Origin of the sequence: Stenotrophomonas indicatrix (genome assembly GCF_050573115.1) — a bacterium.
In the GTDB taxonomy this organism is placed as follows: Bacteria; Pseudomonadota; Gammaproteobacteria; order Xanthomonadales; family Xanthomonadaceae; genus Stenotrophomonas; species Stenotrophomonas lactitubi_A.
This window is the reverse complement of sequence record NZ_JBNYZT010000007.1, coordinates 1-57671: the sequence shown is the minus strand read 5'-3', so window position 1 is coordinate 57671 and position 57671 is coordinate 1. Positions and strand designations below refer to the sequence as shown.

45 protein-coding genes (1 of these 45 running past the window's edge) are annotated in these 57671 nt (G+C 67.4%); 16 read left to right on the top strand and 29 right to left on the bottom strand.

The annotated features are described in order from the left end of the window. From plsB to ACQ5SA_RS16170, 4 genes are all read right to left on the bottom strand, one after another. On the bottom strand, positions 1–2343 hold the 5' portion of the coding sequence (gene plsB / locus ACQ5SA_RS16185) for a glycerol-3-phosphate 1-O-acyltransferase PlsB (RefSeq protein WP_499314979.1). Its footprint begins 294 nt before the window's first position; only the first 2343 of its 2637 coding nucleotides appear in the window; it begins with the start codon at positions 2341–2343; its stop codon lies beyond the left edge, outside the window. Further along, positions 2343–3296 carry a hypothetical protein gene (locus tag ACQ5SA_RS16180; protein ID WP_499314977.1) on the bottom strand — a complete coding sequence of 318 codons (954 nt, stop codon included), beginning with the start codon at positions 3294–3296 and terminating at the stop codon, positions 2343–2345. The genes plsB and ACQ5SA_RS16180 overlap by 1 nt, the downstream gene beginning before the upstream one ends. Before the next feature lie 515 nt (positions 3297–3811). Beyond that, positions 3812–4537: an orotidine-5'-phosphate decarboxylase gene (gene pyrF / locus ACQ5SA_RS16175; RefSeq protein WP_499314975.1), complete on the bottom strand. Its 726-nt coding sequence runs from the start codon at positions 4535–4537 to the stop codon at positions 3812–3814. Further along, positions 4534–5454 (bottom strand): 5'-nucleotidase, lipoprotein e(P4) family, encoded by a 921-nt coding sequence (locus ACQ5SA_RS16170; RefSeq protein WP_100554315.1) that lies wholly within the window; start codon positions 5452–5454, stop codon positions 4534–4536. Before ACQ5SA_RS16170 ends, pyrF begins: the two co-directional genes overlap by 4 nt. A 100-nt stretch (positions 5455–5554) precedes the next feature. On the opposite strand from ACQ5SA_RS16170, the gene ACQ5SA_RS16165 reads away from it, so the two are divergent. Then, the gene (locus ACQ5SA_RS16165) at positions 5555–6205 is read left to right on the top strand and encodes a YceH family protein (RefSeq protein WP_499314973.1); all 651 of its coding nucleotides are present in this window, start codon (positions 5555–5557) and stop codon (positions 6203–6205) included. A gap of 103 nt (positions 6206–6308) precedes the next feature. Here the strand turns inward: ACQ5SA_RS16165 and ACQ5SA_RS16160 are convergent, their stop codons facing one another. Together ACQ5SA_RS16160 and ACQ5SA_RS16155 are read right to left on the bottom strand one after the other, a co-directional pair. After that, positions 6309–6836, bottom strand: a complete 528-nt coding sequence (locus tag ACQ5SA_RS16160; protein ID WP_499314972.1) for a GNAT family N-acetyltransferase — start codon at positions 6834–6836, stop codon at positions 6309–6311. Between the two features lie 261 nt (positions 6837–7097). Beyond that, a complete protein-coding gene (locus tag ACQ5SA_RS16155) occupies positions 7098–9074 on the bottom strand; it encodes a UvrD-helicase domain-containing protein (protein ID WP_499314970.1) in 1977 nt (658 codons plus the stop codon). A gap of 102 nt (positions 9075–9176) precedes the next feature. On the opposite strand from ACQ5SA_RS16155, the gene ACQ5SA_RS16150 reads away from it, so the two are divergent. Further along, positions 9177–9797 (top strand): thymidine kinase, encoded by a 621-nt coding sequence (locus ACQ5SA_RS16150; RefSeq protein ID WP_108266019.1) that lies wholly within the window; start codon positions 9177–9179, stop codon positions 9795–9797. 567 nt (positions 9798–10364) lie between these two features. Here the strand turns inward: ACQ5SA_RS16150 and ACQ5SA_RS16145 are convergent. The 6 genes from ACQ5SA_RS16145 to ACQ5SA_RS16120 all read right to left on the bottom strand — a co-directional run bounded on the left by ACQ5SA_RS16145 (position 10365) and on the right by ACQ5SA_RS16120 (position 17501). Continuing rightward, on the bottom strand, positions 10365–11969 hold the full coding sequence (locus tag ACQ5SA_RS16145; RefSeq protein WP_447944420.1) for an OpgD/OpgG family glucan biosynthesis protein: 1605 nt from the start codon (positions 11967–11969) through the stop codon (positions 10365–10367). A gap of 48 nt (positions 11970–12017) precedes the next feature. Beyond that, a complete protein-coding gene (locus tag ACQ5SA_RS16140; protein ID WP_499314967.1) occupies positions 12018–14483 on the bottom strand; it encodes a serine/threonine-protein kinase in 2466 nt (821 codons plus the stop codon). Positions 14484–14500: 17 nt separating this feature from the next. Then, on the bottom strand, positions 14501–15067 hold the full coding sequence (locus tag ACQ5SA_RS16135; RefSeq protein WP_025875449.1) for an ECF-type sigma factor: 567 nt from the start codon (positions 15065–15067) through the stop codon (positions 14501–14503). A 67-nt stretch (positions 15068–15134) separates the two neighbouring features. Continuing rightward, entirely contained in the window at positions 15135–15947 is an 813-nt protein-coding gene (gene mutM / locus ACQ5SA_RS16130) for a bifunctional DNA-formamidopyrimidine glycosylase/DNA-(apurinic or apyrimidinic site) lyase (protein ID WP_100554311.1), read from the bottom strand. A 19-nt stretch (positions 15948–15966) separates the two neighbouring features. Next, on the bottom strand, positions 15967–16302 hold the full coding sequence (locus tag ACQ5SA_RS16125; RefSeq protein WP_499314966.1) for an EF-hand domain-containing protein: 336 nt from the start codon (positions 16300–16302) through the stop codon (positions 15967–15969). Next, a complete protein-coding gene (locus ACQ5SA_RS16120) occupies positions 16299–17501 on the bottom strand; it encodes a DesA family fatty acid desaturase (RefSeq protein ID WP_353101591.1) in 1203 nt (400 codons plus the stop codon). The genes ACQ5SA_RS16125 and ACQ5SA_RS16120 overlap by 4 nt, the downstream gene beginning before the upstream one ends. Before the next feature lie 179 nt (positions 17502–17680). On the opposite strand from ACQ5SA_RS16120, the gene ACQ5SA_RS16115 reads away from it, so the two are divergent. Then, entirely contained in the window at positions 17681–18475 is a 795-nt protein-coding gene (locus tag ACQ5SA_RS16115) for an ABC transporter ATP-binding protein (protein WP_499315202.1), read from the top strand. Positions 18476–18521: 46 nt separating this feature from the next. Here the strand turns inward: ACQ5SA_RS16115 and ACQ5SA_RS16110 are convergent, their stop codons facing one another. Both ACQ5SA_RS16110 and ACQ5SA_RS16105 read right to left on the bottom strand, forming a co-directional pair. Beyond that, positions 18522–19721, bottom strand: coding sequence for a DUF4785 domain-containing protein (locus ACQ5SA_RS16110; RefSeq protein ID WP_499314963.1), 1200 nt, complete (start codon positions 19719–19721; stop codon positions 18522–18524). Between the two features lie 11 nt (positions 19722–19732). After that, positions 19733–20611: a hypothetical protein gene (locus ACQ5SA_RS16105; protein WP_230111435.1), complete on the bottom strand. Its 879-nt coding sequence runs from the start codon at positions 20609–20611 to the stop codon at positions 19733–19735. 233 nt (positions 20612–20844) lie between these two features. Here ACQ5SA_RS16105 and ACQ5SA_RS16100 point away from each other — a divergent pair, with 233 nt between their 5' ends. Continuing rightward, positions 20845–21684: an acid phosphatase gene (locus tag ACQ5SA_RS16100; protein WP_478031927.1), complete on the top strand. Its 840-nt coding sequence runs from the start codon at positions 20845–20847 to the stop codon at positions 21682–21684. A 113-nt stretch (positions 21685–21797) separates the two neighbouring features. Here the strand turns inward: ACQ5SA_RS16100 and ACQ5SA_RS16095 are convergent, their stop codons facing one another. Next, positions 21798–24068 (bottom strand): TonB-dependent receptor, encoded by a 2271-nt coding sequence (locus ACQ5SA_RS16095; RefSeq protein ID WP_499314961.1) that lies wholly within the window; start codon positions 24066–24068, stop codon positions 21798–21800. A gap of 159 nt (positions 24069–24227) precedes the next feature. Between ACQ5SA_RS16095 and ACQ5SA_RS16090 the strand changes: the two genes are divergently transcribed. Both ACQ5SA_RS16090 and ACQ5SA_RS16085 read left to right on the top strand, forming a co-directional pair. After that, positions 24228–25232, top strand: a complete 1005-nt coding sequence (locus tag ACQ5SA_RS16090; RefSeq protein ID WP_499314960.1) for a TIGR00266 family protein — start codon at positions 24228–24230, stop codon at positions 25230–25232. A gap of 193 nt (positions 25233–25425) precedes the next feature. Further along, positions 25426–26418 (top strand): patatin-like phospholipase family protein, encoded by a 993-nt coding sequence (locus tag ACQ5SA_RS16085; RefSeq protein ID WP_499314958.1) that lies wholly within the window; start codon positions 25426–25428, stop codon positions 26416–26418. A 27-nt stretch (positions 26419–26445) separates the two neighbouring features. On the opposite strand, the gene ACQ5SA_RS16080 is transcribed toward ACQ5SA_RS16085, so the two are convergent. Both ACQ5SA_RS16080 and ACQ5SA_RS16075 read right to left on the bottom strand, forming a co-directional pair. Next, positions 26446–28449: a hypothetical protein gene (locus ACQ5SA_RS16080; RefSeq protein WP_499314956.1), complete on the bottom strand. Its 2004-nt coding sequence runs from the start codon at positions 28447–28449 to the stop codon at positions 26446–26448. A gap of 104 nt (positions 28450–28553) precedes the next feature. Next, positions 28554–29036, bottom strand: a complete 483-nt coding sequence (locus tag ACQ5SA_RS16075) for an Lrp/AsnC family transcriptional regulator (RefSeq protein WP_230112849.1) — start codon at positions 29034–29036, stop codon at positions 28554–28556. Positions 29037–29161: 125 nt separating this feature from the next. On the opposite strand from ACQ5SA_RS16075, the gene phhA reads away from it, so the two are divergent. Together phhA and ACQ5SA_RS16065 are read left to right on the top strand one after the other, a co-directional pair. Further along, positions 29162–30055: a phenylalanine 4-monooxygenase gene (gene phhA / locus ACQ5SA_RS16070; RefSeq protein ID WP_499314954.1), complete on the top strand. Its 894-nt coding sequence runs from the start codon at positions 29162–29164 to the stop codon at positions 30053–30055. A gap of 31 nt (positions 30056–30086) precedes the next feature. Beyond that, complete coding sequence (locus tag ACQ5SA_RS16065) at positions 30087–30743, top strand: DMP19 family protein (protein WP_499314953.1); 657 nt, start codon at positions 30087–30089, stop codon at positions 30741–30743. A 40-nt stretch (positions 30744–30783) separates the two neighbouring features. Here the strand turns inward: ACQ5SA_RS16065 and ACQ5SA_RS16060 are convergent, their stop codons facing one another. From ACQ5SA_RS16060 to ACQ5SA_RS16020, 9 genes are all read right to left on the bottom strand, one after another. After that, positions 30784–31881: a GDSL-type esterase/lipase family protein gene (locus tag ACQ5SA_RS16060; RefSeq protein WP_499315200.1), complete on the bottom strand. Its 1098-nt coding sequence runs from the start codon at positions 31879–31881 to the stop codon at positions 30784–30786. Positions 31882–31982: 101 nt separating this feature from the next. Further along, positions 31983–32738 carry a 2-dehydro-3-deoxy-D-gluconate 5-dehydrogenase KduD gene (kduD, locus tag ACQ5SA_RS16055; RefSeq protein ID WP_100461731.1) on the bottom strand — a complete coding sequence of 252 codons (756 nt, stop codon included), beginning with the start codon at positions 32736–32738 and terminating at the stop codon, positions 31983–31985. 80 nt (positions 32739–32818) lie between these two features. Beyond that, complete coding sequence (gene kduI, locus ACQ5SA_RS16050; protein ID WP_165375869.1) at positions 32819–33667, bottom strand: 5-dehydro-4-deoxy-D-glucuronate isomerase; 849 nt, start codon at positions 33665–33667, stop codon at positions 32819–32821. A 233-nt stretch (positions 33668–33900) separates the two neighbouring features. Next, positions 33901–34959: a LacI family DNA-binding transcriptional regulator gene (locus tag ACQ5SA_RS16045; protein WP_089241853.1), complete on the bottom strand. Its 1059-nt coding sequence runs from the start codon at positions 34957–34959 to the stop codon at positions 33901–33903. 38 nt (positions 34960–34997) lie between these two features. Further along, positions 34998–36587, bottom strand: coding sequence for a family 43 glycosylhydrolase (locus tag ACQ5SA_RS16040; RefSeq protein WP_499314950.1), 1590 nt, complete (start codon positions 36585–36587; stop codon positions 34998–35000). 17 nt (positions 36588–36604) lie between these two features. Further along, positions 36605–37888 (bottom strand): TRAP transporter large permease, encoded by a 1284-nt coding sequence (locus ACQ5SA_RS16035; protein ID WP_499314949.1) that lies wholly within the window; start codon positions 37886–37888, stop codon positions 36605–36607. A 3-nt stretch (positions 37889–37891) separates the two neighbouring features. After that, positions 37892–38428, bottom strand: coding sequence for a TRAP transporter small permease (locus ACQ5SA_RS16030; RefSeq protein ID WP_499314948.1), 537 nt, complete (start codon positions 38426–38428; stop codon positions 37892–37894). Between the two features lie 10 nt (positions 38429–38438). Further along, positions 38439–39443 (bottom strand): TRAP transporter substrate-binding protein, encoded by a 1005-nt coding sequence (locus ACQ5SA_RS16025; RefSeq protein WP_499314946.1) that lies wholly within the window; start codon positions 39441–39443, stop codon positions 38439–38441. Positions 39444–39482: 39 nt separating this feature from the next. Continuing rightward, a complete protein-coding gene (locus ACQ5SA_RS16020; RefSeq protein ID WP_434557014.1) occupies positions 39483–40310 on the bottom strand; it encodes a 2-keto-4-pentenoate hydratase in 828 nt (275 codons plus the stop codon). A 157-nt stretch (positions 40311–40467) separates the two neighbouring features. On the opposite strand from ACQ5SA_RS16020, the gene ACQ5SA_RS16015 reads away from it, so the two are divergent. From ACQ5SA_RS16015 to ACQ5SA_RS16005, 3 genes are read left to right on the top strand one after another with little or no spacing between them, the layout of a single operon-like run. Beyond that, positions 40468–41463, top strand: coding sequence for an alpha/beta hydrolase (locus ACQ5SA_RS16015; protein ID WP_499314944.1), 996 nt, complete (start codon positions 40468–40470; stop codon positions 41461–41463). Then, positions 41460–43082, top strand: a complete 1623-nt coding sequence (locus tag ACQ5SA_RS16010; RefSeq protein WP_499314942.1) for a carboxylesterase/lipase family protein — start codon at positions 41460–41462, stop codon at positions 43080–43082. The genes ACQ5SA_RS16015 and ACQ5SA_RS16010 overlap by 4 nt, the downstream gene beginning before the upstream one ends. A 51-nt stretch (positions 43083–43133) precedes the next feature. Beyond that, on the top strand, positions 43134–43721 hold the full coding sequence (locus tag ACQ5SA_RS16005; RefSeq protein ID WP_499314940.1) for a cysteine dioxygenase family protein: 588 nt from the start codon (positions 43134–43136) through the stop codon (positions 43719–43721). A gap of 15 nt (positions 43722–43736) precedes the next feature. On the opposite strand, the gene ACQ5SA_RS16000 is transcribed toward ACQ5SA_RS16005, so the two are convergent. Both ACQ5SA_RS16000 and ACQ5SA_RS15995 read right to left on the bottom strand, forming a co-directional pair. Then, on the bottom strand, positions 43737–47540 hold the full coding sequence (locus ACQ5SA_RS16000; RefSeq protein ID WP_499314938.1) for a LamG-like jellyroll fold domain-containing protein: 3804 nt from the start codon (positions 47538–47540) through the stop codon (positions 43737–43739). A gap of 136 nt (positions 47541–47676) precedes the next feature. Next, the gene (locus tag ACQ5SA_RS15995) at positions 47677–50439 is read right to left on the bottom strand and encodes a TonB-dependent receptor (RefSeq protein ID WP_499314937.1); all 2763 of its coding nucleotides are present in this window, start codon (positions 50437–50439) and stop codon (positions 47677–47679) included. A gap of 285 nt (positions 50440–50724) precedes the next feature. Between ACQ5SA_RS15995 and ACQ5SA_RS15990 the strand changes: the two genes are divergently transcribed. Next, complete coding sequence (locus ACQ5SA_RS15990) at positions 50725–51744, top strand: sugar kinase (RefSeq protein ID WP_499314935.1); 1020 nt, start codon at positions 50725–50727, stop codon at positions 51742–51744. Next, a complete protein-coding gene (eda, locus tag ACQ5SA_RS15985; RefSeq protein ID WP_499314933.1) occupies positions 51731–52369 on the top strand; it encodes a bifunctional 4-hydroxy-2-oxoglutarate aldolase/2-dehydro-3-deoxy-phosphogluconate aldolase in 639 nt (212 codons plus the stop codon). The genes ACQ5SA_RS15990 and eda overlap by 14 nt, the downstream gene beginning before the upstream one ends. A 50-nt stretch (positions 52370–52419) precedes the next feature. Here eda and ACQ5SA_RS15980 read toward each other — a convergent pair whose 3' ends face one another. Continuing rightward, positions 52420–54270, bottom strand: coding sequence for a sigma-54-dependent Fis family transcriptional regulator (locus ACQ5SA_RS15980; protein ID WP_499314931.1), 1851 nt, complete (start codon positions 54268–54270; stop codon positions 52420–52422). Positions 54271–54492: 222 nt separating this feature from the next. On the opposite strand from ACQ5SA_RS15980, the gene adh reads away from it, so the two are divergent. From adh to ACQ5SA_RS15965, 3 genes are all read left to right on the top strand, one after another. Beyond that, positions 54493–56022: an aldehyde dehydrogenase gene (adh, locus tag ACQ5SA_RS15975; protein ID WP_499314929.1), complete on the top strand. Its 1530-nt coding sequence runs from the start codon at positions 54493–54495 to the stop codon at positions 56020–56022. A 74-nt stretch (positions 56023–56096) separates the two neighbouring features. After that, positions 56097–57125, top strand: a complete 1029-nt coding sequence (adhP, locus tag ACQ5SA_RS15970) for an alcohol dehydrogenase AdhP (RefSeq protein WP_499314927.1) — start codon at positions 56097–56099, stop codon at positions 57123–57125. A gap of 105 nt (positions 57126–57230) precedes the next feature. Next, on the top strand, positions 57231–57620 hold the full coding sequence (locus ACQ5SA_RS15965) for a hypothetical protein (protein ID WP_108266752.1): 390 nt from the start codon (positions 57231–57233) through the stop codon (positions 57618–57620). Positions 57621–57671 lie beyond the last annotated feature (51 nt).

The window sequence follows — 57671 nt, the reverse complement described above, 5'->3', positions numbered from 1 at the left end:
CGTGCCCGGGCCGTTCTTCACCAGCACCGAAATGGCGATGTAATAGCGCTCGAACGCCTGCTGCAGCGAATGGCCGATCGCCCGCAGGCGGAACACTTCGTCGGTCTGCCCGGTGTTGCGCGCGAGGATACCGCCGTCGTCTTCGTTGACGTTCTGCAGCAGGCCCTCACGCACGAACACGTCGATGGTCTGGTCGATGCGCTGGGCGAACTCGTCCTCGGTCCACGGCAGGAACAGTTCGGCCTGCAGGAACGGGTACACCGTGCGGCCCAGCTGCACCAGGCCGGTGCGGCTCATGCGGCGATTGTTCTGGAAGCAACAGGCCACCCACGACGACGCGGTGAACAGGTGCACCACGTTGTTGCGGAAGTAGCTCAGCAGCACCGCGGTATCGCCGCTGACGCTGAGCACGTCGCCCAGCGGGTGCTTGATGCGGGTAAGGACGTTGATCTCTTCGGCGTGGGCGATGATCCGCTCCGGCGAGTGCGGGGTCACCGTCACACGGCCCGAATACGGCATCTCGACCAGCAGGGTCTTGCACAGCTCGATCTGCGCGATCAGGTCGGCCTCGCCCATCGCATGCTTGGGCGTGGACAGCAGGGCCAGCGCCAGCAGGTTGATCGGATTGACGTCGGCGGCACCGTTGATGCGCACCTGGATGCGTTCGGCCAAGGTGTCGACGGTGGTCGACAGCCACGAGGGCTTCTCGTCCTCGGACACCGCTTCGCCGCCCCACTCCGGTGCCTTCTCGGCCAGCACGTCGTTCAGCGCGATCGGCTCACCGAAGTTCACCACCACCTGGCCGTAGTTCTGCTTGAGCACCTTGGGGATGCCCCACAGCAGCTGCCAGATCGATTCCTTTTCCTTCGGCCGCCCGGACAGTTCATCCAGGTAGCTGCCGCCCTCCATCAGCTTCTCGTAGCCGATGTAGATGGGCTGGAACAGCACCGGCTTGCGCGGCTGGCGCAGGAAGGCGCGCAGGGTCATCGAGATCATGCCGCCCTTGGGCTGCAGCAGGCGACCGGTACGCGAGCGCCCGCCCTCGACGAAGTACTCGATGGAATAGCCGCCTGCGACCAGCTGCGCGACGTACTCGCTGAGCACCGCCGAATACAGCGCGTTGCCGCGGATCGAGCGGCGGATGAAGAACGCACCGCCCTTGCGCAGCAGGGTGCCGACCACCGGCAGGTTCAGGTTGATGCCGGCCACGATGTGCGGCGGCACGATGCCGCGGTCGTACAGCAGGTAGGACAGCAGCAGGTAATCCATGTGGCTGCGGTGGCTGGGCACGTAGACCACTTCGTGGCCCGGTGCAGCGGCCTTGAACTTGTCCAGGTGGTGCACCAGCACGCCGGCGTAGATGCGGTTCCACACGTGGCTGAGCATGAAGCTGGCCGAACGCACCGCCGGACTGGAATAGTCCGCGGCGATTTCCCAGGCGTAGGCATGCGCCTTCTTCCAGGCATCGCTGGTTTTGCTGTTGTCGCGCTTGGCCTGGGAGGCGATCGCTTCGCGCACCGTCTCGGCGGCCAGCACCTGGTCCACCAGCAGGCGCCGGGTCGACAGGTCAGGACCGATCACCGACTCGCGGATGCGGCGGAAATGGGTACGCAGCACGCGCTGCAGCTTGCGCACCGTACGCTCGGGCTCCAGGCCCTCGTCGATGGTCGAGCGCAGCGAGATCGGCGGTGCGAAGCGGACGATGGTGTTGCGGCCGTTCAGCAGCAGGCCGAGCAGGCGGCGGAAGCGGCCGACCAGCGCCCAGTTTTCCGAGAACAGCACGGCGAACCAGCCGCTCTGCTTGTCCGGGGCGCGGCCGACGAAGATCGATACCGGCACCAGGTGCACATCCAGGTCGTCGCGCACGCGATGGGCCTGCAGGACCTTGGCCAGCGAATCGGAATGGGTCTTGGCGCCGCGCTGCTCGGGAATCAGCGAGTTGCTGGAACTGCGGCGCGACAGGGCCAGATAGGCGCGCTTGCGGCCGGTGGGGTCACCGGCCAGTGGCACCAGCGGCGACGGCAGGCCGGCCTGGCGACAGGCCTTGTCCAGGATCAGCGCGTTGGACAGGCCGTAATCTTCCAGCACGTACATGACCGGGCGGCCATCGTTGTACTGGCCCGGGTCTTCCGGCTCGATCTTCAGCGACAGCCATGGCTCCACCAGGCGCCCGAGCAGGCGTGCCCACAGTGGGCGGCGGCCGGCAGGACGCGCGTGCACGGGCGTCGCCGCCGGCGGCGTGCCGGCGTCGGTCGAGGGGGACGCCGGCGCCGTGTCGGCGGGCGTCGGCTGGGATTCTTCGCCGGGGAACGGCAGCGGGTTCTGTTTCGACATCGACGTCATTATGGCTTAGCCGATGGTGTTGCCGCTTCCCCATCGGTTGACGGGGGGGCGACAGGGTCCGGAGCAGCGGCGGCGCGCGCCGCGTCAGCCTGTCGCAGCAGGGCGTCGGTGTCGGCCAGAGTGCGGGTCAGGTACCAGTGACCCTCACGCCGGCTCAGCGGCACCTGCACGGTCATCGCGCGCCCGGCAAGCTCGTACTGCAGGCGCACCAGAGCGTTGTCGCCTTCCACCGACAGCAGCTCACCACGCACGCTGCGCAGCGCCTCGTCCACGCCCAGCCCGTAGCTGGCCAGCACGGCCTTCACCGTATGGATGAACGGCGCCAGCTGCTGCAGGCTGCCTTCCATGCCCGCGGCCTGCAGGCCGGCGTCATCCTGGAAACCGACCTTGGCCGCCGCACCGACGAGGGCGGCGATGCTGCTGCGGGCTCTGGCACGGTCGCTGATGGGCGCGTCCTGGGCCCAGGCCGCCAGGGTCTGCACCAGCTGGATATAGTGCGCCTGCTGGCCGGGCGTATAGCCCTTCTGGTGCCGCAGGTACTGCACACCGAAATTGCCCATCGACTGCGCGGCCTGGCGCACGGCGCGGGCCTGGCCAGCCAGCTGGCGGTCGAAACTGCGCTGCAGCTGCACGTTGGCGCCGGGCTCACGCAGCGCCGCCAGCATCGGCAGCAACTGGTCGCCAAGCGGCAGTCCGGTCAGCGGCCACTGGCTGTGGCCGTCGGCCCAGGCCTGCTGCAGGCGCTGATACTGGCTGGGCGGCACCGACAGCTTTGCGTAGCCGACCAGATCGTCCTCGGCCAGTCGTTGCGCCATTGCCTGTACTGCGGCGACAGGTTCGGCCGGCGCGGCGGCCGGATCACTGCCGGATTCACGGCACGCGGCGATGGCCAGCAGCAGCATGGCCGCCAGCCCCCATCCCCGCGCAGACCTTCCTCGCACTACAACGCTCATGCAATCGGACTCCCCGGACCGGTCCGCATCTTGCGGCCTGCGACGTGACAGCGGCAAGCCGGGGCGTCACGGTTTCTGCCAAGGCCCCCACTGCGCGGTGGCTCCATGCCGCGCGCCGACGAGCCTCCCGGTACCGCGCGGACAAAAAAAAGAGCCCGGATCACAGAGATCGCAGACTCTTCAAACCGGCGCAAGGCCGGTGGACAGTGTTGTGGCGCATGTCCGGCCCGAAGACCGGATGGCGGCGATCCTACGCTGCCCGCAAAGTTAACGCAACACATGACAAAACATCATTCAACTTATTGATTTTATTGGATCGGTCGCGTCACCAGATCCCTTCAATGAAATCTACGGCATGTTTTCCGGCGATTCGGGCATAAACGTCGCGGTCGCCGGCACACCGTTTCCCCGGCCCGGGCCGGGTGCGTCAGGGCAACAGGCATAAACGAGAACGCCACCCCGCATTCGACGGGATGGCGTTCGTGGTGCCGCCGTAGCCGCCTTCGCGGCGGTGCTCAGCGCGTGGCCAACGCCGTCGCGATTTCCTGCTGGATCGCGCGTGCGGCGGCCTGCGGATCTGATGCCAGGCGGATTGGACGACCGACCACGATGGCATCGGCGCCATCGGCAAAGGCCTGCGCCACCCCCACGGTACGCTTCTGGTCATCGCCGACCGGGCCACCGGGGCGGATGCCCGGGCACACGATCGAGAAGCCGGCGCCGGTCGCGGCGCGGATCGGACCCGCTTCCTGGCCGGAGGCGATCACACCGTCGATGCCAGCGGCCTGTGCGGCCAGCGCGCGCTCGACCACGACCTCCACCGGCTCGCGGTCGATGCCCATCTGCGCCAGGTCCGGGCGGCCCATCGAGGTCAGCACGGTCACCGCCAGCAGGCGCATGTCGCCGCTGTTGGCGGCCGCGCAGGCCTCCATCATCGCCGGGTGCCAGCCGTGGATGGTGGCGTAGCTGACCGGCCACTGCGCCAGGCGCTTGATCACCGCTGCGGCGGTGGCGGGGATGTCGAAGAACTTGAGGTCGACGAACACGCGCTTGTTGCGGCGTGCCAGTTCGTCCAGCACCTGGAAGTACTCGCCGGAGGCGAGCAGTTCCATGCCGATCTTGTAGAACGCCACGCTGTCGCCAAGGCGGTCGACCCACTCCAGCGCCTGCACGCGGTCAGGCACGTCCAGCGCGAAGATCAGACGCTCGTCGTCACGCAGCGGCAGCGGGGCGCGGCTCACGGCGCGTAGTCCAGCGCGGCGCGCTTGGCGTCATGACGGGCTTGGCGCGACTGCGAGTAATCGTTGTTGAACTGCGCCGGTTCGAAGCCGCCGTAGGTCGGGTTCGGCAGCATCCACCAGCGCTCGCCGAACCAGTCGTGGTACTGCTGCAGCAGCGCGTCGCGGCCATCATTGGTGTTGGCGGTCACTTCCACGAAGTCACCCAGCTGGTCGCCGAACTGCATCAGCACGCGGTACTTCTGGCCGGCCAGGCGGCGGCGGCAGTTCTTCTCGCTGCCGGCCTGCTCGCAGCCTTCGACCACGGTGCCCAGGCCGAGGAACACGCTGTCATCGGCCACCGGCAGGCCCTGCTCGCGCAGGTTGGCCAGGGTCGCGTCCTTCAGGTGCACGGCGCGGTTGGAGATGTACAGCAGGGTCACGCCCTTGGCGTTGGCAGCCTTGGCGAAATCGACCACGCCGGGAATGGCCTTGGCCTTCTTTTCGGCAACCCACTGGTCCCAGCTGAGTTCGTCGTATTCCTTACCGTCACGCACCAGGCGCGCCTGGTAGGGCGAGTTGTCCAGCACGGTCTCATCCACGTCCAGCACCACGGCCGGCTTCAGGCCCTTGGCCTCGTTGCCGCGCTCTTCCGGCACCAGCGCATCCCAGTGGGCTTCCTTCAGCGCGACGTCCAGGTGGTCGGCGGCCGCGCGGTAGGTCTGCTCGGTGATCGCCTTGTATTCCTGCGCGCGCTGCATCCACAGCACGGCATTGAGGTTGTCGTTGGCGGTCGCATCGAGCGCGCCGTCAGCCTTGGCGGCAGCGGCCGGCGCTTGCGGGGTGGCGGCTTCGGCAGGCGCTTCCACGCGCTTGCAGGCGGACAGGCCCAGCGCCGCGGTGGCGAGCAGGGTCAAAGACAGGGACACAGGACGACGCATGGATTCACCGGCAATCAGATATACCCGCCCATTTTACCGGCAAAGGCGCTGCCGGGACGGCTATGCTTGGTGGTTGACCTGTTGTCTTCCGGAAGCCGCCATGACCGACCCTGCCCAGACCCCCGACGTTCCGCTGCTGGATGCCGTACAGGCGCGCCTGCTGGGCTGCCTGGTGGAGAAGGAAGCCACCACCCCGGATACCTACCCGCTGACGGTCAATGCCGCGCAATCGGCCGCCAACCAGAAGACCGCCCGCGAGCCGGTGATGAACGTGAGCGCCGGCAGCGTGGAACATGCGCTGCGTCAGCTGGAGACCCTGGGCCTGGCCCGCCAGCACTTCTCCTCGCGCGCCGATCGCTACGAGCACCGCCTGCAGAGCACGCTGGACCTGACCCGGCAGCAGACCGTGCTGCTGGCCCTGCTGCTGCTGCGCGGGCCGCAGACGCTGGGCGAACTGGTCACCCGTGCCGAGCGCCTGCACCGCTTCGCCGATACCGACGAAGCCCGCCACGCCATCGAGCGGCTGCAGCAGCGCGGGTTGCTGGTGGTGCTGCCGCGCGCCAGCGGCCAACGCGAAGACCGCTACATGCACCTGCTGTGCGGTGAAGTGGACGGCGCTGCGTTGGCGGCGAAGTACGCCAGCAGTGGCGGCGGTGCAGAGTCTGCCGACCCCGGCCTGGCTGAGCGTGTGGCCCAGCTGGAAGCGGCCGTGGCCGAGCTGCAGGCGCAGCTGGCGGAGCTGCGCGGCTGAAGCAGCCCGCCGGGCATGGCCCGGCGCTACCGCAGGTGCATCTGGTAGTGCCGGCCGCTGGCCGGCATCCAGGCATGATCGGGTTGCCGGCCAGCGGCCGGCACTACCCGATGTCGGCCGCGCCCAAGGTAGCGAACAACCGGCTGGGTGTTTCAATGCCCGGCAGCTGGATGACCCCGCGCTCGCGCATGCCGAGACCCAGCAACACCTTCGCCGAGACGTCGTTGTCCAGATCGGTGATGCCGTAGAGATCCTGCAGGCCCAGCGCCGTGCGTGCGTGATTGAACACCGCCCGCGCCGCCTCGCTCGCATAGCCCTGCCCGGCGAATTCCGACAGCACCGCGTAGCCGATATCCGGCGCCGGCAACCCCTCACGGCGCACCAGCCCAGCGTTGCCCAGCCACGCCCCATCGGACAGCCGCTCGATCGCATACATGCCGAAGCCATTCAACGCATAGCTGTGCAGCACCCGCAGCGCGATGTACTCCCGCGCCTGCTCTTCGTCGCGCACGTTGCGGTCACCGATGAAACGGACGAAGCCCGGATCGTTGAGCAGCGCCAGCATCGGCACCGCATCACGGTCCGGTTCAATGGCCCGCAGACGCAGGCGTTCGCTTTCAATGGAATGCACGCGCAGACCTCCAGCCGAAACCCCGATTCTGCCTCAACGCCCGGCTGTTGATTTTGATTTTCTTTGCATTGCCGTGGCAGGACGCGCCCGGAATCTGTCAGAGGCCGGTCGGGGTGGGTTCGCGGGGGTATCCGCGCCATGGATGGCGCGGCTAAGCCCCCAGGGACGGGTTCACGGCGTCCCCCGCGGACCCACCCCGACCGGCCACACCGCGGAGCCAGCGCGCGCTCCACCACGGAGGGGCGGCGCCGTTGGAGCGCCTTAGTCGAACAACGCCTCGATCGCCGCCAACCCCGCCGTCGCCCGTTCCTTCTTCCGCACCGCATCCGCCACCGGATCCGCGCCGTCGCGCTGGATCTCCTCGGCCGGGATCTCCTCGAAGAAGCGGCTCGGCTTCAACCGCACATGCTCACCGAACTTGCGGGTCAGCTTGCTGTAGCTCATCCACAGCTGGATCTTGGCGCGGGTGATGCCCACGTACAGCAGGCGCCGCTCTTCCTGCAGGTTACCCTCGTCCAGGCTGACCTGGTGCGGCAGCACGCCGTCCTCGCAGCCGACGATGAACACGTAAGGGAATTCCAGACCCTTGGAACCATGCATGGTCATCATCCGCACCTGGTTGCCACCCTCGTCCTTGTCGCTACGCGACAGCAGCGCCAGCTGGCCAGCGAGATCGGCGGCGGTGGCGCCGCGCGGGCCGCCCTCAAACCACTGCGCCAGTTCTTCGATGTTGTTGGCGCGGCGCTGGTAGCTGGCTTCTTCCTTGGCCTGCTGCCGCAGCTCGCTGAGCAGGCCCGATTCCTTGGCGACCTTGCGGATCATGTCGCCGGAGCTGATCTGCCGCGTCTGCGCGCGCAGGTCACGCAGGATGTCGGTGAAACGCGCCAGGCTGTTGGCCGCGCGCGGTGGCAACTGTTGCAGCGCGCCGATCGCCTCGGCCGCCTGTGCCATCGGCATATCCTTTTCCGAGGCCAGTTCGGCCAGCTTGGCCAGGGTACCGGCGCCGACCTCACGTTTGGGCGATTGCACCGCACGCAGGAACGCGGTGTCGTCGTCCGGGTTCACCAGCAACCGCAGCCACGCCAGCGTGTCCTTCACTTCCTGGCGCTCCAGGAACATGGTGCCGCCGCTCAGGTGGTAAGGGATACGCAGCAGCTGCATCGCCTTTTCCAGCGGGCGCGATTGGAAATTGCCACGGAACAGGATGCAGAAATCACTCCACGGCACATTGCGGGTCTGCGCCACGAACGCGATCTCGGCAGCGACCTTCTCCGCCTCATGTTCACTGTTGCGGCATTCCCACACGCGGATACGCTCGCCGTCAGCCTGGTCGCTCCACAGCTTCTTCAGATGCTCATGCGGGTTGTTGGCGATCAACGCGTTGGCTGCGCGCAGCACGCGGTTGGAACAGCGGTAGTTCTGCTCCAGCTTGATGATCTCCAGCGCCGGGTAGTCGCGCCCCATCTGCTGCAGGTTTTCCGGGTTGGCACCGCGCCAGGCGTAGATCGACTGGTCGTCGTCACCCACGCAGGTGAAGTTGCCCTTGTCGCCGGCCAGCTGCCTGAGCAGACGATACTGGGCGTCGTTGGTGTCCTGGCATTCGTCGACCAGCAGGTAGCCGATGCGCTCGCGCCAGGCCACCGCGATCTCCGGGTTCTCTTCCAGGATCTGCACCGGCAGCCGGATCAGGTCGTCGAAATCGACGGCGTTGAAGGCGCTCAGGCGCAGCTGGTAGCGCTCGTAGATGCCGGCCGCTTCCTTCTCGCGGTTGCTGCGCGCAGCGGCCATCGCCTGCTCCGGCGACAGGCCGGCGTTCTTGGCGCGCGACACCAGGTTCTTCATGTCCTCGATGTCGTCCGGCTTGGCGCCATACATCAGGTCCTTGATCTGCGCGGCCGCGTCATCGGCATCGAAGATCGAAAAACCACGCTTGAGCCCAACCGCGGCATGCTCGATCTGCAGGAACTTCAGGCCCAGCGCATGGAAGGTGCAGATGGTCACTTCATCGGCATCCTGCTCGCGCAGGCGCTTGGCCACGCGCTCGCGCATTTCCTTGGCCGATTTGTTGGTGAAGGTGATCGCGGCGATGCGCCGGGCCGGGTAGCGGCCACAGCCGATCAGATGGGCGATCTTTTCCACGATCACGCGTGTCTTGCCACTGCCGGCGCCGGCGAGCACCAGCAGCGGTCCTTCGATGTGGAGGACGGCGGCAGCTTGGGGGGGATTGAGACCGTGCATTGGGTGGGGATTGTAGCGGGCGTTGATGGCGGCCACAGCCGCCGGCCGGTGGGCTTGCTGAACGGCTTCGGCCGGCGCCGGGTGGCGTCGTACAATCGGCCGATGGCCAAGCTCTATTTCTACTATTCGGCGATGAATGCCGGCAAGACCACCACCCTGCTGCAGAGCGCGCACAACTACCGCGAGCGCGGCATGCGCGTGGCGATCCTGACCCCGCGCCTGGACGACCGTGCCGGCGCGGGCGTGGTCGCCTCGCGGATCGGCCTGCGCGCCGACGGCATGGCCTTCGAACGCGACACCGACCTGCAGCAGTGGGTCGCGCAGGATCTGCAGGCCAACGGGCCGCTGGGCTGCGTACTGGTGGACGAGGCGCAGTTCCTCAGCCGCAGCCAGGTCTGGCAGCTCAGCGAGGTGGTCGACCAGTTGCGCATCCCGGTGCTGTGCTATGGCCTGCGCACCGATTTTCGCGGCGAGTTGTTCGAGGGCAGCCAATACCTGCTGGCCTGGGCCGACGAGATGCAGGAGATCAAGACGATCTGCCACAGCGGCAAGAAGGCGACCATGACCGTGCGCGTGGACGAACACGGCCATGCCGTGCAGGACGGCCCGCAGGTGGAGATCGGTGGCAACGAGCGCTACGTGTCGGTCAGCCGCGCCGAGTTCAAGAAGATCACCCGTGGCGAGGGCCGGATCGACCCGGCGCAGGCACCGCTGCCGCTGTAAGGGTTTTTCGGCAGGGCTGCGCCCTGCACCCGCAGAGGCCGGCGCAACGGCAACGGCAACGTCAAAAGCTGGCACTCCGTGGGATGGCGGGGCGGTGTCGGATAGCGGGGACGCCGTAAACCCATCCATGGGGGCTTGGCAGCCGCATCCATGCGGCTGACACCCCGCAATCCGACACCACCCCACCTCTGACAGTTTCCCGGTGTCTGGTAGATCCACGCCATGCGTGGATGAATCTCCATCGAAATGGAATATTTCGAATATTTCGAATTGGGATCGAAGAGCATCCACGCATGGCGTGGATCTACGTGTCGACCAAGGTCGACACCCACCAAGAGCAGGCCATGCCATCCCGACAGATCGCGGAAATCTGTCGAAGGCGGGGTGGGTCCGATTGCGGGGGTGTCCGCGGCATGGATGCCGCGGCCAAGCCCCCATGGATGGGTTCACGGCGTCCCCCGCAATCGGACCCACCCCGCCATTCCAAGGAATGCCAGCTTTTGACGTTGCCGTTGCCGTTGCGCCGGCCTCTGCGGGTGCAGGGCGCAGCCCTGCCGATAAACCCTCTTAGTACAGCGTGCGCTCCGGCGCGCCGGCCGGCGGCGGGGTGTACTGGTACAGCCAGGTTTCGGTGAGGGTCTTGCCGCCACTGCGCAGGTACAGACGGATGTCGATCTGCTCGGTGCTGCCCTCCGGCGGCACCAGGTCGAACATCGCGCGGTAGCCCTTGATCTCGCGCAACGGCCGCGCCGAGACGATCTCCACCCGGCCACGGCTGGTTTCGACAACCGCTTCAACGTCGGCCTTGTCGATCAGGCTGGCCAGTTCGCCGCCTTCGAAGTCCACCGCGAAACGCCACGAGAAATACTCCCGCTTCTTGCCGATCACCCCGCCCAGGCCGGTGCGGCTGGCCACGCAGTGGGCCAGCGGCGTATGCGCCGGCGGCTGTGCGCCCCAGTACAGCCGGTAGCCGACCAGCAGTTCCTGGCCCGGCTGCGGCTTTTCCTTCGGGTTCCAGAAGGCCACGATGTTGTCGAAGGTTTCATCAACGGTGGGAATCTCCACCAGCTGCACCGAGCCCTCGCCCCAATCACCCTTCGGCTCCACCCACAGGCACGGGCGCTTCTCGTAGAACACGCCGTCGTCCTGGTAGTGGTCGAAGTTGCGGTCACGCTGCAGCAGGCCGAAGCCACGCGGATTGCGGTCGACGAACATGTTGAAGCGCAGGTTGCGCGGGTTCAGCAGCGGCCGCCAGATCCATTCACCAGCGCCGGTCCACAGCGACAGGCCGTCGGTATCGTGGATCTCCGGGCGCCAGTCCCAGCCCATGCGGCGGTCGTTCTCGCCCACCTGGTACATGCTGGTGCAGGGCGCGATGCCGAGGCGCTCGATCGCCTTGCGCGGGTACAGCGCGCTGTCGATGTCCATCAGCAGCACATCACCGTTGGTGACGGCGAAGCGGTAGGCACCGGCCACGCTGGGCGAATCCAGCAGCGCGTAGACGATGAGGGTGTCCGAGTCGGCCGCAGGCTGTTCCAGGTAATAGGCGATGAAGTCCGGGAATTCCTCCGGCTTGCCCATGCCGGTGTCGATGGCCAGGCCACGTGCGGACTGGCCGTACTGGCCTTCCTTGCCCACTGCGCGGAAGTAACTGGCGCCCAGGAATGCGGCGAAATCGCGGTCGGTGTCCTTGCGCGTGTTCAGTCGGAACCCGGCAAAGCCGAGGTCGGCCGGCAGCTCACCGTTCTTCAACCCGCTCTTGCCGTAGTTGAACGCGGCGCCGTCATAGGCCAGTTCCTGCGCCTTGCCGTCGACCACGTCGTACATGCGCACGGGCGAATGGAAGTACAGGCCCAGATGGAAGAACTTGGCCTGGAATTTTCCCGGCTGGTCGGCCCACAAAGCATGGTCCTGGCGGTAGCCGATCGACTGGTACTGATCCCAGTCCAACGCCTCCAGCTTGCCCGGCAGTACCCGCTTGTGGCTCTGGTACGGCGCCTGTGCCAGCGCGCGCGCCTGACCCTTCAGGGTGGCGAAATCGAACGGCTGCGGCTGGCCAAGCCGGCGCAGCCCAAGCTGGCCACTCTTGCTGGCCGCACAGGCCGGCAGTGACGGCAGGCCGAAGGCGGCCAGGGCCAGGGAGGCATTGCGGATGAAGTCGCGTCGTTGCATGCAGGCGCGGGAGCAAAGGGAAGGTCGGCCATCATAGGCAGACAAACGTTAACGGGCAGCGGTGGAATCGATGCGCTGTTCAGCCTGTGCCAATGCCGCGATGCGCGCGTCGAGCTCCTGCAGGGCCGGCGCCTGTGGCCCGCGCTGGGCCAGCAGCAGCTGCCGTGCCTCGGCCAGCACGCTGCGGGCCTGTGCGATCTGGCCGGCCTCCTGCAGGGCCTGCCCCTGTGCCATCAGTGCCTGCGGCAGCAAGGCAACGTGGTCGGGCTGGCGCCAGATCGCCACTGCACGGGCATAGTGCGCCGCCGCGGCCGAAGGGTCGTCGCTGGCGCTGGCCCATTTCCCCAGGGCGAACTCGCCGTAGCCGATCTCACGATGCTCCGCGCCCAAGGCGCCGAGCAGCTGTGCCTGCACCTGCCGCAATTCCTGGCCGGCCAGCGCGTGCTGTCCGCGCTGCAGGGCCAGCAGCGCGCGTGCGCGGCGTACCACCAGCGCCTCCGGATGGCGCGGCCCCCATGCATCCTGTGCTGCCTGCCAGGCCAGCTCCAGCTCGGCCGCTGCCGCCTTCGTATCGCCCTGGCGGGCCAGCACATCGCCCAGTTGGCGGTGCAGGCTGATCACCTGCGGGCTGCTGGCGTCGGCGCGCTGGCCGAGCAGCGCCAGCGCCTGCCGGTACCCGGCCAGCGCGGCCGGCAGGCGCCCGGCGGTGGCGTCCAGGGCGGCCAGATCGGCCAGTGATTCAGCACGTCCGAAGCGCTCGACAATCCCTTGATGGCGCAGCGCCAGTGCCTGCTGGAACGACCGGCGCGCCGCATCGGCGTCACCCAGCTGGGCCTGGCACCGCCCAAGCTGGCTGTGGAATTCAGCCACGGCCGCCGGCAAGGCCGCCGCCTCGCTGGCCGCCAGCGGTTGCAGCGGCTGCAGGTGCGCCAGGCACTCGCGACCGCGGCCGAGCATGCGCAAGGCGCGCCCACGCTGGGTCACCGCCTCGATCTGCAGCGCCGGCGGCACCTCGCCCACCTCCTGCAGCAGCCTTCGCTGCTGGTCCAGGGTCTGCAGCGCCAGCTGGTAATCGCCCAGGCCGATGCGCAGGCGGCCGATCACCCCTTCCAGTTCGGCCAGCGCCAGCGGCTGGTCAGCCAGTTCGGCTTCGCCCCGTTGCTGGCCGGTGGCCAGCAGCTGCGGCACGTCGAAATGGCCGTGACGCTGGCTGGCCGCCTTGTCGAACAGGCCCACGGTGAAATCCTGCATGGCCTGCGCACGCGCCATTTCCACCCGCGCCTGGCGCGCCTGCCACAGGGCGATGGACGTGGTCAGCAGCAGCGCCAACACCGACAGCGTCGCCAAGGCCACGCCCCAGCGATGGCGGCCAATGTACTTGCGCACCCGGTAACCCACGCCCGGTGGTCGCGCCTGGATCGGCTGCCCCTGCAGGTAGCGGCGCAGGTCGCCGGCCAGCGCTTCGGCCGAGCTGTAGCGCTGCTGCGGGTCCTTCTGCAGGGCTTTTTCCAACAGCACGTCCAGATCGCCGCGCAATCGCCTCGCCTGCCGCTGCAGGGCCCGTTTCGGCGCTCCCGGCTCGGCGGCCAGCCGTTGCAGCAGCGCCGACGCGCGCGGTGCCTGCACATCCAGGATCGAGCGCTCCCATTCCGCGTCGCTGTGCCGGCGCAGGCGATAGGGCTTGTGCCCGGTGACCACCTCGAACAGCACCACGCCCAGCGAATAGACGTCGGTCAAGGTCGTCACCGCCTCGCCACGCACCTGCTCCGGCGCGGCGTAGTGCAGGGTGAACGCGCGGATTTCGGTGGCCGGATGGGCTGCGTTGGGATCGTCGTGGTCGAGCAGCTTGGCGATGCCGAAGTCGAGCAGTTTCACCGTGCCATCGGCGCGTACCAGGATGTTGGAGGGCTTCAGGTCGCGGTGCACCACCAGGTTGGCATGCGCATGGCTGACCACCGCGCAGACCTGCAGCATCAGCTGCAGACGCGTTTCCAGCGGCGGTTGCAGGCGCCGGCAGTAGTCGCTGATCGGCTCGCCTTCCACGTAATCCAGCGCCAGGTAAGGCTGCCCGTGCTGGTCCACCCCGGCGTCCAGCAGTTGTGCCAGATGCGGGTGCTGCAGGCGGGCCAGGATCTGCCGCTCGCGGCCGAAGCGCTGGCGCAGGCCGGGATCGGCGACGCCGCTGCGCAGCAGCTTCAGTGCAACCTGGCGCTGGTACAGGCCATCGCAGCGCTCGGCCAGCCAGACTTCGCCCATGCCACCTTCGCCGAGCGGGTGCAGCAGCCGATAGGGGCCGACCTCGCTTCCGGCGCGGCCCGGCGGTGTGGCAGTCCACAGCGGCTGGGCCATGAACTCGTGGCTGTCGGCTTCCTGCTGCAACAGGTGTTCCAGCTCGCGTCCCAGCGTCGGGTCCTGCGCGCTCAAGCGCTGCAGGCGCAGCTGGCGGGCGGCGGGTGCCAGCTCCAGCAGCTGGTCCAGCCAGGACGACAGTTGCTGCCAGCGGGCGGTATCCATATGTGGGTCGCGGCGACTCAGTCGCTGCGCATCGCCGCCAGCAGGAACAGCCGCGCCTTCTGCCAGTCACGGCGGATGCTGCGCTCCGAGCGCTGGCTCAGCTCGGCGATCTCCAGCTCGGACAGGCCCGCGAAGTAGCGCAGCTCCACGACCTTGGCCAGGTGCGCATCGACGGCCTGCAGGCGTTCCAACGCAACATCGAGGGCCAGCAGGTCCTCGTCCAGGCGCACACCGCTGCTGCTGTTCTCGGGAATCTCGGCCACCCGCTTGAGGTCGCCACCGCGCTTGCGCGCCAAGCGGTTGCGCGCGTAGTCGACGACCACACTGCGCATCGCCGAGGCTGCATAGGCGAAGAAGTGCGCACGGTCCTCGAAGCGTGCCGCACCGCGGCTGCCCAGCAGCTTCAGATAGGACTCGTGGACCAGCGAGGTCGCGTCCAGAGTGCGCCCCTGCTGCCCGGCCAGCTGCCGCCGGGCCATGCTGTGCAGTTCCTGGTACAGGGTGGTCAGCACGCGGTCGAGCGCGGCGCGATCGCCGCCGCGCGCAGCATCCAGCCAGACGGTGATATCCGGTCCTTCATCCATCGCCAACGCCCCCGCAGCGGATGTTGGCTGGACTATAGCGCTGCGCGTGTGCAGCGCATGAAGACGTTCAGCGCTGGCAGCGGCTGCACCACACGCTGGCCCGCTGGCCGATCATCGCGTGCTTGAGCGGGCGGCCGCAGCTGGGGCACGGCAGGCCATCGCGGCCGTACACCAGCAGCTCCTGCTCGAAGTAGCCCGGCGCGCCGTCGGGGCTGATGAAATCACGCAGGGTGGTGCCACCACGGGTGATCGCGTAGTCCAGCGTTTCCTTCACTGCCGTGGCAAGCCGCCGGTAGCGCTCGCGGGTGACCTTGCCAGCTTCACGCAGCGGGCTGATGCCGGCCTTGAACAGGCTTTCGGCCGCGTAGATGTTGCCCACGCCGACCACCACCGCCTGGTCCATCAGGAAGGTCTTCACCGGCGCGCTGCGGCCCCGGCTGCGGGCGAACAGGTAGTCGCCGTCGAAAGCTTCATCCAGTGGTTCCGGGCCCAGCCCCTGCAGCAAAGGGTGGATCTCGCCGGCAGGCTGCCAGAGCAGGCTGCCGAAGCGGCGCGGGTCGTTGAAGCGCAGCAGGCGGCCGTTGTCCAGACTGATGTCCACATGGTCGTGGGCGCGCAGCGGGGTGTCGCCGGGCAGCACGCGCAGACTGCCAGACATGCCCAGGTGCAGCACGGCGCTGCCGATGGCGGTGTCCAGCAGCAGGTACTTGGCGCGGCGACGCACGTCTTCGATGCGCTGGCCGGGCAGCAGCTCGGCCACTTCCGGCGGGATCGGCCAACGCAGGTCGGCACGGCGCAGGATCACCCCATGCACGCGGCGGCCCTGCAGGTGCGGGGCCAGGCCGCGGCGGGTGGTTTCTACTTCGGGCAGTTCGGGCATGGGACGATTCTATGCCCGCTCAGCGTGGTGGTGCAGCCAGTTCGCGCGCATCCAGGAACCCATCGCCGTTGGCGTCCTGCTTGTGGAAACGCTGCACGATCGTCTGCCGCTGCTGTTCGCGGGTGATGGCCATGCCCTTGCCACCGGGCAGCTCATCGGCGGTCAGCACGCCATCGCCCTTGCGGTCCATGCGATCGAAGGCGTACAGCATCCACTGCAGGTACTCGGCTTCACTGACCTTGCCGTCGCCGTCGCTGTCCATGCGCTGCAGGTAGCTGGCGGTATCGCTGACCTGGGCCTGCACGGCAGGCGCCCACACTGCGACCAGCAACAACACCGTCAGCGCAGCCTTCATCCGCCCACCAGGGTGTAACCCTTCAGTCGCGCGGCATAGGCCTGCAGCGCGGCAATGCCGCTTTCCTCGGCCTCGCGGCACCAGGCCTGCAGTTGACGCAGGCGCTCGGCGGCATCGTGACCACGCGCTTCCAGCAGCGTTGCCAGGCGCGCGCGGTATTCCACCAGGGTGCGGATGCGCGGGCGCTGGGCGACCCATTCGCTGAGCTGCGCGCGGCTGTCCGGCTTCAGCCAGCGGCCGTCGTTGACCAGCCCACGGCGCAGCCTGCGCGGCAGCAACCGACGCAGCTTGGCACCGGCGTGCCGTGCTTCCTCGCGCAATGCCGGCATGAACACGTTGCGCTGGTAGTCGGTCATCGCCTGGAAGCGATGCGACAACAGTGCTTTCAGGGTGTCGGCGTCGGGCACGGCGATGTTCGGGCGCACGTCCATGGCCGGCGCCACCCGCAGGACCTTGGCCAGGCGCACTGCCTGCAGCAGGCGGATCGCGCTCCAGCCAATGTCGAACTCCCAGCGCCGCATCGCAAAGCGCGCCGAGCTGGGGAACGCATGGTGGTTGTTGTGCAGTTCCTCGCCGCCAATCCAGAATGCCCACGGCGTCAGGTTGGTGGAGGTGTCGGCCGATTCGTAGTTGCGGTAGCCCCACCAGTGGCCCAGGCCATTGACCACGCCAGCGGCCCAGAACGGGATCCAGGCCATCTGGATCGCCCACAGGGCGATGCCCGGCAGGCCGAACAGCACCGTGTTGATCGCAAACAGCAGCACCGGGCCGAACGTGGCATAGGGGGTGTACAGGCGGCGCTCGATCGCGTCGTCCGGCGTGCCGCGACCGTACTGTTCGATGTCCGCGCGCATGCCGCGCGCTTCGCGGTAGAGTTCCACGCCGCGCCAGAACACCTGGCCGATGCCACGGGTGACCGGGCTGTGCGGGTCGTCCTCAGTTTCCACCTTGGCGTGGTGCTTGCGATGGATCGCCACCCACTCCTTGGTGATCATCGAGGTGGTCAGCCAGGTCCAGAAGCGGAAGAAGTGCGCGACCACCGGGTGGAAGTCCACGCCCCGATGCGCCTGGCTGCGGTGCAGGTAGAGGGTGACCGAGAAGATCGTGAGCTGGGTGAAGACCAGCAGCACCAGGGCCAGCTGCCACCAGCCCAGGCCCAGCACGCCACCGGTCAGCAGGGACATCAGGGCATCAGGCATGGCGGCTCTCCAGAGCGACACAGGTATGGAAGACATCATGGGCGCTTGCGTTGCAAACTGCACCTTGCACCGCTGGATTGGCAGCGCCATTCCGTGGCTTCGTTCACAGTTGGGGACCCGTGTTGTCGAGCCTTGATCCGCGCACCCGCGCCACACCCCCTGCCCCGCCCGCCGGGGACCTGCCGCCCTTGATCGAACTGGACCGCGCCAGCGTGATGCGCGGCCAGGTGAAGGTCCTGCACGCGCTGAGCCTGCGCATCGCACAGGGCCAGCACACCGCGCTGCTCGGTCCCAATGGCTGTGGCAAGTCCACCTTCATCAAGCTGATCACCCGCGAGCTGTACCCGCTGGCACAGGCCGACGGCACGGTGGCGGTGAAAGTGCTGGGGCAGAGCCGCTGGCAGGTCGACAGGCTGCGTTCGCAGCTGGGCATCGTCACCGGCGACCTCAGCAGCAACCTGGCCGACATGCCTGGGCTGACGGTGGAGCAGGCGGTGCTGTCGGGGTTCTTCGCCAGTTACGTGGTGCCGGCCTTCCGCGAGGTCACCGCCGATATGCGCATCCGGGTCGGCGAGACCCTGGCGATGACCGGCGCATCGGGCCTACGTGAACGTGCCTATGCCGAGTTGTCGGCCGGCGAGACCCGCCGCGTGCTGATCGCCCGCGCACTGGTCAATCGACCACAGGCGCTGCTGCTGGATGAACCCTCCACCGGGCTGGACCTGGTGGCCCGCCAGCAGTTGATCGCCACCATGCGCGTGCTTGCGCAGCAGGGCATCACCCTGGTGCTGGTCACCCACCACATCGAGGAAGTGATTCCCGAGATCGAGCGCGTGGTGCTGCTGCGCGACGGTCGCGTGCTGGCCGATGGGGCGCGCGCCGAGCTGCTGCGCGACGAACCGTTGTCAGCCGTGTTCGGCGGCTCAATCACGGTGCTGGAACAGGAAGGGCGGCTGACCGCGTACGCGGAGTGACAGCGCATCGGTGGCGGGCCGGATGTCCGGCCCGCCACACGCTGCTTCAGAACCGCAATGCCAGCGCGCGTGACTCGATCGGTGCCATCCGGCTCTGGTCCTGCAGCTGCAGGTCGCGCAGTTCATAGGGCGCACCGAAGCCGGCAGGCAGCGCAGCCTGGTCGAAAGGCAGCACCAGCGCGCCGCGACCCGGGCCATCGAACCACGCTGCGGCATGGGCCTGCGCCACCGGCTGCAACTGGCCGTTGGCTGCGGTGGCATACAGGGTGCCGCGCGCCTCGTAGCGGCCGGCGGCGGCCACCTGCAGCGGCAGGCTGACCTGGCGGCTGGCCGGATCGGGCGTGGCCTGGCCGACGAAGCGGGCGGTCGGTCTGGCCACCGCGAAGGCGACCTTGCCGTCGCGCAGTACGCCGTCGGCCTGGGCGAACACCTGCAGCTCCCACAGGCCCTGTGCGTTGCTGGCCTCGGCCGGAATCCTCACCTGTGCACGCAGGCTGCCATCGGTGGTACGCAGCAGCCGCTGCGGCCAGCTGCGGCCATCGGGTGCAACCAGCAGCGCTTCACCGCCGAGGCTGCCGCGCCGTGCACGCAACGTCGCTGCGCTGGCACCGTCTTCCAGCAGACGCGCCTGCAGCTGCACGTTGCCACCGGCCAGCACCTGCGCCTGGCTGGCCTGCACTTCCAACCGCAGCGGGCTGTTGGGCTCCAGTACCTGCACCACGTAGCGGCCCTGTGCCTGCGCGCTCTGCAGGCGGTAAGCGCCAGCTGCGCTGGCGGTACCGGTACGCAGCATGCTGCTGCCATCGTTGACCGGCATGCCCGCATCCTGCAGCTGGCGTGCATCGACACTGCGCGCGACGCTGCTGCGCCCCGCCGGATCACGTACCTGCAGCGCGCTGGCCGGCAGCGCGCGGGCGCCCGGTGCCGGGCTGAGCTGGATCACCGCATCCGCTGCGCTCAGCGGCAGTTCCAGGCCGCGCTGCAGCTCGGCACCGTCGACCTGCTGCCAGTAGCTGCGGCTGATGGCGGCCTGGGGGCCCGGGGCCTGCAGTGGCTGCGCCGGGTCCAGCGCCCAGGCGAAGGCCAGCGGCGCGTGCTCGCTTTCGTCGGCCGGCAGCGGCGCGGCAACCAGACCGGCGGGAATCTGGTCGCCAGCGGCGACGCGCAGCGGCTGCGCGGCCTGCGCCGATGCGCTGGAAAGGACTGCCAGCACGGCGGCAGCCAGCAAGGTGGAATGGATCGTCATGGTCATCTCCCTCACTGGGTCAGGTCGTTGCGCAGGATGCTGCCGAGGCCGAAGCACTCGCGGCGGCTCTGGTTGTGGCTGAGCGGCTCGGCGCCCTGGGTGCGCGCCTTGTCGGTGAACCACAGGGTGCCGGCCGCCTTCTGGCTGCTGCATTCAAGGAAACCGTCCGAGCACGACGACAGCCAGTTCTGGGTGAACTCCAGGCCGACATTGGCGGCGTAGCCACCGCAGTAGCTGTTGCTGTCCCACACCGCCGATTCGACATCGCTGCCAACCACTGCGCGGAACGGCTTGGGCAGGGCCGGGCGGCCGGCGGTGCCGTACAGGTTCTGCGCGTTGTAGGTGGCCATGTGTCCCACCTGCTGCATGCGCACCGCGTCGCTCTTGTAGCCCAGCAGCCAGCCCAGCGAGGTTTCGAACGTGTTGCCGTTGAGCACGGCGTCGGCCAGCGGCGTACCTGCCGACGAGGGCGCCAGCGCAGTGACCTTGCGCACCCGGTTGATGATCTTCGGGTAGCGACTGTCGTAGGTGGGGTTGGACAGGATCCAGCGCATCACGTTGCCGCCGTTGGAATGGGTGATGACTACCAGCTGGGTGATGCCACGGCTGTCGATGAAGCCGGTGAGCTGGTTGGCCAGGCAACCGGCCGCTTCCGGCTTCCACATGTACTGGGTGAAGTCGCAGTTGATGACCACATAGTTGCTGCTGTTCGGCAGGCCCTGGCGGACGGTGTCGATGATCGCCGGCTGCCAGTAATCCTGTGTGGCATTGGTCTGCGCGCCGGTGCCGTGCACGAAGGCGACGCCGTAGACCTCGGCGGCCTGCGCCGGGGCGGTCGCCAACGCGAGAACGACGGCCAGAACGGTACTTCCTGTTGCGGTGCTGCGCATCGCTTCTCTCCCTTTCAGCGGATCCCCCCGGCCCGGCTGTGAGCTGATGCTCATGGCGGCAGCGTGTGAAAGTCCGTGCGCTGCGCCCGGATTCAGGAGATTGCCGACACTTGATGACGGTTTTCACCGCCCAGCGGCGGACCATGCCGGGTCTGGCCGTATGACCGATGGACGCTGCGGCCGGCAATCGAGGCTGCGATCATGGCCGGCGAGTTCCCTTCCCGAGTCTGCCCATGTCGTCGATCCTTTCCCCTGCCCGTCCGCTGCTCGGCTTGGCCATCGCGCTGTCGTTGGCCGGCTGTGCCGCCACCACCAGCAAGCCGACCGCCGTCGAAGCCAACATCACCACCAAGGCCGTGGGCTACCTGGACAAGACCGCAGTGCCGGCCAGCATCGATCTCGTGCCGGCACCACCGGCGGCCGGCTCGGCTGCCTTCGCACTGGATGAGCAGGTCAGCCGCGAGGCACGTGCGCTGCGCGGCAGCCCGCGCTTCGCCCAGGCAAGTGTCGATGCCGAACTCGGCTTCCCGGAAGGCGCCAACCACTTTTCCTGCGCCGCCGACATCGACGTCGATGCAGTGAAGACCCCGGCCCTGTACCGCCTGCTGGAGCGCAGCCGCATCGACGCCAGTGCTGCCACCAAGGCCGCCAAGAATAAGTACCAGCGCCCGCGTCCTTTCATGGTCAACGGCGAGCCGACCTGCTCGCCGAAGGATGAGGAGGGCCTGCGCAGCAACGGCTCCTACCCGTCCGGCCACACCTCGATCGGCTGGGCATGGGCATTGATCCTGTCGGAGATCGCACCGGACCGCGCCGATGCCATCCAGGCCCGTGGCCGCAACTACGGCGAGAGCCGCCTGGTGTGCAACGTGCACTGGCAGAGCGACATCCTCGAAGGCCGCTTCATGGGCGCAACCGCCGTTGCCCGCCTGCATGACAACGCCGCGTTCAACAAGGATCTGCTGGCCGCACGCAAGGAAATCGCTGCCGCGCGCAAGGCCGGCCTGCATTCCAGCCGTGATTGCACCACCGAAAACGCGGTGCTGAAGGTGCGCCCGCAGAGCGCGCTGTAAGCGCGCGCCGGATTAATCGTTGCCGGCCAGCGGCCGGCGCTACCGGTTGCGGTGAAAACAGAAGGGCCGGCATTGCGCCGGCCCTTCTTCATTGCATCACTGCAGCAACCGCATCAGAACTTCGCGGTGAACTCCACGCCCCAGGTACGCGGCTCGTTGAGGAAGCCGGTCAGGTTGTTGAAGTCGATCGCGCCGACCACGCGGGTCTGGTTGGTCAGGTTGCGGCCGAACACGGCCACGTCGTACTGGCCGTAGTCCCAGTTGTAACCCAGGCGCAGGCCACCTTCCAGCGAACTACGGCCGCGGAATTCCGGCGACTCGTAGATGAAGAAGTTGACCGCGCTGCGGTAGGCCCAGTCGGTGTAGGCATACAGCTCGCTGCCATCGCTGAGCGGGAAGCCCACGCGCAGGGTCGCGTTGTGGATCCACTTCGGCGCCTGCGGCAGCGGATTGCCGTTGACCAGGGCGTAGGTGCCACCATTGATGATGGTGGTCGGGTCGGTGATGGTGCAGCCGCCGCCACAGACCGCCACCGCCAGGTTCTTGTCCTTGATCTCGGTGTCGTTGTAGCTGCTGCCGAAGGTCAGCAGGACGTTGTCGGCCAAGTAGGCCTCCAGGTCCAGCTCCACGCCCTGGCCGATGGTCTTGTCGGCGTTGAGCAGGGTGGCGGTATTGTTGGTGCCACCCACGGCGATCAGCTGCTGGCCGTCCACGTCGTAGCGGAACACGCTGAAGCCCAGGCGCGCGCGACGCTCGAACAGATCGGCCTTGATGCCGGCTTCGTACGAAATCACCTTCTCCGAATCGGCCTGCGACAGACCGGGCGCGAACGCCAGACGGCCCTGGATCGACGGTGCACGGAAGCCCTTGGCCACGCGTGCATAGGCATTGACGTTGTCGGTCAGCTTGTACACGCCGCTGACATCCCAGCTGACGTCATTGACGTCGGTGTTGGCCAGGTACGGGCCACTGACCGGGGTACCGAACGGCACGGCCTGCAGCACGCTGGCGCTGAAGTCCTTCTTGTCCTGCGTATAGCGCACGCCGGCACGCAGCTTGAAGCGGTCGGTGACATCGAAGTCGCCCGAGGCGAATACCGCCCACGCCTTGTTGCGCTGCTGCTGCACGACATGGCCGGTCTGCGGATTGCCCGGCGTCAGCGAGTCGTAGTTGAAGTTGTTGATGGTGACGTCTTCATCGAAGTAGAAGACGCCGGCCTGCCAGTCGAAGCGGCCCCATTCGTTGGATTCCACGCGGAATTCCTGGGTCCACTGGCGGTGGTGCGGCAGGCCGTCGGCCGACTCGGACGAGAACGGAATCAGGCCCGGGCCGGAGTTGCCGGCACCGAGGAACGCGGCGCCGTAGCCACCGTCGATGTCGCCGCGGTTGAGCGATTCGGCGGTCTCATAGCCGGTGATCGAATGCAGGGTCACCGAACCGAGGTTCCACTGCAGGCGCGCGCTGCCGCCCCAGGTTTCCAGGTCGGAGAAATTGACGCCATCGTTGGCGACCTTGTCGCGGTCGAAGTTCTCGACCAGCGAATTGCCGCCCTTCTCGATGATGTTGGCGCGGAACAGGCGGGCGGTGCCGTTGAGCTTGCGCTTGTGCAGGTTGAACAGCGCTTCGAAATCATCGCCTTCGTACAGGAACTGCACGCGGCCAGCGGCTTCGTCATAGCCCTCGAAACCACTGTTGGGTGCACCGGCGCGGGTGTTGTCGACCCAGTCGTCGCGACGCTGGTAGATGGCCGACACGCGTGCGGACCAGCGGTCGGTCAGCGGGCCGCCGTAGGCGCCCTGCACGTTCCAGCTGTTGTAGGTGCCATAGCCCACGCGCACGTAGCCATCGGCATCCTGCGACGGACGCGCCGAATCGAACTTGACCACGCCGGCCGGGGTGTTGCGCCCGAACAGGGTGCCCTGCGGACCGCGCAGCACTTCCACGCCGGCCAGGTCGAACAGCGGGAAGCCCTTCAGCAGCGGGCTTTCCTGCACCACATCGTCGTACACCAGCGAGACCGGCTGCGAAGCGTTGAGGTCGAAATCGGTGTTGCCCAGGCCGCGGATGTAGAAGCGCGGGAAGGCACGGCCGTAGGAAGACTCGATGTTGAGGCTCGGCACGCGCGCAGCAAGGAAGCGGATGTCATCGCCCGCCGAACCGAGCACGTCGAGCTTTTCGCCCTGGATCGCGCTGATCGCAACCGGCACGTCCTTGGCGTTCTCGACGCGACGCTGTGCAGTCACTTGCAGCGCATCGAGAGCGACCGGATCCTTGGCGGCGGGGGTTTCCTGGGCGGCTGCTACCAGCGGCAGCAGGGCGGAAAGAGCGACAACGAGCGGGCGCGCGACCGGAGAGCGGCCACGGGAAGTACGGGTCGGGGACATGGCGGTAGGCTGTGTTTGGAGGGGTGGTAAAACGGCGCTACCAGATAATTGTTGCAATACAGCACCTGCCTCGCAAATGCCGATCGTTCATGGCCGCCTCGCGCGCCGCCGGAAGCTGCCGCTAGACTCGGGGTTTTCCCCCGCAACGGACCTGCTGCGATGACCCAGTGGTACTTCCATGCTCCCGGCCAGGCCGACCGTGTCGGTCCGTTCGACGAGGAGGCCGCGCGCCGCTTTGCCCAGGCCAATCCGCGCGCGCTGGCCTGGTGCCAGGGCATGACAGGGTGGACACCGGTGTCCGAAATCGTTGCCCTGCAGCAGGCCAGCACCGCCACAACAGCGCCGCCGCCGATGCCTGCAGTCACGCCCGCAGTGACAACTGCGTCAACCGGCAGCCGTGCCGACCGCATCGACTTCCGCATCGTCGGCCATGAAATGCAGTTCGTGGAAATCGAACTGGACCCTGGCGAAGGTGCGGTGGCGGAGGCCGGCGCGTTGATGTTCAAGGACGCTTCGGTGCAGATGGATACCGTCTTCGGCGGCGGCGCACGCGGTGGCCAGGGCAGCGGTTTCATGGACAAGGTGATGGCCGCAGGCAAGCGCGTGCTGACCGGTGAGAGCCTGTTTGCCACCGTCTACACGCAGACCGGCCCGGGCCGCGGCAAGGTCGCCTTCGCCGCGCCCTATCCCGGCACCGTGCTGGCGATGAAGCTGGACCAGCACGGCGGGCGCCTGATCTGCCAGAAGGACAGCTTCCTGGCCGGCGCGCGCGGCGTGCAGATCGGTGTGCAGTTCCAGCGCAAGATCATGACCGGCCTGTTCGGCGGCGAGGGCTTCATCATGCAGAAGCTGGAGGGCGACGGTTGGGTGTTCATCCATGCCGGCGGCTGCGTGGTCGAGCGAGAGCTGGCCGCAGGCGAACGCCTGGATGTCGATACCGGCTGCATCGTCGCCTACCACCCGACCGTGGACATGGACGTGCGCCGGGTCAAAGGCATCCGAAGCGTGCTGTTCGGTGGCGAGGGCGTGTTCCTGGCCACCCTGACCGGACCGGGCAAGGTCTGGCTGCAGTCGCTGCCGTTCTCGCGTCTGGCCGGCCGCATGTGGATGGCCGCGCCAAAGGGCGGCGGCAAGAGCCGTGGCGAGAGTTCACTGCTGGGCTGAGCGGTCCGGAGGCAGGACGGCGGGTAGTGCCGGCCGCTGGCCGGCAACCATGGCAACCCACGCATCCCAGCGGCCGGCACTACCAGGCGGCAGATGATTTCATGAATGGGGAATCCCCCCACCCTGCCCGCCCTGCCACGCCTTCGGTATGCTGGCGCCCTTTCCTGAATCCGGCGCCGCGAGCGCACTGCCGATGAGCCTGTTCCGCCCCCGTGTGCTGCTGTCCGTCGCCCTGCTCGGCCTGCTGGCCGGCTGCGGTGGTGAAGAGGTCCGCCCCACCCCGCCCGCGCAGCCCATCCTGGTGCCGCAGGCCAAGCCGGTGAAGATCGGCATCGCGCTCGGCGGCGGCGCGGCCAAGGGCTTTGCGCATATCGGCGTGATCAAGATGCTCGAGGCCAACGGCTTCGAACCGGTGGTGGTGTCCGGCACCAGTGCCGGCAGCGTGGTCGGCGCCCTGTATGCCAGCGGCATGGACGCCTTCCAGATGCAGAGCAAGGCCGTGGCGCTGGATGAAGCCAGCATCCGCGACGTACGCCTGTTCTCCGGTGGCCTGGTGCAGGGCCAGAAGCTGCAGGACTACGTCAACGAACAGGTGGCCAACCGCCCGGCCGAGCGCCTGAAGAAGCCATTCGCTGCCGTCGCCACCCAGCTGGAAACCGGCGAGCGTTCGATCTTCGTGCGCGGCAACGTCGGTCAGGCGGTGCGCGCGTCCAGCAGCATCCCCGGGGTGTTCGAGCCGGTGAAGATCGGTGGCCGCAACTACATCGATGGCGGCGTGGTCAGCCCGGTGCCGGTGGACGCCGCGCGCCAGCTCGGCGCCGAGTTCGTGATCGCCGTGGACATCTCCAGCAAGGCCAGCGGCAAGGCACCGGCCGGCATGCTGGGCATCGTCAACCAGTCGATCTCGATCATGGGCCAGCGCCTGGGCGAGCAGGAACTGGCACGCGCGGACATCGTGATCCGGCCGAAGGTGCTGGACATCGGCGCTGCCGACTTCAGCCAGCGTGGCACTGCCATCCTGGAAGGCGAGAAGGCCGCGATGGCGGCGATGCCGCAGATCCGCGCCAAGATCCAGCAGCTGCAGAAGGCCCGCGCCGCCGCCTTGGCACCGGCACCGGTGGCTGCGCCGAAGTGCGACGAACCTTCGCGCCTGGGCAAGCTGATGGGCCGCAAGGAAAAGTGCTGAAGCGCGTTGCCTGATCGACCGTCGCGGTCAGCGCCGCGGCGGTGGGTAGCCGCTGGCCAGGCGTCGCTGCCGGCGCCGCTCATCCACCGCCCGGTCATGCCGCTGCGCGCTCAGCTGCAACTGCTCCATCGCGTCCCCCGGCAACCACAGCTGCTGCTGGGCACGGGTGATCGCCACGTAGGCGGCGCGCACCGGGCTGTGCTGCGCGCGCGCGTCGTGGCCGCTGTCGAAGCAGCACGGCGCCATGGACACGGTGGCGAACTGCAGGTTCTTGGCATGCTGGGCCAGGCACAGCACGATGCTGGCCTCGTCCGCATCGACCAGCTGCCCAAGCAGGCGCTGCAACGCCGCAGCATCGAAGCCACCGGCAAACAGCGCGGGAATGTCCGCCTGTCCACGCTTGGCGCAGACCTGCACGAAGCTTTCCCAACGTTGTCCGGGGCCGCCACCGGCTGCGCTGCGCCATGCGTCGATCGGACCGTCCACCTCTTTCAACAGCGCCTGCCGCGACGCTGGGTGCAGATGTACGCGCGCGCCGCGCGCAACCAGCTCATTGGCTTCCAGCAGCATCCGCCACAGGCTGCCGTACAGGCGGGCGCCGGTGCTGGGCACCACCGACCAGTCGTCATAGCGGCGCAGGCCGGTGGCGCGGTCGCTGGCCCCCATGAACGGTGCCGGCTCGCCGAGATCGTCCAGTGCCAGCGACTGGTTGACCAGCGCATCGACCTGGCGCCCCTGGCGCACCGACTGGTGCATCTCCAGTGTTTTCGCCGATGACCAGCGCTGTACGCGTCCGCTCAACCGCTGATGCGGATCGCCAAGGCTGACCACGCCGGGCGCGTGGGTGGCCAGCAGCTGTTTCCACGCCGGGCTGAGATCGTGCGCCTCATCGACCAGCACCATGCCCAGCGACACCGGCAGCGGCACGCCACGCAGCGCCAGCCATTTGCCGATATGGCCCGCATCCAACCGCAGGCAGCCGCCCTTCTGAACCACTGCATCGAACATGCAGCGCCAGACGAACTCCGCCGCCGCGATGAACGGCGTGGCTTCCAGCTGCGCTGCGCCCAGCGAGCGCTGGAAATGCCAGGCCTGCAGGTTCGGCGCTGACGACGCGCACCAGCGGTTGATGGCGTCCAGGGCGATCATCAGCACCTGGTCCGGCCGGCGCGCGCCGATGGCCGGCAGGCCGAGGCGTGCGGCCGCCTCGCGCAAGGTCAGCGTGCTCTGCCGGTAGGTCGGTACGAAGCCGCCGGTCAGGCCGTTGGCGGCGGCATGACGGGCGATCGTGTTGGCGAACTCGATCTGGGTCAGCAGCCGCGTGCTGGCGTCGACCGGCAGCCGCGCGCGGAATGCCTCGACCTGGCCACGCGTAGGCGCCACGTAGGTGTAACGGCCCGGGCGCGCCTGCAGCAGCGCCAGCACCAGATGGCCCTTGCCGGTGCCGGCGTAGGCCTGCAGATCGATCAGTTCATCGGGATTGGCTGCAATCGCGCGCAGCACGCGCGCTTGTTCAGATGTGAACAGGCCGTTGTGCTGGGTCGCGTGCGTTGTCTGTTGGTCATCGCCGGCGTCTTCGTCATCGCCTTCGGCCAGCGATGTCGCCGGGAAATGGATCGTGTGCCCTTCCAGGGTGATCCTGCAGGCCGCCTGGAAATCTGCACCGGGATACGCGTCCGGTGACACGGCCAGCACCGTCTCCATCACCTCATCCGGTGCCAGCAGCACGTCCTGCGCGGCCAGCACGCCCAGCCAGGCCTCCAGCGCCCGCGCGTCCTGTCCTGCGGCGGCCGCCAGCTGCGCCTGCGCAGCGTGGCCATCATCCGCGGCGAACAGCGCACAGGCGTCGTGCAGCAAACGCTGCAGCTGCGCTGCCGGTTGCCCCTGCCGGCGGCACAGCATGGCCACCAGCAGGCCAGCCTGCTCCAGCGGCGTGTCTGGCAGCGTGCCGTCGGTCAGGTGCCGCAGCAGGCTCTGCTCGCGCAGCGGAAGGAACAGCAGGGAAGACGTCGAGGATGGGGTATCAGACATGCCGGAGCCAGAAGGAATCACTGCGCTGCCTGCATGTTGACGGCCGCCGCGGGGCACGATGCTCGGCCAGCGCGCCCGCGCCGTCAAACATCACGACGCCCCGCTCATTCAAGCTGCGACAACGGCAATGCCTGGAACCCCTTCACCGTACGCAGCACGAAGCTGGAATTGGCGTCGGCCACACCGCCAGCGTTTAGCAGCTTGTCCAGCAGAAATCGCGAGAAGTGCTCCAGATCGCGCACATAGACATGCAGCAGGTAGTCCATGTCACCGGTCAGGGCGTGGCAGGCCACCACTTCATCCCAGGCCTGCACGCTGTCGACGAAGTGCCCGATCGCGGCCTGGTCATGCTTTTCCAGCTGCACGCGCACGAAGGCCTGCAACCCCAGCCCGAGCCGGCGCGGCTCCAGGCGCGCGCCATAGCCGACGATCACCCCTTCGCTTTCGAGCCGTTGCAGGCGCCGCAGGCAGGCCGAGGGCGACAGGTTCACCCGTGTGGCCAGCTCGGCATTGGTGGCACGGCCATCACGCTGGATTTCCGCCAGCAGCCGTATATCCGTGCGATCGAAATGGACTTCTCCAGCCATTGCTGCCCCGCAACATGGTGAATGCGCAATGATATTGCGCCAACGACCCCGATCCGCGCAACTTTTGCAACCCTGTTGCGCGCCCCCTGCCTTAGCATCGTGGGTATCCCGTCAAGGAGTCTTCCATGGACCTCGCCCAGCCCCGCCGCGTCGAACACCAGCAGACCGACAAGGGCTACGTGCCGGTGTACACCACCGCGCTCGTCGAGCAGCCGTGGGACACCTATACCGCCGACGACCACGCCACCTGGAGCACGCTGTACCAGCGCCAGCGCGAACTGCTGGTCGGCCGCGCCTGCCAGGAATTCCTGGATGCACAGGACGAGATGGGCATGAACGCGCACATGATCCCGCGCTTCGACCAGCTCAACGAAGTGCTCGGTGCGGCCACCGGTTGGACCCTGGTGGGCGTGGAAGGGCTGCTGCCGGAACTGGATTTCTTCGATCACCTGGCCAACCGCCGTTTCCCGGTGACGTGGTGGATCCGCCGTCCCGACCAGATCGACTACATCGCCGAACCGGATCTGTTCCACGACCTGTTCGGCCACGTGCCGCTGCTGATGAACCCGGTGTTCGCCAACTACATGGAGGCCTACGGCCGCGGTGGCGTCAAAGCGCACGCGATTGGCCCGGAGGCGCTGCAGAACCTGACCCGCCTGTACTGGTACACGGTGGAGTTCGGCCTGATCGACACGCCCGAAGGCATGCGCATCTACGGTGCCGGCATCGTCTCGTCGAAGGGCGAATCGCTGTACTCGCTGGAGTCGGCCGCACCGAACCGCATCGGTTTCGACCTGCAGCGGATCATGCGCACGCGCTACCGCATCGACACCTTCCAGAGGACCTACTTCGTCATCGACAGCTTTGAACAGCTGATGCAGGCGACGTCACCGGACTTCACCCCGATCTATGCCGCGCTGGCCGACCAGGCGCATCTGCCGGCAGGCGATGTGCAGGGCGAAGACCGCGTGTTCCAGACCGGCACGGGCGAAGGCTGGGCCGACGGCGGCGACGTCTGAGTCGACATGCAGGTCCGGTATCCTGACCTGCATGACCAACGTTTTCGCTTCTCTGCGTGTCATCGACGTCGGCTTCGATGACGACTTCATCCTGCTGACCCTGGCCGATGGCCGCCACACCCGGCAGCCGTTGCGCTGGGCGCCAGCCCTGTTCGAAGCCACGGCCGAACAACGTGCGCAGTGGGTCACGACCGCCGACGGGCTGGGCGTGAACTGGCCGGCGCTGCTGCCGGCGCAGGAGCGCGGCGTGGTCGATGTTCCGAACCAGGTGTGGGATGACCGCTATGAAGCCGCCCTCGCCCGCCTGCAATCGCATGCCTGGAAACTGGACGCGCTGTCCGATGAAGACCAGCAGCTGGTCGCGTTGTGGCGCATGGAAGCAGACATCAACAACGGCGGCTTCATGCAGTTCCTGTGCAACTGGGGAGACCCCACCTGCCAGCTTGCGCTACGCGCATTGCAGGCGATGGGCGCAACACAGACGCACACGATCCTGGCGGGCATGCGCGGGCTGCTGGATCGTCTGGAAGACGACCCGGCGATCAAGGAATTGACCGACCTGTACGGCGCGATGAGCGAGGACGAACAGCAAACGCTGGAGGCGTTTGAAGACGACTATTACGGCCGCCCGGAAGATCTTGCGCGGCTGGGCCTGCTGCATTTCGGCGCGGAACCGCTGCAGTCCTGACCTGTAGAGCCGAGCCACGCTAGGCTGGCGTGCCCGGCATTCAACGTGGATAGACCAGCAGCACCACCAGATCCTCCTCGCCCACCTGCTGCAGCGCGTGCGCACTGCCTGCCCGCGTCAGCAACGCATGACCCGCACGCACGTCATGCTGCTTTCCATCCAGCACATAGCTGCCCTGCCCGCTCACGATGTAATAGATCTCGTCCTTGTGCTGCGGGTGCAGGCCGATGCCCGCGCCCTTGTGCAGCACGCGCTTGCGCAGCACGAACGGCAGGCCCTGCGCATCGGCGAAGAACGAATACGCCGTGGTCGGCCCGGCGCCGCCGTGCGGGCCCGCTTGCGCGCGCGCCAGCGTGCCTTCGTGCACCACCTGCGAGCGTCGCGCAGGATCGCCGCCCTGCCCTGCACCCATCACATCGCAATCGATATCACGCACCAGCGCCGGTTGCAGCGTCGGTAACACCTGCACCGCCTCGCGCAGCACCAAGCACGCCACCGCAGTGGCACCGGCCGCGCTGAAGTGCGTGCCATCGGCCTTGTTCTGCTCGGGCACGAACAGGAAGTACGGGCGTGCGCCCTGCTCGCCCAGCGCGCGGATCCATCGTGTGCTGCGGTCGTTGAGGTCGATCAGGGCAACGTGCTCGCGCGCGGCCAGCTGCTGCATGGCCAGCGTGTAACGCGCGTGCGTATCCAGCAGCGAACCGAAGTCGTACAGCAGCCGCGCCACCGGCGTGACCAGCACCGGTGTGGCACCCTTGTCACGCGCCACCTGCACGTAACGCATCAGCAGCTGTGGATAGTCGCTGTCCGGATCGGTGTAGCGCGTGGGATCTTCGAACTTCGCGTCGTTGTGGCCGAACTGGATCAGCAACACATCGCCACGACGTAGTTCGGCGGCAATCGCATCCAGGCGCCCTTCGTCGATGAAGCTGCGCGTGCTGCGCCCGCCCTTTGCATGGTTGCGCACTTCGATCCGTGCCGGGTCCAGATAGCTCTGCAACATCTGGCCCCAGCCGGCCTGCGGCGCGCGATCGGGGCCGTATTTGGCAGCGGTGGAATCACCGGCGATGAACACCCGCACCGGTGCCGCATGCGCGGCAGTGCTCGACAGCAACAGCAGCAACAACCGCTTCCACATGGCCGGACCCTGGTAGTGCCGGCCGCTGGCCGGCAACCTCATGAACGGTGCAAGCATTGCCTGGATGCCGGCCAGCGGCCGGCACTACCCAGGACCACGCGTTACCGCGCCAACCAACCACCATCGACCGGCAGCACCGCGCCGTTGATGTAATCCGACGCTGACGAAGCCAGGAACACCGCCGCACCGGCCAGATCTTCCGGGTTGCCCCAGCGGCCGGCCGGAATGCGCTCGAGGATCGCCTTGTTGCGGTCTGCATCGGCGCGCAGCGCGGCGGTGTTGTCGGTAGCCATGTAGCCCGGCGCGATGGCGTTGATGTTCACGCCCTTGCCGGCCCACTCGTTGGCCAGCAAGCGGGTGATGCCGGCGATGCCACTCTTGCTGGCGGTGTACGACGGCACGCGGACGCCGCCCTGGAACGACAGCATCGAGGCGATGTTGATGATCTTGCCGCTGCCCTGGGCGATGAAGTGGCGGCCGGCAGCCTGCGAGATGAAGAAGGCGGACTTGATGTTGACGTTCATCACGTCGTCCCAGTCCTGCTCGCTGAAGTCCACCGCATCGGCGCGGCGGATCAGGCCGGCGTTGTTGACCAGGATGTCCAGCCTGCCGAGGCCTTCGATGGTTTCGCGCACCACGCGCTCGACCGGTTCGATGCTGATCAGGTTGGCTTCCACTGCCAGGCAGCGGCGGCCCAGTGCGGTGATCTTCTCGATGGTTTCAGTGGGCGGGGCGATGCCAGCCACCGCGACGTCGGCGCCGGCGGCAGCCAATGCCACCGCGATACCCTGGCCCAGGCCGGTATTACCACCGGTTACCAGAGCGACTTTTCCTTCCAGGCTGAAGGGATTGGTCATTGCGTATGCGTTCCTTGGTAGAGGCGTGCGTGATGCAGGCAAGCGACCACCGAGCAGCGTGCGCGGTGGCCTGTCAGTGCTTACTTGAGCTGGCAGATGTCCAGCACGTGCATGTCGGTGTAGTCCAGGTTCTCGCCACCCATCGCCCAGATGAAGGCGTAGTTGCTGGTGCCGGCACCCATGTGGATCGACCACGGCGGCGACACCACCGCTTCGTTGTTCTGGATGACGATGTGGCGCTGTGCGTCCGGCTCGCCCATGAAGTGGTAGACGCGGTCGCTGTCACCCAGGTCGAAGTAGAAATAGACCTCGCTGCGGCGGTCGTGCAGGTGCGGCGGCATGGTGTTCCACACGCTGCCCGGCTTGAGCACGGTCAGGCCCAGCAGCAGCTGCGAGGACTGGCAGGTAGCCGGCACGATGTACTGGTAGATGGTGCGCTCGTTGCTGGTTTCCAGCGCGCCACGATCCAGTGCCACCGCGTCCTTGATCGACAGCTGCTTGGTTTCAAAACGCGCATGGGCCGGGGTCGAGGCCAGATAGAACTGCGCCGGGTTGGCGGCATCCTGCGAAGCGAAGACGACGTCCTTGCTGCCCATCGCCACGTACAGGCCATCCTTCGGCCCCAGCGTATACACGGTGCCATCGACGGTGACCGTACCGGTGCCGCTGCCGACGTTGATGATGCCCAGCTCGCGGCGCTCCAGGAACGGATGGCCAGCGGCCGAAGCCGGTTCGGTCTGCGCGGGCAGGGCCAGCGGGCCGCTGACCGGCGCGGCACCACCCAGCACGAAGCGTTCGTAGTGGGTGTATTTCAGGGTCACCGCATCGGCGTTGAACAGGCCATCGAGCAGGTACAGCTCGCGCAGCTGGTCGTTGCTGGCGCCCTTGATGGCATCGGGATGGGTGGCGTAATGGGTCTTGCAGTACATGGCTTCTCCAGAGCAGGGGGCGGGCCGATGGTTCGGCCCCGGCACGGTTCACGGTCGATTCTAGCCAGACAGGAAACCGGTGTCATTTTGCGCCGCACGATACCGGTCAGACGGCATCGGCGGGGTGGGGTGGGGTGGGTGCAGTGTCACGACCAACGGTCGTGACCTACCGGATTGATTCGTGAAGGTGTCACGACCAACGGTCGTGACCTACAGGACTGATTCCTTCGGAATCAGTCCTCTGGCGGTTGGCAGGAATCGCGCACGATCAGGTGCGGACGCACGCTGGCGATCTGCAGCGCAGGCTGACCATCGGGCTGGATCAGCATCGCCGCGGCGGTGCGGCCGGTGTCGCGGGTATGCCGGCGTACCGAGGTCAGCGACGGCCACAGGCGCGAGGCCAGCGGGCTGTCGTCGTAGCCGACGATGGACAGCTGGCGTGGAATGTTGATACCGGCGCGCAGCGCGACCTTGTAGACACCGGCCGCCATTTCATCGTTGCCGGTGAAGATCGCGGTCGGCCGGCGCTTGCCCAGCAGCAGTTTCTCGGCGGCAGCCACACCGGATTCGAAGGTGTAGCCGGCCTCGATGATGCGGTCCTTCGGCAGCTCGATGCCACGCTGCGAAAGCGCCTCGATGAAGCCAGCGGTGCGTTCGTGCGCCGAGCGGTAGGCACTCGGGCCGGTCACCAGGGCGATATCGCGGTGGCCCAGCGAAAGCAGGTAATCGGCCGCTTCAGCGGCACCATCGCGGTCGTGGGTGACCACCATCTGCGAGGTTTCATCCAGCGGCAAGGCCGCCACGCGGGTGAAGCGGCAGCCGATTTCGTCCAGCATGTCCGCCAGCGCCTGATCTTCGGACGCACGCGGCACCAGGATCACCCCATGCAGCTTCTGCTGCTGGGCGAAGCGGCGCACGCCGTCGATGTAACCCGGGCTGCGGCTGTCGCAGGGGTGCACCACCAGTTCGAAGCTGGAGCCACGCAGCGCATCCAGCGCGCCGTACTGCATGTCCACGATGTACTGCGCGGTGGGGTTGTCGTAGACCATGCCGATCAGGAACGAGCGGCGGAAGGCCAGGCCACGGGCCAGCGGGTCGGGGGTGTAACCGACCTCGCGCATCAACGCTTCCACCTTGTCGCGCGTGTCCTTGCGCACCAGCGGCGAGTTGTTGATGATCCTTGAAACCGTTTTCTTGGATACACCCGACAGTCGCGCGATGTCATTGATCGTGGCTGCCTTGCCCTTTGCCAATGCCGGCGTAGCGGCATCGTTCTTGTTGCGCACTGACATGTAGTGAACCCGATAAGCCTGGGGATTCCAGCGCGCGCTCAGTCCAGCGCGCGATAGCGGAAGCTGCGGAAGGTTACCGCACCGTTGCCGGCCGCATACAGCGCCGGTTTCAGTGCCAGGAACTTGCCGGCCACATTGTGATGGTAACCGGACACTTCCATCTGAACCGGATACTTCTGCCAGGTCTGGCCATCGGCACTGGAGTGGATGGTGACGATGTGGCGGTTGTTGGTCACCCGCAGCCAGAGCCGGCCGCCCTTGGCACTGGCCGCCAGCCGGGTGGGGCGCTCCTCGCCGTAGCGGTGCATGACGAACTGCTCGCCATTGCTGCCCACGCCCACGTACAGGCGGTCGCTGTAGAACAGCAGGGCACCACCGACCGCGCCGGGAGCGATCTCCATCTGCACCTCGAACTGATAGGCCGGGTCGCCGGCGATGGTGGTCAGCGGCGAGGCATCGCGCGGCGTGCTGCCCTTGCCCTGCAGCACCAGCCCGTCGCCACTGAAGCGCAGGCGCCGGTATTCATCCACGGCCGGGTTGAAGAACGCCCACTGCGGGCCGAGCGTACGGCCGTTGAAATCATCGGACAGGGCCATGCCATGCGGCGTCAGCGCGCTGCCCGATGGCTTGCGCAGCGGCTGCCCGAGGTCACCGCCCTTGGCCACGAACCAGCCATCGGCGGTCCACTCGATCGGCTCCAGCAGCGCCTGCCGACCCAGCGTCCAGAAGCCGTTCTCATAGCCGTGGTACATCATCCACCAGCGGCCGTCGGTACCTTCGATCACCGTGGCGTGACCCCGCGACCACCACGGTTCGGCGGCCGACTGCGTGCGCATGATCGGGTTGTTCGGCGCATTCACCCACGGGCCGTGGATCGAGCGCGAGCGCGCGGTGATCACCATGTGCCCGGTCGGCGGGCCGGCGGTGCCGCCCACCGCGGTGGTCATGTAATACCAGCCATCGCGGAAGTGGATCTTCGGCCCTTCCTGGGCGTAGGCCTCCACGTCCCAGCTTTCCGGGTAGCGCCAGCCGTCGTACACATGCTTCGGTGTACCCGCCACGCTCAGGCCGTCATCGGCCAGCTGCACGTAGTCGCCACCGCTGAGGAACAGGTAGCGCTTGCCGTCTTCACCCACCGCATGGCCGGGGTCGATGTAGCCGCCCAGGCCGACGTCGATCGGCGCGCTCCAGGGGCCCGTGATGTCATCGGCCCAGACCACGAAGTTGCTGCGGCGCTCGCCGTTGCGCGCCGGGAAGTAGATGAAGTAGCGGCCCTGGTGCTTGACGATGTCCGGCGCCCAGATCGCGCCCACGTTCTGCGTGATCGCATGACCGAGCGGCTGCCAGTTCACCAGGTCGCGCGAGTGCCAGATCGGCAGGCCGGGGTAGGCATCGAACGAGGACAGGGTGAGGTAGTAGTCGTCGCCGTCCTTCAGCACCGATGGATCTGGCCTGTCGCCGGCCAGCACCGGGTTGAGGAAGGTGCCATTGCCGAGGTCAGCCTGGCGTTGGTGCTCGATGCCGCGCTTCCACTGCGCGGGCGCGGGATCGGCAGCCACTGCGGGCAGCGCCGCCAGCAACAGGCTGAGCAGGGCAGTTGCAGCCGCGCGGTGCAGCGTTGGTGTCATGGGATCGCCTCCGCTCATCAGGCGCGCAGCGCGGCGGGCAGCCACAGCGACAGCGACGGGAAGAAGGTGACGATCAGCAGCACGCCCAGCGCGGCAAACCAGAACGGCCAGATCGTGCGCATGCTCTGGCCGACGCTGATCTTGCCGATGGCGGTACCGATGAACAGCACCGAGCCCACCGGCGGGGTGACCAGGCCGAGGCCACCGGTCAGCACCAGCACCAGGCCGAAGTGGATCGGATCGATGCCATAGGCCTTGGCCACCGGCAGGAAGATCGGCGTGCAGATCAGGATCATCGGTGCCAGGTCCATGAAGGTGCCCAGCAGCAACAGCATCACCACTATCATCAGCAGCACCATGAACTGGCTGTGCGCGAACGACTGCAGGAAGTCCACCGCCGCCGCAGGCACCTGCAGGTAGGCCAGCAGCCAGCCGAACACCGCCGCGGTGGCGATCACGAACAGGATCACGCCGGTACTGCGCGCGGCATGGATGACGGTGTCGAAGAACTCGCGCCAGCGCAGCTGCCGGTACAGCACGGTGGTGACCAGCAGGGCGTAGACCACGGCGATGGCCGCGCTTTCCACCGCGGTGAAGATGCCGGCACGGATGCCGACAAAGATCAGCGCGACCAGGCCCAGGCCGGGCAGGGCGGAGACGATGCGCAGGGCCACCGCGCGCCAACCCGGGAACACTTCCACGCCATAGCCGCGACGACGCGCCACCACGTAGCCGGTGATCATCAGCGCCAGCGTCATCAGCAGCGCCGGTACGATGCCGGCGGCGAACAGGTCGGCGATCGACAGGCCACCGCCGGCAGCAGCCGAGAACAGGATCAGGTTGTGCGAGGGCGGTACCAGCAGCGCCACCAGGGCCGCAGTGATGCTGACGTTGACCGCGAAGTCACGGTCATAGCCACGCTTGACCATCTGCGGGATCATCGTGCCGCCCACCGCCGAGACATCGGCGATGGCCGAGCCGGAGACCCCGCCGAAGAACAGCGAGGACAGGATCGAGACCTGGCCCAGACCGCCACGCATGCGCCCCACCAGCGATGAGGCCAGCGCGATGAGGCGTTCGGAGATGCCACCACGCATCATGATCTCGCCGGCGAAGATGAACAGTGGAATGGCGATCAGCGAGGCCGAACCGGTACCGGCGGAGATCTGCTGGACCAGCACGATGCTGGGGATGTCCAGGTAGAGCAGGGTGGCCAGCGCAGCGGCGGCCAACGCGTAGGCCACCGGCACGCCCAACAGCAGCAGTGCGGCGAAAACAGAGAACAGGATGGTGATGCCCATGGATCAACGATCTCCTTCAGCGTCGACGGCGTCGGCATTGGCTGCCGTGGCATGCAGCGCCTTCCACGCACGGTTCAGTGCGAACAACAGCATCAGCGCACCGCCCACGGCCAGCGGCAGGTAGTTGATGCTCTGCGGCAGGTTGGCGCCGGCGGTCTTGATGTCCATGCCATCGAGCAGCAGGTCGGCCGACCAGAACGCGATGAAGCCACCCAGCACGGCCACCACCAGCTGGGTGAACACATCCACCGCCCGGCGCAGGCCGGCCCCCATGTAGGCGTGCAGCAGGAAGAAGCCGAAGTGGCGGTTGGTGTGCACGCCGCAGGCCGCGCCCAGGCTCATGGCCGTGGCCAGCAGCAGCAGGGTCACCGGCTCGGTCCAGCTGGGTGAATCGTTGATCACATAGCGGGCGAACACCTGCCAGCCCTGCACCACCACCAGCCCCAGCAGCGCGGCCACGGCGAAGTAGATGGCGATGTCGGCGATGCGGTCCAGCAGGCGCTGGCCGGGGCCGGCGGCGGCAATCGTCGTCTCGGTCATGGCAATGTCCTCAGGCGGCAGCGCGGATGCGGGCGACCAGCGCGGCCAGCTCGGGTTGCTGCAGGTACTGCTGCAGCAGCGGCTGGGCGGCGGCGCGGAACGCGGGAAGGTCCACCTCGTTGGCTTTCACGCCAGAGGCCAGCACCGCGCGACGCGCGGCATCTTCGGATGCATCCCATTGCGCGCGCATCACCTTCACCGAAGCGCGTGCGGTCTCCAGCAGCAGCTGGCGGTCAGCCGGCTGCAGGCGCTCGAAGCTGGTGCGCGACATCAGCAGCACGTCCGGCGCATACGAGTGATCGCTCTGCGACCAGTAGTGCGCGGCCTCGAAGTGGCGGCTGGAATGGAAGCTGCGCATGTTGTTCTCGGCACCGTCGATCATGTGCGTCTCCATGCCGGAGAACGTATCGCCCAATGACATCGGCGTCGGGTTGGCGCCGAGCAGGCGCATCAGTTGGATGAAGATGTCCGAGGACGCCACGCGCAGTTTCAGCCCGTGCAGATCACGGGGCTGCACGATGGGATGCTTGGTGTTGTAGAAGCAGCGCGCGCCGGAATCGTAGATCGCCAGGCCGACCAGGTCGCGGCTCTCGAAACCACGCAGCACCGCCTCGGCGATGCCGCCATCGAGTGCGGCGCGCTGGTGTGCCACCGACTCGAACACATATGGCAGGCACAGTGCCTGGGTCAGCGGAAATGCGTTGTTCAGTGCACCGGCATACACGCGGGTGATGTCGATGGCACCGAAACGGGCCATGTCGATCGCTTCCGATTCACGACCGAGCTGGCCGGAATGGTATTGCCGCAGGCGCAGGCGACCGTTGGTTTCGCGCTGCAGCGTTTCGCCGATCCACTTCACCGCGGTCACGGTGGGGTAGTCGGCCACATGCACGTCAGTGGCCGTCAGCAGCTGGCCGCCGTCGATGGCATCGGCGGGCCCACGGCCACAGGCCGCGAGCATCGGGGTGGCCAGCGCAGCAGCGCCACCGGCCAGGAAGTGTCGTCGTGTGATCATCTGCGCCCTCCCGCGCGTGTTCACCGGACCGTGCGGCGGTTACCCGGCCGGCACGGCCCTGCAGGCAATCTCGCCGAAGCCGGCAAACCGCACCAGCGCCGTCTGTCCTGCGGTGATGTCATGGATGCCGGTGGCGTTGCCGGTGGCGATCAGGTCGCCGCGCCGCAGCGGCCGGCCGCGCATGGCCGAACGGGACAGCGCGAATGCGTACGCTGCGCGCAGACCACCGGGCAGGCGCGTCGCACCGCCGGTACCGACCACCTCGCCCTCGATCAGGGTTTCGGCGCGCAGGTCGGTCTCGTCGCGGGCGGTCCAGTCGGCGATCTCCGGCCCCAGCACCAGGCCATTGTTGTTGCCGAAGTCGGACACCACCACGCGTGGGCCGAGTTGGTTGATCGTCGCCAGCGGGCTGCTGGCCACTTCCACGCCGATGTACAGGCGCGCCGGCAGCGCTTCAGCCTGCTCGGGTGACCAGTGCAGCTGCGCGGCTGGAGCGTCCTCCAACAGCTCCAGCACGTACTCCGCCTCGACCGCGCCGAAGCCGCCGACGAACACCGGGATGTCCACTGTTCCACCGGTAGCATTTTTCAGCTGGCGCGAGAAAACCGGGCCCAGCAGACGGTCGTCGCCGGATGCATCGCGGCGCTCGGCGGCGATGTAGCCGACCTTCCAGCCGACCACGTGGTCATCCCAGCTGGCGATGGCCAGATCCTGCACCTGGTAGGCAGCCACCAGGTCAGGCGGGACAAGGCCCGGGAAGCCGGGCAGGGCCTGGCCGGCGCGGCGCGCGGTGGTGAAGGCGTGGGCGATCGCGGCCGCATCGTCCGGCGGCGGCGTCTGCCCATGTATGCCGTGTTCGTTGCTCAAGAACGGTCTCCCTCTGACGTTGTTGCACTGCCCATCGACAGCGTCTGCAGGAGGTGTATATGGTAAACCGGTGTCATCGTGCAAGCCGCAGTGCATCACATGCGCTTGCCGGAGACCTCGGCCACTCTGTTGCCTCCCCGTTGGAGCCCTGCCCACCATGCGTTTTTCCCGTGTCCTGTTGCTGCTGACCGGCCTGCTGACCGGCCTGCTGCTGGCCATCTCTGCGTCCGCCGTCGATGCGCCGCTGCGCGCGGGCGAGCGGCTGGGGAAGGAGCTGCCTGGTGAACAGATACTCCTGTGGCCGGCCGGGCAGGTGCCCGGTGAAACGGGCACTGCGCGAACTGCACGCGTGGTCGAGCGCAGCGATGATCCGGACCACCCCGATCGCTTCGTCGACCAGGTCGATGCGCCCTACCTGCTGGTGCACACGCCGGCCCGTGCCAACGGCCGCGCGCTGCTGGTGATTCCTGGTGGCGGCTACCAGCGCGTGGTGATCGACAAGGAGGACAGCGCGCTGGTGCCGGAGTGGGTGGAGCGTGCCGGCTATACCCTGTTCGTGCTGCGCTACCGCCTGCCGCAGGCCGGCCGCGATCGCCAGGCGGCGCTGGCAGACGCACAGCGCGCACTGCGCGTGGTGCGCGACCAGGCCGCACGGCGCAAGCTGGATGCCGACAGTGTGTCGGTGATGGGCTTCTCCGCCGGTGGCCACGTCGCCGCAAGGCTGGCCACCGGCTTCGATGCGGCCGTCTACCCGCCGCGCGATGCCATCGACCACCTCAGCGCACGTCCCGCCCGCGCGGTGCTGGTGTATCCGGTGATCGACATGGGTCCGCATGCACACAGCGGCTCACGCGGACGTCTGCTGGGCGGACCGGCCGATGCGGCGCTGGCGGCGCAGTACTCGATGCAGCAGCACGTACGCGCGGACATGCCGCCGACGCTGCTGATCCACGCCAACGACGACCGCGTGGTCAGCGTGCACAACAGCGAGGTGATGGCGCAGGCGCTGGCCAAGGCAGGCGTCGAGCACGAACTGCATCTGTTCGCGCATGGCGGCCATGGCTTCGGCATGCGCATGCCACCTGATTCAACGCTGGCCGTGTGGCCGCTGCTGGCACAACGCTGGCTGCAGGCGACGGAGGCGGCACGTTGAACCAAGCGGATGCCAACCTGCAGCGCCGTCGTTTCCTGCTCGACAGTGCACGCTGGGCGCTGGCCACCGCTACCCTCGCAGCGCTTCCAGTATCCGCGATGCCTGGACCACATGATGACACGCAGATCGTTGCGCGCGTCCGTAGCGGCCGTGTGCGTGGCCAGCGCGAGCACGGCGTGCACGTGTTCCGTGGTCTGCGCTATGGCGCCGACACTGCGGCCTACCGATTCCAGCCGCCGCGCCAGGAGACTAGCTGGCGGGGTATCGCCGACGCCCTGGAATACGCCGCAGGCGCGCCACAGACAGGGGCAGACGGTCCCGGCAGCGAAGATTGCCTGTTCCTCAACGTCTGGACGCCGGCACTGGGCGACGGCGGCAAGCGGCCGATTCTGGTCTACATCCATGGCGGCGGCTTCAACAACGGTTCCGGAAGCGACCCGCTGTACGACGGCAGCGCGCTGTGCCGGCGCGGCGACGTGGTGGTGGTCACCGTCAATCACCGCCTGAACACCTTTGGCTACCTGTACCTGGGCGCGCTGGGCGATCCGCGTTATGCGGCCTCCGGCAACGTCGGTCAGCTCGACCTGGTGCAGGCGCTGCACTGGGTGCGCGAGCACGCTGCGACGTTCGGCGGCGATGCCGGCAACATCACCGTGTTCGGACAGTCCGGTGGCGGCGCCAAGATCGCCACGCTGATGGCGATGCCCGCGGCGAAGGGGCTGTTCCAGCGCGCGTGGACGATGAGCGGGCAGCAGGTCACTGCGGCCGGCCCGCGTGCGGCGGCGCAACGCGCTTCGATTGCAATGGACGCGGTGGGCGCGCGCGACCTGCAGGCGTTGCTGCGCCTGCCGACTGCGGACCTGCTGGCCGCTACGCGTGCACGCGACCCCTCACGGGTGGAAAGCAGCGCGCTGTACTTCGGCCCGGTGCTGGATGACGTGGTGCTGCCAGTGCATCCGTTCTGGCCACAGGCACCTGCGCAGTCGGCGTCGATTCCGATGGTAATCGGCAACACCCGCGATGAGACGCGCGCTTTCCTTGGCAACGACCCCGGCAACTTCACGCTGACCTGGGACAGCCTGCCGGCGCAGCTGCAGAAACAGCAGTTCGTCGATCTGCTGCCTTCGGTGGTGATCGCAGAATATCGACGCCTGTATCCGCACTACACGCCATCAGAGGTGTTCTTTGCCGCCACCACGGCCGGTCGTTCCTGGCGCGGCGCGGTGGAAGAGCTGGAAGCGCGCGCCCGGCAGACAACCGGTGCCGCACCGACCTGGGCCTACCAGCTCGATTGGCCGTCGCCGGTCGAAGACGGACGCCTGCGCGCATTCCACACACTGGATATTCCGCTGGTGTTCGACAACGCCGGTCTGCCCGGTGCGCGTACCGGCGCTGGTGAAGACGCCCGGGCACTGGCAGCGACGATGAGTGATGCCCTGATCGCCTTTGCGCGCAACGGCGACCCAAATCACTCAGGAATGTCGCAATGGGCCCCGTATTCACTGCCACAACGGCAGACGATGCTGTTCGATCGGCACAGCCGCGTGGTTGACGATCCACGCGCGGGAGAGCGTGCGCTCTATGCAAAAGTGCCGTTCGTGCAGCGCGGCACGCAGTGATGACACCGCGATGCAAACATTCTGTTAACCCGCCTCGGCTAGAGTCGGTTCATGGAAGCGATGTTCACGCCACCGCCGTTTACCGGCCGCGAACGCTTGATTGCAGGGATCGACGGCGCCGTCTGCCTGGTTGATCCGAAGGCGATCACCGATGCACTGCAGCGGGTGCTGCGCGAGGCCATCATCGATCCGCTGATCGAACTGCCTCCCTGCGTACGTCGCCCGGTGGATGGCCATTACGCACGCCGTGAACTGCACCGCAGCCCTACGCTGGGCTACAGCGTCATTGCGATGTGCTGGGGCCCGGGGCAGGGCACGCCGCTGCACGACCACGATGCGATGTGGTGCGTGGAAGGTGTCTGGCAGGGCGAGTTGATCGTGACCCCGTATGCGCTGCTGGAACAACGTGGCGAGCGTCACCGCTTCGCCGAGCAGGACACGCTGTATGGTCACCGCGGCAGCGCCGGCAGCCTGATCCCGCCGCACGAGTACCACACGCTGCGCAACGCCAGCGATGAGGACATAGCGGTATCCGTGCACGTCTACCAGGGCGTGATGGAGCGCAGCGCGGTGTTCGATCCGCTGGATGACGGCTGGTACCAGCGCCGGGTGAAGGTGATGGAGACCGAAGCGTCCTGAGCGCAGCGTCAAGCGTCACCGCGGCACGTCCGCCACATTGTTGAGCCGCGTCACTTCCTCACCGCCATCGGCCAGCGCAACGCGCACGCGCAGGCCACTTCGATCACCGGCCGGCAACGGCAACGACACCACCGTCGTCTTCGGCAACAGGTCAGTCGGTGCAGCCATCGCCGGCACTTCGGTGCGTGCCATCTCGCGGCCCCGCGCATCTTCCAGCACTGCCACGCCCACGCCGCTGGCCACATGCCCAAGGCCGTGTACCGTCACGTGTACCTGGCGCCCGTCCATCCGCACATCACCACGGCCCACGCCCAGATCCGGACGCGTTTCCACCGGCGTCCCCGCAGACACGCGCTCGAACTCGAATACCTCGGTGCGGCCAGGCTGGAACTGCATCGGTACCGAAGCACTCGTTTCCAGCTGCACCATGCGCTCGCGCGGCGTGCCGTCGATGCGGCCATCGCCGTCGCCATCCACGCCACTGCGCACGCGCCAGGTACCGCTTGCCACGTTCCAACCGGTCATGTCGGCGGCGATCACGCGCGAACCGAGGTTATGGCTGGTGACCGTGAAACGCTCGCGCGAGGGCGCATGCACCAGCAGCGCCACCTGTTCGGCGGCACCCTCACGATCGAAGCGCCAGCTGACGGTGTGCCCGGGCCAGCTCTGGTTGCGCTTCAGGGCGATGCCGCCCAGCCGCGCACGCTGCAGGAACTCGCTCGGCGCCTCCACCCGGTCGGACCACCAATGGCCTTCGGTGTTCATGTACGCACGTTGCACCTTTGCCTGCAGACCATCGGCATGCAGTGCATCGATGTACTTCCGTTCCCCGCTGGCCTGCCATGCCATCAGGCTGGCGAAGCCGGTCTTCCCGGCATCGGCCTCGGCGGTCAGCAGCGGGTACCAGTCCTGCTGCCGGCCCAGCGCCTCTACATAGTTCTCGCCGAGGTTGGCCAGCGCGCCGGGCCCGCCGCGCTGCACGCGGTAGTCCAGCGCCTGCAGGTACTTCGCATCGCCGGTCCAGCGCCACGCCGCCCAGAACGTGTGCATCGTGTCGCCGCTGCCGGAGCCGTTGTTGAGCTCGCCGCCGCGGGTCGCACCCGTGGCCCAGTTGATCTCGTTGGGCAGGGTGAAGCGGCCCTTGTCGTCGCTGCCGGCGTGGGCCAGATAGCCATCGGCCAGGCCGATCACCAGCCGGCGCCCGGTCGGGTCGGCGTTGTACTGGCCCAGCAGGAACGCCGGATGCAGCACCGGGAACGAGTACGGCTTCTGCCACTGCCAGTTCGGTTCGCGGTAGACCTTGTTGCCACCGAACCAGTTGCTGGAGAACAGCAGATGACCCTGCGGATTGCGCAGGATGATGCGCTCGTCGAACGCCTTCACCGTTTCCATCAATCGTTCCAGCGTCAGTGGATCGCCCCAGTTGAGGTAGAGCATCGCGCTGTTGGTGTTGATGCCTTCCTCGTAGGCATGCAGCTCGTCGGTCTCGATGGTGCTCAGGCCATTGCTGAACATGCCATTGCGGTACACCGCGTCGGACAATGCGATCAGCGAGGCATTCAAGCGGTCCGGCTGCACACCCATCAGTGCAAGGCCGGGCCATTGCTGGGTCAGGTCGGAATCATCAGAGATGCCGCCGCCGAAATCGCCGTAGGCCACCTGGCGCTGATCGATCCACCAGTCGACGAACTGCCGCACCTGGGCCAGGTCCTGCACCTGGTGGAATGCCCACGCCGGTACGCCCTTGGGCACCTCCGGTGCGGTGTACGGTGGTCGCCCCTGGCTGTTGTAGCTGATGTAGTTCCAGTACAACCGGCCCAGTTCGTGGTCCGGGTCGACCCGCAGCAGATCGCTCAGGTCCGCGTATACGCGCGCGTACAGGCGCTGGCGCTTGGAGGTGGTGTGTTCCTCCACCAGGAAGCCCCAGTTGTCGCGCACCTGGTTGAAGCGGTCGGCTATGTGTTCCTTGATCGCCTCGGCACGTGGCTTGAACACCAGCCGCACCTGCGCACCGTCCAGGGACTTCGCATCGAAGCCGGGCGCGGCCGAGGCGATGCTCATCCACAGGCTGTCGGCGGTGAGGATGCGGTCGCGCAGGTCCAGCCACAACGTGCGTTTCTTGCCCGGTTGCACCGAGACGGAAACATCGATCATGTCGCGCGTCGGCCAGATCGGATCCTTGATGCGGATGTTCAGCGGGATCAGGCCGTCGTGCGTGGTCGGCAGGTCCAGCGCGGGGATGTCGATGGCCACGCCGTCCAGGCCGTCATGCATGTTCTCCCAGCTGTAGGCCCAGCTGCGGATCAACGGCTGGTTGGCCGGCGCATCGCCCACGCCGGAGGGAATCAGCACGTGCACGATCGGCTTCGGCTGAGCCGGCAGCGTGTCGGCGCTGCGGCGTCGCGAGCCTGCGCCCTTCGGCAGCGCCATCACCGTGCTGCGTTCGGCGAGCGGGTAGCGGCCGTCGATGTAGCGGCGCAAGGTGTCCAGGTTGGTGTAGTCGGGTAGCGCCTGGCTGTCGATGACATAGGTCTGCTTGACCGTGCCATCGGGCTCGGCGCCTTCGCTCACGTCGTACGCCCAGATTTCCTGGATCGGCGTTTCCTGTTCAACGTTGCTGAAACGCAGCACGCCCCCGGTCTGCGCCGGGATGTCGTCGACGCTGCGCACCACGCCTTGTGGACGCGTTGCCAGCACCTGCGTGGCGTGCGCCGCATCGCGGCCATGGGCCAGCGTGCCGAACGCCGCACCACGGATCTCCACGCGGTTGACGGTCTCGCCCGCCGGCACGGTCAGATCCAGATGCTGTCCGCTTTCCACATACGTATTCCAGTCCGGCAACTGGAAATAATCGTTGCGGCCGGGCAGCCGCGATCGGTTGTAGACACCGGGCCAGGTCGTCTCGGCGATGCCGTCGGTGGCCTTCCACATCCACGCCTTCATATCGCGGGTATCGGCGAACTCGATCTTGCGGATGCGCGTGCCGGCGGCGCTCAATGCCGGTGGCGGTGCGCCGTCCCAACCGAAGCGATGCTGCCAGGCGCGGTCATCGTTGGCACTGGCAACGGCGCTGGCGGCGGCCTTGCCACGCGCGAGCGCACTGACGGCCGCAGCATCAAGCATGCGGTCGTACACGCGGATGTGCTGGAAATCGCTGCCACGCAGGAAGTTGTAACGGCTCTGCACCTGGTAGGGCGCCATCACCCGTCCGGCCAGGCCAAGCTGGTCCAGCGCCGCGTCGTAGTCACCCGTGGCCTGTGCGCGCGCCACCTCGCGGCCATCGACGAACAGGCGCACGCCCTGGTCTTCATCCCAGGCGAAAGCCAGGTGCAGCCACTGGTCCGCGCGCGGCGGCGTGTCCATGCGGAACGACACACGCGTGCGGGCGAGATTGGCATCGGTGACGAACGCATCGAAGCCGTGCCCGTTCCAGTCGATGCGCAGCCAGGCCATGTCCCAGCTGCTGTGGTCGGCATAGCCGACGCGGAAGATCACGAACGGAGCTTCGCCCACCGCGTAGCGCGCGCGCCAGTTGAAGGCGAGGGTGCCGCGCTGGGCAAGGATGTTGCCAGGCGCATCCCAGGCAAGCACGCCGTCGTCCTGCCATTGGATCGCCTTGCCGCGCGCTCCGTCGTCGACGATGTCGACCTTGTCGCGGAAGTTCGGTACCGCTTCCCCCTGCGCCACCACGGCCTCAAGGCCCTTGCCGGCATCGACGTGGAACAGCAGCGTGGGCGCATCGGTAGCGGCCATCGCGGGGCCAGCAGCCAGGGCCACTGCGAGCAGCAGGCAGCGGGACAGGGTCGAGCGGTGCGGCATCAGGCGTTTCCTTTCAACGGGCGACGGCCGGCAAGGGCCGCCGGACCGTAGCAAGGCCACGCCGCGACGGCACCTTGCGGCGCAGCAGCGGTCGTGGCGAACGACGGCGTGCCGGGTGGCACGCCGTCGGCGTTGCTCAGAACTTGTAGCGCAGCCCCAGCAGGTACTGGCGGCCGGTCTCGGTGTACTGCAGCGGCAGGCGACCGGTCAGCGGCGAGTACACCCACTCGTCGGACGCTTCGTTGGTCAGGTTGATGCCTTCCAGGCTCAGTTCCAGCTGGTCGCTGATCTTGTAGCGGATGGACGCATCGAACACCGTGGTGCCGGTCATGCCGTGGTAGCCGTCGAGGTTGAAGCCGGTTTCCTGGCCCGGTGCCTGGGTCAGGTAGTCGTCGCGGTTGGTGGCCGAGATGCGCCCAGCGAACTTCTCGCCTTCATAGAACAGCGTGGCGTTCCACGACGACTTCGACAGGCCGGTCAGGTCGGTCTTCATCACCGGTTGCCCGGCCGCGTTGATGTACTGGATCTTCGATTCCACCCAGGTGTAGTTCAACTGCACGCCCAGGTTCGCCCACTTGCCTGGCAGGAAGGTGAAGGGCTGGGTGTAGTTGGCCTCCACGCCGTGCAGTTCGCCGCCGGGGGTGTTGACCGGCTTGCTGTAGGTGAAGTCATCGGTGGCCGAGGCGCCGGTGCCGACCAGCAGCGAGGCCGGCAGGCCGCTGTCACTGTACGGACGCACTTCGCGGGTGGTCTGTACGAAGCTCTCGATGTCCTTGTAGAACAGGCCGATGCCGGCCATCGCACCTTCGGCGAAGTACCACTCGAAGCCGAGGTCGACATTGGTCGCGCGGATCGGATCCAGTACCGGGTTGCCACTGGAGATGGTGCGTGCACCACCGGCCACGGCCACCGTCGCGCCCGGCGTCAGGCTGCCCAGCCCCGGACGGCTCATCACCTTGGCCGCACCGAGGCGGATCAGGAAGTCCGGAGTGACTTCAGCCACCAGGTTGAACGAGGGCAGGGTGTCGTCGTAGGTGCGGCTGACCGTGGTTTCGACGGTGCCGTTGGCCAGCGTCGACTGTCCGGTGGACGACTGCTTGGTGCGCACGTAGCGCACGCCGAAGTTGCCCGACAACGGCAACGAGCCCAGTTCGGTGGAGAACTCGCCCATCAGGTAGCCGCCACGGTCCTTCTCTTCGACGCTGCGCACGTTGTTGGCGCGCGGGGCGACGGCGAAGGTGCCGCTGTTGCTGTAGATGTCCAGCTGTTCGGCGATCGCATCCAGGTTCGGCACGACCCAGTTGGAGGGACTGCCGCTGATGCCCTTCAGTCCCGCCTGCTCGGTCAGGTTCACCGGCACGATCTTGCTGCCGCCGGCGAAGTTGGGCACGGCCAGTTCGCTGGCGCGGCGCAGTTCGACGGTCTTGAACGTGTAGTCCTTGGCCAGCACGCCGCCCTTCAGGCGGAAGCCCGGGCTGATGTTCCAGTTGAAGTCGATCTGGCCGGTGTCGAAGTCGTTGTCCACGTACTGCGGACGCAGGCGGATCTCGGCCAGTTCCCAGCCATTGGGATTGGTCGGGTCGATGCCGTAGTTGAGCACCGGCGCACGGCTGTTGCCACGGTAGTCGTAGCTGTAGCCCTTGACGTCGTACTTGTCCATGATGACCGTGGTCTGCACCGGGTTCTCATGCTTGGAGCGCGAGATGCCGAGCTTGCCGGACAGGGTGAAGTCATCGCCGAAGCGGTGCTGGCCGTTCAACGCGATCTGCTTGAACTCGGTGCTCCACTCGTCGTGGCGGTTCTCGGTGCGGATGTCGACGTTGTCGAATTCGCCGTAGAGCAGTGCGTTGTCGCGGATCTCGCCGTTCTTGACGATGGTGGTCGGCTTGCCCGACAGGCGTGCGCTCGCATTGGCGCCGCGGCTGAAGGAGATCGCTTCGATGTAGTGCTCGTCGCGCGTCGCATCGATCTTCGAGTAGAGCGCATCCAGCGAGATCTCGGTGGCGTCGTTCGGCTTCCACTGCAGCGAACCGGTTACGCCGAGCCGCTTCTGTTCGTGTTCCATCTGCACGTAGCGCGGGAAGCGCGGATGGAACACGTTGGCGCCACGCGCAGCAGCGAACGGCGAGGACGCGGCGAAGTTGCCGTTGCTCGGGCCGTTGGCCCAGCGGCCGGTATTGGAGCCTTCCTCCAGCGCCTGGCGCTCGGAATAGGCCACCGACAGCAGTGCGCCGAAGGTGCCATCGGCGAAGGTGTTGGAGACCAGCGCGGCGATGCGCGGGTCGGCCTTCTCGGCCATCGCGTTGTAGCTGGCCTGGCCGCTGGCGGCGAAGGTGAAGCCGTCGTAGTCGAACGGACGCGCGGTGCGCAGATCGACGGTGGCGCCCAGCGAGCCTTCCTCGACGTCGGCCGAGGCGGTCTTGCGCACCAGCAGCTGCGAGAACAGGTCCGAAGCGAACACGTTGAAGTCGAAACCACGGCCGCGGTTGGTGCCGCCGCTCTGGTCACCGGCGCCGACGGTGGTCAGCGCTTCCATGCCGTTGATGCGCACGCGGGTGAATTCCGGGCCGAGGCCACGCACCGAGATGTTGCGGCCTTCGCCGGCCTCACGGGTGATGACCACGCCCGGGATGCGCTGCAGCGACTCGGCCAGGTTCAGGTCGGGGAACTTGCCGATGTCCTCGGCGACGATGGCATCGACCACGCCGGCTTCGCCGCGCTTGATGTCCAGCGCCTTCTCCACGCTGGCGCGGTAGCCGGTGACGGTGACCGTATCCAGGTCGGTGGCGTTCGGGTTGGCGCTCTGCTGCTGCGCGCCGGCGTTGCCTGCCAGGGCCAGTGCTACGGCCAACGCGAGCAAGGTAACCGGTGTCTTTTTTTCATGGTTCCGAGAATGCATGCCTTTCCCCTCTCCCAAAGGTCTGGTATCGCGGCTGTTTCAGCGTGATGACACCGCTGGTCAGGCCGGACGTTAACAGCACGTTCCCGATCCGGCATCTTGCACCGCAACAGATCTGAAATGTCTCCAAGACGCTTGCAGGACAATGCTTCCAACAGTTTGGTAGGCTAAGGGCAAGGCCGGGCGGGATTGAAATGACACCGCTAGCCAATTCCACGCCCCACGCGTGGTCCACTACCACGCCGCCCAGTGTCACATGCGGGCGGCACGCGTGAAGGAGCAGAAATGGGTCGTATCGTGTGTTTCGGGGAACTGCTGCTGCGCCTGGGTGCGCCCGGTCGCGAGCTGCTGCTGCAGTCGCCGCAGCTGCAGGTGCACGTCGGCGGTGCCGAGGCGAACGTGGCTGTCTCGCTGTCCCGCTTTGGACATGACGTGGCCATGGTCAGCACCGTCGCCGGCAACGCGCTCGGCGCGCATGCGCTGGCCGAACTGCGCCGGCATGGCGTCGATACGCGCGGCGTGCGGGAAGATGCCGACGGCCGCATGGGCCTGTATTTCCTGACCACCGGCGCGGTGCAACGGGCCAGCGAAGTGGTCTACGACCGTGCCGATTCCGCGTTCGCCAACAGCACCGCCGCCGACTACGACTGGCCTGCGCTGCTGCAGGGCGCGCAGTGGCTGCACCTGTCCGGGGTCAGCCCGGCACTGGGCCCGGACGTGGCGCAGGCCACGCTGGCCGCAGCGCGCGCCGCCCGTGCGCTGGGCGTGCGCGTGTCCTTCGACGGCAACTTCCGGCCGAAGCTGTGGCAGCGCTGGGGTGGCGATGCGCGGGCGATCCTGCACGAACTGTTCGCGCAGGCCGACATCGTCTTTGCCGACTACCGCGATATCGAAGTCATCCTCGGCCAGCGCTTCGAACAGGCCGACGTGGTCGCGCGCGTGGAAGCGGCGGCAGCAGCGGCATTCGACGCATTCCCGCAGCTGCAGTGGCTGGCCTGCACCCAGCGGCAGACGCTGAGCGTGGACCACCATGCGCTGGGCGCGCTGCTGCTCGGCCGCGATGGCACCCGTGCACAGGCGCCGGTACGCCAGCTGCAGGGCATCGTCGACCGCATCGGCGGCGGTGATGCCTTCGCGGCAGGCATCCTGCATGGCATCCTGTCCGCCTTCGATGCCGACGCCACCGTGCGCTTCGGCCTGGCCGCCGGGGGCCTGAAGCACTCCATTCCCGGCGATTTCAATCCCGTCAGCGAAGCTGATGTGTTGGCCCTGATGGGCGAGGAGCGATTCGATGTCCGGCGCTGATCCACGCGTTCGTGCGGTACTGAAACTGGCACCGGTGATTCCGGTGTTCACCCCCGATGACATCGACGATGCGGTGCAGGTCGCGCTGGCGCTGTTCCGTGGTGGCCTGCCGGTGATCGAGGTGACCCTGCGCACGCCGCGTGCGCTGGACGCCATCAAGGCCATGGTCGAAGCAGTGCCGGACGCGGTGGTCGGTGCCGGCACCGTGCTCGATGCTGCACAGATGCAGGCCGTGAAGGACGCCGGCGGCCGCTTCGCGGTATCGCCCGGGGCGACGCCACGGCTGTATGCCGCCGCACGCGATGTTGATCTGCCCTACCTGCCGGGTGTGGCCACCGGTTCGGAGCTGATCGTCGGCCTGGAACATGGCCTGGATACCTTCAAGTTCTTCCCCGCCGTGCAGGCCGGGGGTGCCGCGATGCTGTCGGCGTGGCACGGCCCGTTCGGTGATGTGCGCTTCTGCCCGACCGGCGGCATCAGCGCGCAGACTGCCAGCCAGTTCCTGCACCTGCCCAACGTGCTGTGCGTGGGCGGCTCCTGGCTGACCACCGCCGCGCTGATGCAGACCCGCGACTGGGACAGCGTCGAGCGACTGGCGCGCGAGGCCGCAGTGCTGGCCAGCTGATCGTTCGGCCGCTGGTGGAGCCGGGCACAGACCCGGCGCTACCGACGCCCTCAAGCGCGTGGTGTACCCAGCCGCCGGTACAGGGTGCTGCGGTTGATCCCCAGCCGCTTGGCGGCCGCGCTGACGTTGCCCAGGCATTCTGCCAGCGCCTGGCGCATGGCCGCCTCGGCGATGTCCTCCAATGCACCGCTGGCCGGCACGGCTGGCGCGGCCACCGTGCCAGCACGCACGTCCACCGGCAGCAGCTGCGGATCCACCGGTTGACCGGGCTCAGCCAGTGCGGCCAGCGTGCGCAGGCAGGCGCTCAGCTGCCGCAGGTTGCCGGGCCAGGCATGGGCCACCAGTGCAGCGCGCGCCTGCGCAGACAACATGTGGCCGCGCCCCAGTTGCTGCCACAAGGCATCCACCACGGCACCGCGATCAGGGTGTTGCCGCAACGGCGCCAGGGTGACCACGTGGTCGGCGATGCGGTAATACAGATCCGCACGGAAGCGCCCTGCATCCACCGCCTGCGGCAGTTCGCAGTGGCTGGCGCAGACCAGCGCGAAATCGAGTTTCACCGGCTTGCCACCGCCCAGCGGTGACAGCTCGCGTTCCTGCAGCACGCGCAGCAGACGTGGCTGCAGCGCCAGCGGCATGTCGCCGATCTCATCGAGGAACAGCGTGCCGCCCTCGGCCCGCCGCAGCAGGCCCGGACTACCTTGGCGGCGTGCACCAGTAAAGGCACCGTCCTCGTAGCCGAACAACTCCGCTTCGATCAGGCCTTCCGGCAACGCCGCACAGTTCACCGCGACGAAGGGCTTCCCGGCACGCAGGCTGCGCGTGTGCAGTTCGCGCGCGAAGACTTCCTTGCCGGTGCCGGTCTCGCCCTGCAGCAGCACCGGCAACCCGGCCTGCAGCACACGCCCGGCTGTGGACAGCTGCTGTTGCTGCGCGGTATCGAACAGCGGACCCTGCGCATGGGCCGGCAACGGCACGGTCGCCACCGGCGTCGGCACACTGCGTCGCGACGCGCGCGCTTCGCGCACGCCGTACAAACGACGACCTTGACGATCAAGCAGCAGGCCATCATCGGCCAGCCGCGACAGCGGTTGTTCGAACAGTGCTTCGTACGGCGTGCGGCCGATGTCCTGGCGGTCCAGCCCGAACAGCGCCAGCCCGGCACGATTGGCCGCGATCAGGCGGCCGCCGCGGAAGCCGAGCACGCCCTCGCGCGCACTGCCGAGCAGCGCGGGTTGATGATGCAGGCGCAGCAGCTCGCAGTCGGCCAGGCCGTCGGCAAAACCGCGATGCTCGATCTGTGCCACTGCCTGCCGCACCAGCGCCAGCGCATGCAGGTGCGGCAACCGTGCATCGCCGGACACGTCGAGCACACCCAGGCACTGCCCGTAGGGATCGAGGATCGGCACGGCCGAACAGGTGAGGATGCCGTGCGGGGCGAAGTAGTGTTCACCGCCACGCACCTGCAGCGCGCGCCCGTCCACCAGCGCGGTGCCGATCGCGTTGGTGCCGACGGTGCCTTCGTCCCAGCGCATGCCGGGCATCAGCGCGACACGACCGGCCTTGTCGAGGAACCCGGTGCTGCCCTCGGCGTCGAGGATCCAGCCGTCTTCATCGGTCAGCAGCACGATGCTGCCGCTGTGGGTCATTTCCGCCGCCAGTCCATCCAGCTCCGGACGGGCCTGTCGCCACAGGCGCTCGCGGCGCTGGCGCAGTTCGCGCAGCCGGTGGTCGGTCAGCGGTTCGGCGCTCGGCTGCGCATCCACCAGCAGGCCGTGCCGCTGGCAGCGTTGCCAGGAATGCAGGATCGCCTCGGGCACCGCGCCGACGGGAGCAGCGCCGCGCTCGAAGAAACTGCGCCGGGCACTGCCCAGGCGGGGATCGGGAGCAAGCGGGGACACCGACAGCCTCCTGTGTCGCACATTGCGACAGTTGTTGCGGGACCTGTCCCGATTAACAGCACACCCCGCGTCGGCCTGCAACGGCCATACCTGCTGCACTGCCGCAGCCTGCGCGACACGATGACCGATGGCCGGGCGATGAAGGCGTGATGCAGCGCAGCAGGCCAGGGTTGGCATCGTCCTTGCGCCTGTGGAGGCACCACGCCCATCACAGGAGCCGCCATGAACGCCGTACCGTCCGCCCGCCCGCATGCCACCGATCCGCGCTCCCTGTTCAAGCCGCGCTATGGCAACTACATCGGTGGCGAATGGATCGCCCCGCGCAGCGGTCAGTACTTCGACAACCTCTCGCCGGTGAACGGCCAGGTGTTCACCGAGGTCGCCCGCTCCAACGCCGAGGATATCGACGCCGCACTCGATGCCGCGCACGCCGCCAAGGACGCCTGGGGCCGCACATCGGCCGCACACCGTGCGCTGCTGCTCAACCGCATTGCCGATCGCATCGAACAGAACCTGGAACTGCTGGCCCATGCCGAGACCTGGGACAACGGCAAGCCGATCCGCGAGACGCTCAACGCCGACGTGCCGCTGATGGCCGACCACTTCCGCTATTTCGCCGGCTGCCTGCGCGCGCAGGAAGGCAGCCTGTCGCAGATCGACGACGACACCGTGGCCTACCATTTCCACGAACCGCTGGGCGTTGTCGGGCAGATCATTCCGTGGAACTTCCCGCTGCTGATGGCCGCCTGGAAGCTGGCGCCGGCACTGGCCGCCGGCAACTGCGTGGTGCTGAAGCCTGCCGAGCAGACGCCGGCATCGATCCTGGTGCTGATGGAAGTGATCGGCGACCTGCTGCCGCCGGGCGTGCTCAACGTGGTCAACGGCTTTGGCCTGGAGGCGGGCAAGCCGCTGGCCAGCAGCCCGCGCATCGCCAAGATCGCCTTCACCGGCGAGACCTCCACCGGCCGCCTGATCATGCAGTACGCCAGCCAGAACCTGATTCCGGTGACGCTGGAACTGGGCGGCAAATCACCGAACCTGTTCTTCGCCGACGTGATGGCCGAGGACGATGATTTCCTCGACAAGGCGGTGGAAGGCTTCGTCATGTTCGCCTTCAACCAGGGCGAGGTCTGCACCTGCCCGTCGCGCGCGCTGGTGCAGGAATCGATCTACGAACGCTTCATGGAACGCGTGCTCGAACGCGTGGCGGCAATCCGGCAGGGCAATCCCCTGGACCCGAACACCATGGTGGGTGCGCAGGCATCGGGCGAACAGTTGGAGAAGATCCTGTCCTACATCGCCATCGGCCGCGAGGAAGGCGCCGAGGTGCTGATTGGTGGCGACAAGGCCGCGCTCGGTGGTGATCTGGCCGGCGGCTTCTATGTGCAGCCGACCGTGTTCAAGGGTCACAACGGCATGCGTGTGTTCCAGGAGGAGATCTTCGGGCCGGTGGTGTCGGTGACCACATTCAAGACCGAAGAAGAAGCATTGCAGATTGCCAACGACACGCTGTACGGCCTGGGTGCCGGCGTCTGGAGCCGCGATGCCGCGCGCCTGTACCGGGTGGGCCGCGCGATCCAGGCCGGGCGGGTATGGACCAACTGCTATCACGCCTACCCGGCACACGCCGCGTTCGGCGGCTACAAGCAGTCGGGCATCGGCCGCGAGAACCACCGGATGATGCTCGACCACTACCAGCAGACCAAGAACCTGCTGGTCAGCTACGCACCGAAGAAGCTCGGCTTCTTCTGAGGATTGATCGGGATCAAGGCGCGGGCATCGGGCCGGCGCCATCCTGTCTGCAAGCGCACTACGGAGAAGCACGCATGAATAGAACCATGAAGGCCGCCGTCGTCCGTGAGTTCGGCAAGCCGCTGGTCATCGAAGAAGTCGTGGTACCGCGCCCGGGGGCGGGCGAGGTGCTGGTCAAGATCGAGGCCTGTGGCGTCTGCCACACCGACCTGCACGCCGCCGAGGGCGACTGGCCGGTGAGACCGAACCCGCCGTTCATCCCCGGTCACGAGGGCGTGGGGCACGTCGTGGCCGTGGGAGGCGGGGTAGGGCACATCAAGGAAGGTGACAGGGTCGGCATCCCCTGGTTGTACTCGGCATGTGGCCATTGCGAACACTGCCTGGGGGGCTGGGAAACGCTGTGCGAAACGCAGCGCAATACCGGCTACTCGGTCAACGGCGGCTTCGCCGAGTACGCACTGGCCGATGCCAACTATGTCGGCCTGCTTCCGAAGGAAGTGGGCTTCGTCGAGATCGCGCCGGTGCTGTGCGCGGGCGTCACCGTGTACAAGGGCCTGAAGGTCACCGACACCAAGCCCGGTGACTGGGTGGCGATCTCCGGCATCGGCGGCCTCGGCCACATGGCCGTGCAGTACGCCCGCGCGATGGGCCTGAACGTTGCAGCGGTGGACGTGGATGACGCCAAGCTGGTGCTGGCCCGGCGTCTTGGCGCGCAGGTCACGGTCAACGCGCGCACCACCGATCCGGCCGCGTTCCTGAAGAAGGAGATCGGCGGCGCGCATGGTGCACTGGTTACCGCGGTTTCACCCAAGGCGTTCGAACAGGCGCTGGGGATGGTCCGTCGCGGCGGCACGGTCTCGCTCAACGGCCTGCCACCGGGCAATTTCCCACTGGACATCTTCGGCATGGTGCTCAACGGCGTCACCGTGCGAGGTTCGATCGTCGGCACCCGCCTGGACCTGCAGGAGTCGCTGCGGTTCGCTGCTGAAGGCAAGGTCGCCGCCACGGTCAGCACCGACCGCCTGGAGAACGTCAACGAGGTGTTCGCGCGCATGCATGCCGGCACCATAGAAGGCCGCGTGGTGATCGACTTCGCTGCCTGACCCCCCTGTGCATGGCCGCTGTGTCCGTTTCCCTCTCCCACGGGCACGGCGGCCATGCCGATCTGCCCGCAGCGCCGGGCAGCCTGGCGGCCGTACAATGCGCGCATGCCCGCCACGCTCAAGACCATCTTTCTCTCCCTGCTCGCCCTGATCGGCGCGTTGCTCGCGCTGGCCTTGGTCAGCAGTGCGGCTGGCTGGCTGCCATCGCTGCTGGGCATGACACCGGGAAGCGAGGCGCAGCTCGGCTGGGACCTGGCGTTCACCGTGCTCGGCGGCATCGCCGCCATTGCCTTTGCCACCTACTACGCGCCGTGCTGGCCACGCGCGCATGGCACCTCGATCTGGTCGTTGCTGGTACTCGGCGCGGGCTATGGCCTGTGGATGATGGGGGGCGATTTCCCACAGTGGTTCGTCATCGGCCTGCTGGTTTCATTGCCGGTGCAGTTGTTGTTGGGCTGGTGGTTCGGCCGCCGTGCGTCGCGCGATCCGCGCTGAGCGGATACGGGTAGTGCCGGCCGCTGGCCGGCAACCTCGACAATCCTGCAG

What these genes read in the sequence shown, in the direction of transcription:
- ACQ5SA_RS16180 (WP_499314977.1), bottom strand. Translation starts at nt 3,296, where the DNA reads ATGAGCGTTGTAGTGCGAGGAAGGTCTGCGCGGGGATGGGGGCTGGCG.
- ACQ5SA_RS16170 (WP_100554315.1), bottom strand. Translation starts at nt 5,454, where the DNA reads ATGCGTCGTCCTGTGTCCCTGTCTTTGACCCTGCTCGCCACCGCGGCG.
- ACQ5SA_RS16165 (WP_499314973.1), top strand. Translation starts at nt 5,555, where the DNA reads ATGACCGACCCTGCCCAGACCCCCGACGTTCCGCTGCTGGATGCCGTA.
- ACQ5SA_RS16155 (WP_499314970.1), bottom strand. Translation starts at nt 9,074, where the DNA reads ATGCACGGTCTCAATCCCCCCCAAGCTGCCGCCGTCCTCCACATCGAA.
- ACQ5SA_RS16150 (WP_108266019.1), top strand. Translation starts at nt 9,177, where the DNA reads ATGGCCAAGCTCTATTTCTACTATTCGGCGATGAATGCCGGCAAGACC.
- ACQ5SA_RS16145 (WP_447944420.1), bottom strand. Translation starts at nt 11,969, where the DNA reads ATGCAACGACGCGACTTCATCCGCAATGCCTCCCTGGCCCTGGCCGCC.
- ACQ5SA_RS16140 (WP_499314967.1), bottom strand. Translation starts at nt 14,483, where the DNA reads ATGGATACCGCCCGCTGGCAGCAACTGTCGTCCTGGCTGGACCAGCTG.
- ACQ5SA_RS16135 (WP_025875449.1), bottom strand. Translation starts at nt 15,067, where the DNA reads ATGGATGAAGGACCGGATATCACCGTCTGGCTGGATGCTGCGCGCGGC.
- mutM (WP_100554311.1), bottom strand. Translation starts at nt 15,947, where the DNA reads ATGCCCGAACTGCCCGAAGTAGAAACCACCCGCCGCGGCCTGGCCCCG.
- ACQ5SA_RS16125 (WP_499314966.1), bottom strand. Translation starts at nt 16,302, where the DNA reads ATGAAGGCTGCGCTGACGGTGTTGTTGCTGGTCGCAGTGTGGGCGCCT.
- ACQ5SA_RS16120 (WP_353101591.1), bottom strand. Translation starts at nt 17,501, where the DNA reads ATGCCTGATGCCCTGATGTCCCTGCTGACCGGTGGCGTGCTGGGCCTG.
- ACQ5SA_RS16110 (WP_499314963.1), bottom strand. Translation starts at nt 19,721, where the DNA reads ATGACGATCCATTCCACCTTGCTGGCTGCCGCCGTGCTGGCAGTCCTT.
- ACQ5SA_RS16105 (WP_230111435.1), bottom strand. Translation starts at nt 20,611, where the DNA reads ATGCGCAGCACCGCAACAGGAAGTACCGTTCTGGCCGTCGTTCTCGCG.
- ACQ5SA_RS16100 (WP_478031927.1), top strand. Translation starts at nt 20,845, where the DNA reads ATGTCGTCGATCCTTTCCCCTGCCCGTCCGCTGCTCGGCTTGGCCATC.
- ACQ5SA_RS16095 (WP_499314961.1), bottom strand. Translation starts at nt 24,068, where the DNA reads ATGTCCCCGACCCGTACTTCCCGTGGCCGCTCTCCGGTCGCGCGCCCG.
- ACQ5SA_RS16090 (WP_499314960.1), top strand. Translation starts at nt 24,228, where the DNA reads ATGACCCAGTGGTACTTCCATGCTCCCGGCCAGGCCGACCGTGTCGGT.
- ACQ5SA_RS16085 (WP_499314958.1), top strand. Translation starts at nt 25,426, where the DNA reads ATGAGCCTGTTCCGCCCCCGTGTGCTGCTGTCCGTCGCCCTGCTCGGC.
- ACQ5SA_RS16080 (WP_499314956.1), bottom strand. Translation starts at nt 28,449, where the DNA reads ATGTCTGATACCCCATCCTCGACGTCTTCCCTGCTGTTCCTTCCGCTG.
- ACQ5SA_RS16075 (WP_230112849.1), bottom strand. Translation starts at nt 29,036, where the DNA reads ATGGCTGGAGAAGTCCATTTCGATCGCACGGATATACGGCTGCTGGCG.
- phhA (WP_499314954.1), top strand. Translation starts at nt 29,162, where the DNA reads ATGGACCTCGCCCAGCCCCGCCGCGTCGAACACCAGCAGACCGACAAG.
- ACQ5SA_RS16065 (WP_499314953.1), top strand. Translation starts at nt 30,087, where the DNA reads ATGACCAACGTTTTCGCTTCTCTGCGTGTCATCGACGTCGGCTTCGAT.
- ACQ5SA_RS16060 (WP_499315200.1), bottom strand. Translation starts at nt 31,881, where the DNA reads ATGTGGAAGCGGTTGTTGCTGCTGTTGCTGTCGAGCACTGCCGCGCAT.
- kduD (WP_100461731.1), bottom strand. Translation starts at nt 32,738, where the DNA reads ATGACCAATCCCTTCAGCCTGGAAGGAAAAGTCGCTCTGGTAACCGGT.
- kduI (WP_165375869.1), bottom strand. Translation starts at nt 33,667, where the DNA reads ATGTACTGCAAGACCCATTACGCCACCCATCCCGATGCCATCAAGGGC.
- ACQ5SA_RS16045 (WP_089241853.1), bottom strand. Translation starts at nt 34,959, where the DNA reads ATGTCAGTGCGCAACAAGAACGATGCCGCTACGCCGGCATTGGCAAAG.
- ACQ5SA_RS16040 (WP_499314950.1), bottom strand. Translation starts at nt 36,587, where the DNA reads ATGACACCAACGCTGCACCGCGCGGCTGCAACTGCCCTGCTCAGCCTG.
- ACQ5SA_RS16035 (WP_499314949.1), bottom strand. Translation starts at nt 37,888, where the DNA reads ATGGGCATCACCATCCTGTTCTCTGTTTTCGCCGCACTGCTGCTGTTG.
- ACQ5SA_RS16030 (WP_499314948.1), bottom strand. Translation starts at nt 38,428, where the DNA reads ATGACCGAGACGACGATTGCCGCCGCCGGCCCCGGCCAGCGCCTGCTG.
- ACQ5SA_RS16025 (WP_499314946.1), bottom strand. Translation starts at nt 39,443, where the DNA reads ATGATCACACGACGACACTTCCTGGCCGGTGGCGCTGCTGCGCTGGCC.
- ACQ5SA_RS16015 (WP_499314944.1), top strand. Translation starts at nt 40,468, where the DNA reads ATGCGTTTTTCCCGTGTCCTGTTGCTGCTGACCGGCCTGCTGACCGGC.
- ACQ5SA_RS16005 (WP_499314940.1), top strand. Translation starts at nt 43,134, where the DNA reads ATGGAAGCGATGTTCACGCCACCGCCGTTTACCGGCCGCGAACGCTTG.
- ACQ5SA_RS16000 (WP_499314938.1), bottom strand. Translation starts at nt 47,540, where the DNA reads ATGCCGCACCGCTCGACCCTGTCCCGCTGCCTGCTGCTCGCAGTGGCC.
- ACQ5SA_RS15995 (WP_499314937.1), bottom strand. Translation starts at nt 50,439, where the DNA reads ATGCATTCTCGGAACCATGAAAAAAAGACACCGGTTACCTTGCTCGCG.
- ACQ5SA_RS15990 (WP_499314935.1), top strand. Translation starts at nt 50,725, where the DNA reads ATGGGTCGTATCGTGTGTTTCGGGGAACTGCTGCTGCGCCTGGGTGCG.
- eda (WP_499314933.1), top strand. Translation starts at nt 51,731, where the DNA reads ATGTCCGGCGCTGATCCACGCGTTCGTGCGGTACTGAAACTGGCACCG.
- adh (WP_499314929.1), top strand. Translation starts at nt 54,493, where the DNA reads ATGAACGCCGTACCGTCCGCCCGCCCGCATGCCACCGATCCGCGCTCC.
- adhP (WP_499314927.1), top strand. Translation starts at nt 56,097, where the DNA reads ATGAATAGAACCATGAAGGCCGCCGTCGTCCGTGAGTTCGGCAAGCCG.
- ACQ5SA_RS15965 (WP_108266752.1), top strand. Translation starts at nt 57,231, where the DNA reads ATGCCCGCCACGCTCAAGACCATCTTTCTCTCCCTGCTCGCCCTGATC.